Annotated in this window: 40 protein-coding genes and 1 riboswitch (1 of these 41 only partly in view); of the genes, 10 read left to right on the top strand and 30 right to left on the bottom strand. The window is 71.1% G+C overall.

Going from position 1 to position 46477, the window contains the following annotated elements:
• Window positions 1–155 precede the first annotated feature (155 nt).
• From gatB to ACZ5VC_RS08905, 9 genes are all read right to left on the bottom strand, one after another.
• The gene (gene gatB, locus ACZ5VC_RS08945; protein WP_468706757.1) at window positions 156–1667 is read right to left on the bottom strand and encodes an Asp-tRNA(Asn)/Glu-tRNA(Gln) amidotransferase subunit GatB; all 1512 of its coding nucleotides are present in this window, start codon (window positions 1665–1667) and stop codon (window positions 156–158) included.
• Between the two features lie 16 nt (window positions 1668–1683).
• Window positions 1684–1917 (bottom strand): hypothetical protein, encoded by a 234-nt coding sequence (locus ACZ5VC_RS08940; protein WP_468707390.1) that lies wholly within the window; start codon window positions 1915–1917, stop codon window positions 1684–1686.
• Window positions 1918–1922: 5 nt separating this feature from the next.
• The gene (gene gatA / locus ACZ5VC_RS08935) at window positions 1923–3419 is read right to left on the bottom strand and encodes an Asp-tRNA(Asn)/Glu-tRNA(Gln) amidotransferase subunit GatA (RefSeq protein WP_469119394.1); all 1497 of its coding nucleotides are present in this window, start codon (window positions 3417–3419) and stop codon (window positions 1923–1925) included.
• Window positions 3420–3424: 5 nt separating this feature from the next.
• A complete protein-coding gene (gene gatC, locus ACZ5VC_RS08930; RefSeq protein ID WP_126889114.1) occupies window positions 3425–3721 on the bottom strand; it encodes an Asp-tRNA(Asn)/Glu-tRNA(Gln) amidotransferase subunit GatC in 297 nt (98 codons plus the stop codon).
• A gap of 180 nt (window positions 3722–3901) precedes the next feature.
• Window positions 3902–6019 carry a putative bifunctional diguanylate cyclase/phosphodiesterase gene (locus ACZ5VC_RS08925; RefSeq protein WP_469119393.1) on the bottom strand — a complete coding sequence of 706 codons (2118 nt, stop codon included), beginning with the start codon at window positions 6017–6019 and terminating at the stop codon, window positions 3902–3904.
• A 225-nt stretch (window positions 6020–6244) separates the two neighbouring features.
• Complete coding sequence (ligA, locus tag ACZ5VC_RS08920) at window positions 6245–8428, bottom strand: NAD-dependent DNA ligase LigA (RefSeq protein ID WP_469119392.1); 2184 nt, start codon at window positions 8426–8428, stop codon at window positions 6245–6247.
• Window positions 8429–8471: 43 nt separating this feature from the next.
• Window positions 8472–9476, bottom strand: a complete 1005-nt coding sequence (locus tag ACZ5VC_RS08915; protein ID WP_469119391.1) for a methionine synthase — start codon at window positions 9474–9476, stop codon at window positions 8472–8474.
• 52 nt (window positions 9477–9528) lie between these two features.
• The gene (locus ACZ5VC_RS08910) at window positions 9529–10218 is read right to left on the bottom strand and encodes an SDR family oxidoreductase (RefSeq protein ID WP_469119390.1); all 690 of its coding nucleotides are present in this window, start codon (window positions 10216–10218) and stop codon (window positions 9529–9531) included.
• A 15-nt stretch (window positions 10219–10233) separates the two neighbouring features.
• Window positions 10234–10773: an LOG family protein gene (locus ACZ5VC_RS08905; protein WP_469119389.1), complete on the bottom strand. Its 540-nt coding sequence runs from the start codon at window positions 10771–10773 to the stop codon at window positions 10234–10236.
• Window positions 10774–10915: 142 nt separating this feature from the next.
• Here ACZ5VC_RS08905 and ACZ5VC_RS08900 point away from each other — a divergent pair, with 142 nt between their 5' ends.
• On the top strand, window positions 10916–11701 hold the full coding sequence (locus tag ACZ5VC_RS08900) for an alpha/beta fold hydrolase (RefSeq protein ID WP_469119388.1): 786 nt from the start codon (window positions 10916–10918) through the stop codon (window positions 11699–11701).
• 62 nt (window positions 11702–11763) lie between these two features.
• Here the strand turns inward: ACZ5VC_RS08900 and mnmA are convergent, their stop codons facing one another.
• The gene (mnmA, locus tag ACZ5VC_RS08895; protein ID WP_469119387.1) at window positions 11764–12891 is read right to left on the bottom strand and encodes a tRNA 2-thiouridine(34) synthase MnmA; all 1128 of its coding nucleotides are present in this window, start codon (window positions 12889–12891) and stop codon (window positions 11764–11766) included.
• Window positions 12892–12952: 61 nt separating this feature from the next.
• Here mnmA and ACZ5VC_RS08890 point away from each other — a divergent pair, with 61 nt between their 5' ends.
• A complete protein-coding gene (locus ACZ5VC_RS08890; protein WP_469119386.1) occupies window positions 12953–13609 on the top strand; it encodes an N-acetylmuramoyl-L-alanine amidase in 657 nt (218 codons plus the stop codon).
• Here ACZ5VC_RS08890 and ACZ5VC_RS08885 read toward each other — a convergent pair.
• From ACZ5VC_RS08885 to ACZ5VC_RS08830, 12 genes are all read right to left on the bottom strand, one after another.
• The gene (locus ACZ5VC_RS08885; protein WP_469119385.1) at window positions 13602–14765 is read right to left on the bottom strand and encodes a cysteine desulfurase family protein; all 1164 of its coding nucleotides are present in this window, start codon (window positions 14763–14765) and stop codon (window positions 13602–13604) included. The genes ACZ5VC_RS08890 and ACZ5VC_RS08885 overlap by 8 nt on opposite strands.
• Before the next feature lie 112 nt (window positions 14766–14877).
• Window positions 14878–15828, bottom strand: coding sequence for a helix-turn-helix transcriptional regulator (locus ACZ5VC_RS08880; protein ID WP_469119384.1), 951 nt, complete (start codon window positions 15826–15828; stop codon window positions 14878–14880).
• 10 nt (window positions 15829–15838) lie between these two features.
• Window positions 15839–16693 (bottom strand): thioesterase family protein, encoded by an 855-nt coding sequence (locus ACZ5VC_RS08875; RefSeq protein ID WP_469119383.1) that lies wholly within the window; start codon window positions 16691–16693, stop codon window positions 15839–15841.
• A 25-nt stretch (window positions 16694–16718) separates the two neighbouring features.
• The gene (locus ACZ5VC_RS08870) at window positions 16719–17393 is read right to left on the bottom strand and encodes a trimeric intracellular cation channel family protein (protein ID WP_468706780.1); all 675 of its coding nucleotides are present in this window, start codon (window positions 17391–17393) and stop codon (window positions 16719–16721) included.
• A gap of 490 nt (window positions 17394–17883) precedes the next feature.
• On the bottom strand, window positions 17884–19008 hold the full coding sequence (locus ACZ5VC_RS08865; protein WP_469119382.1) for an ABC transporter ATP-binding protein: 1125 nt from the start codon (window positions 19006–19008) through the stop codon (window positions 17884–17886).
• 5 nt (window positions 19009–19013) lie between these two features.
• Window positions 19014–20102 (bottom strand): ABC transporter ATP-binding protein, encoded by a 1089-nt coding sequence (locus ACZ5VC_RS08860; RefSeq protein WP_469119595.1) that lies wholly within the window; start codon window positions 20100–20102, stop codon window positions 19014–19016.
• Window positions 20103–20143: 41 nt separating this feature from the next.
• On the bottom strand, window positions 20144–21154 hold the full coding sequence (locus ACZ5VC_RS08855; RefSeq protein WP_468706784.1) for an ABC transporter permease: 1011 nt from the start codon (window positions 21152–21154) through the stop codon (window positions 20144–20146).
• A 120-nt stretch (window positions 21155–21274) separates the two neighbouring features.
• Window positions 21275–23026, bottom strand: coding sequence for an ABC transporter substrate-binding protein (locus ACZ5VC_RS08850; protein ID WP_469119381.1), 1752 nt, complete (start codon window positions 23024–23026; stop codon window positions 21275–21277).
• Window positions 23027–23052: 26 nt separating this feature from the next.
• Window positions 23053–24051, bottom strand: a complete 999-nt coding sequence (locus ACZ5VC_RS08845; protein ID WP_469119380.1) for an ABC transporter permease — start codon at window positions 24049–24051, stop codon at window positions 23053–23055.
• A 367-nt stretch (window positions 24052–24418) separates the two neighbouring features.
• Entirely contained in the window at window positions 24419–25207 is a 789-nt protein-coding gene (locus ACZ5VC_RS08840; protein WP_469119379.1) for an enhanced serine sensitivity protein SseB C-terminal domain-containing protein, read from the bottom strand.
• Window positions 25208–25269: 62 nt separating this feature from the next.
• Entirely contained in the window at window positions 25270–26010 is a 741-nt protein-coding gene (locus ACZ5VC_RS08835; protein WP_469119378.1) for an enhanced serine sensitivity protein SseB, read from the bottom strand.
• Window positions 26011–26168: 158 nt separating this feature from the next.
• Window positions 26169–26831 carry an AAA family ATPase gene (locus tag ACZ5VC_RS08830; protein WP_469119377.1) on the bottom strand — a complete coding sequence of 221 codons (663 nt, stop codon included), beginning with the start codon at window positions 26829–26831 and terminating at the stop codon, window positions 26169–26171.
• A gap of 150 nt (window positions 26832–26981) precedes the next feature.
• A riboswitch (glycine riboswitch) is annotated at window positions 26982–27081 on the top strand.
• 154 nt (window positions 27082–27235) lie between these two features.
• On the opposite strand from ACZ5VC_RS08830, the gene gcvT reads away from it, so the two are divergent.
• The 4 genes from gcvT (at window position 27236) to ACZ5VC_RS08810 (ending at window position 31607) form a co-directional block, all read left to right on the top strand.
• Window positions 27236–28366: a glycine cleavage system aminomethyltransferase GcvT gene (gcvT, locus tag ACZ5VC_RS08825; protein WP_469119376.1), complete on the top strand. Its 1131-nt coding sequence runs from the start codon at window positions 27236–27238 to the stop codon at window positions 28364–28366.
• Window positions 28367–28433: 67 nt separating this feature from the next.
• The gene (gene gcvH, locus ACZ5VC_RS08820; RefSeq protein WP_468706799.1) at window positions 28434–28811 is read left to right on the top strand and encodes a glycine cleavage system protein GcvH; all 378 of its coding nucleotides are present in this window, start codon (window positions 28434–28436) and stop codon (window positions 28809–28811) included.
• Between the two features lie 11 nt (window positions 28812–28822).
• Window positions 28823–30085 carry a serine hydroxymethyltransferase gene (glyA, locus tag ACZ5VC_RS08815; RefSeq protein ID WP_469119375.1) on the top strand — a complete coding sequence of 421 codons (1263 nt, stop codon included), beginning with the start codon at window positions 28823–28825 and terminating at the stop codon, window positions 30083–30085.
• Window positions 30086–30236: 151 nt separating this feature from the next.
• Window positions 30237–31607 carry an L-serine ammonia-lyase gene (locus ACZ5VC_RS08810; RefSeq protein WP_469119374.1) on the top strand — a complete coding sequence of 457 codons (1371 nt, stop codon included), beginning with the start codon at window positions 30237–30239 and terminating at the stop codon, window positions 31605–31607.
• A 3-nt stretch (window positions 31608–31610) separates the two neighbouring features.
• On the opposite strand, the gene ACZ5VC_RS08805 is transcribed toward ACZ5VC_RS08810, so the two are convergent.
• A complete protein-coding gene (locus ACZ5VC_RS08805; protein ID WP_469119373.1) occupies window positions 31611–32540 on the bottom strand; it encodes a CopD family protein in 930 nt (309 codons plus the stop codon).
• Window positions 32541–32628: 88 nt separating this feature from the next.
• Window positions 32629–32844 (bottom strand): EF-hand domain-containing protein, encoded by a 216-nt coding sequence (locus ACZ5VC_RS08800; protein ID WP_468707401.1) that lies wholly within the window; start codon window positions 32842–32844, stop codon window positions 32629–32631.
• Window positions 32845–32940: 96 nt separating this feature from the next.
• Between ACZ5VC_RS08800 and ACZ5VC_RS08795 the strand changes: the two genes are divergently transcribed.
• Window positions 32941–33582, top strand: a complete 642-nt coding sequence (locus ACZ5VC_RS08795) for an N-acetyltransferase (RefSeq protein ID WP_469119372.1) — start codon at window positions 32941–32943, stop codon at window positions 33580–33582.
• 70 nt (window positions 33583–33652) lie between these two features.
• On the opposite strand, the gene ACZ5VC_RS08790 is transcribed toward ACZ5VC_RS08795, so the two are convergent.
• The 6 genes from ACZ5VC_RS08790 to ACZ5VC_RS08765 form a co-directional block, all read right to left on the bottom strand.
• The gene (locus ACZ5VC_RS08790; RefSeq protein WP_469119371.1) at window positions 33653–34828 is read right to left on the bottom strand and encodes a YncE family protein; all 1176 of its coding nucleotides are present in this window, start codon (window positions 34826–34828) and stop codon (window positions 33653–33655) included.
• Window positions 34828–35613 (bottom strand): polysaccharide deacetylase family protein, encoded by a 786-nt coding sequence (locus ACZ5VC_RS08785; protein ID WP_469119370.1) that lies wholly within the window; start codon window positions 35611–35613, stop codon window positions 34828–34830. The genes ACZ5VC_RS08790 and ACZ5VC_RS08785 overlap by 1 nt, the downstream gene beginning before the upstream one ends.
• Before the next feature lie 375 nt (window positions 35614–35988).
• Window positions 35989–36492, bottom strand: a complete 504-nt coding sequence (locus tag ACZ5VC_RS08780; RefSeq protein WP_469119369.1) for an ATP-binding protein — start codon at window positions 36490–36492, stop codon at window positions 35989–35991.
• 336 nt (window positions 36493–36828) lie between these two features.
• A complete protein-coding gene (locus ACZ5VC_RS08775) occupies window positions 36829–37596 on the bottom strand; it encodes an enoyl-CoA hydratase/isomerase family protein (protein WP_469119368.1) in 768 nt (255 codons plus the stop codon).
• Window positions 37597–37682: 86 nt separating this feature from the next.
• Window positions 37683–38933, bottom strand: a complete 1251-nt coding sequence (locus tag ACZ5VC_RS08770; protein WP_469119367.1) for a L,D-transpeptidase — start codon at window positions 38931–38933, stop codon at window positions 37683–37685.
• A 173-nt stretch (window positions 38934–39106) separates the two neighbouring features.
• Entirely contained in the window at window positions 39107–40345 is a 1239-nt protein-coding gene (locus tag ACZ5VC_RS08765; protein WP_469119366.1) for a L,D-transpeptidase, read from the bottom strand.
• A 169-nt stretch (window positions 40346–40514) separates the two neighbouring features.
• Between ACZ5VC_RS08765 and glgX the strand changes: the two genes are divergently transcribed.
• From glgX to ACZ5VC_RS08750, 3 genes are all read left to right on the top strand, one after another.
• Window positions 40515–42767: a glycogen debranching protein GlgX gene (glgX, locus tag ACZ5VC_RS08760; RefSeq protein WP_469119365.1), complete on the top strand. Its 2253-nt coding sequence runs from the start codon at window positions 40515–40517 to the stop codon at window positions 42765–42767.
• 175 nt (window positions 42768–42942) lie between these two features.
• Entirely contained in the window at window positions 42943–44889 is a 1947-nt protein-coding gene (locus ACZ5VC_RS08755) for an ABC transporter ATP-binding protein (RefSeq protein WP_469119364.1), read from the top strand.
• Window positions 44886–46477, top strand: the 5' portion of a protein-coding gene (locus tag ACZ5VC_RS08750; RefSeq protein WP_469119363.1) for an ABC transporter ATP-binding protein. Its footprint extends 325 nt past the window's final position; the window shows 1592 of its 1917 coding nt (coding positions 1–1592); the start codon lies at window positions 44886–44888; the stop codon falls past the right edge of the window. Before ACZ5VC_RS08755 ends, ACZ5VC_RS08750 begins: the two co-directional genes overlap by 4 nt.

Here is a 46477-nt window from a genome sequence, read left to right as displayed (position 1 = left end):
ATAAATAAGAAAAAAAAAAAAACCCAAACAGACACAAGCGGAGCCTTCTGCCGTCAGAGGGACGGCCCCCCCCCCCCCCCCCCCCACCCCCCCGGCCCTCCCCCCCCCCCCCCCCCCCCCCCCCCCCCCCGCCCCTCGTGCGGAACGCGAAAGGCTCAGCCCTCGCTCACGCCCAGCTTCTCCAGGATCAGGTCCTTGACGCGCGCCGCGTCCGCCTGCCCCCGGGTGGCCTTCATGACCGCGCCGACCAGCGCGCCCACCGCGGCCACCTTGCCGCCGCGGATCTTGTCCGCGATCGCCGCGTTGCCCGCGATGGCCTCGTCCACGGCCGCGCCGAGCGCGCCCTCGTCCGAGACGACCTTCAGGCCGCGCTTCTCGACGACCGTGTCCGGGTCGCCCTCACCCGCGAGGACGCCCTCGATGACCTGGCGCGCCAGCTTGTCGTTCAGGTCGCCGGACGCCACGAGCGCCGCGACCCTGGCGACCTGCTCCGGGGTGATGGGCAGCTCGTCCAGGCCCTTGCCCGACTCGTTGGCGTTACGGGCCAGTTCGCCCATCCACCACTTGCGGGCCTGGTCGGCCGGGGCGCCCGCCTCGGTCGTCGCGACGATCAGGTCGACGGCACCGGCGTTGAGGATCGACTGCATGTCGTGCTCGGAGATCCCCCACTCCTCGCGCAGCCGGTTGCGGCGCACGCGCGGAAGCTCGGGCAGCGTGGCGCGCAGCTCCTCGACCCACTCGCGGGACGGGGCCACCGGGACGAGGTCGGGCTCCGGGAAGTACCGGTAGTCCTCGGCGTTGTCCTTGATGCGACCGGACGTCGTGGAGCCGTCGTCCTCGTGGAAGTGCCGGGTCTCCTGGACGATCGTGCCACCGCTGCTGAGCACGGCGGCATGCCGCTGGATCTCGTAGCGGGCGGCACGCTCCACGCTGCGCAGGGAGTTGACGTTCTTCGTCTCCGAGCGCGTCCCGAAGGTCTTGGTGCCGTTGGGGCGCAGCGACAGGTTCACGTCGCAGCGCATCTGGCCCTTGTCCATCCGGGCCTCGGAGACCCCGAGCGCCCTGATGAGCTCGCGCAGCTCGGCGACGTACGCCTTGGCGACCTCCGGCGCGCGCTCGCCCGCTCCCTCGATCGGCTTGGTGACGATCTCGATCAGCGGGATGCCGGCGCGGTTGTAGTCGAGCAGCGAGTGCGAGGCGCCGTGGATACGGCCCGTCGCGCCGCCGATGTGCGTCGACTTGCCGGTGTCCTCCTCCATGTGGGCGCGCTCGATCTCCACGCGGAAGATCTCCCCGTCCTCCAGCTGGACGTCCAGATAGCCGTTGAAGGCGATCGGCTCGTCGTACTGCGAGGTCTGGAAGTTCTTGGGCATGTCCGGATAGAAGTAGTTCTTCCGGGCGAAACGGCACCACTCGGCGATCTCGCAGTGCAGCGCGAGGCCGATCTTGATGGCCGACTCGACGCCGATCGCGTTGACGACCGGGAGCGAACCGGGCAGGCCGAGACAGGTGGGGCAGGTCTGCGAGTTGGCGTCGGCGCCCAGCTCCGTGGAGCACCCGCAGAACATCTTCGTCTTCGTACCCAGCTCGACATGGACCTCGAGGCCCATGACGGGGTCGTACGCAGCGAGGGCCGCGTCGTACGACAGCAATTCAGTGACGGTCACGGTGAGACTTTCCCTCTCAGCCCAGCAGGACGTCGTCGTCGCCCAGGCGCTTGAGCTCCCGGTAAAGGATCGCAAGGCCGGTGACGATGGCGGCGGCGGACACCGCGGCGTCGATCAGCCGCAGGGTGTCGTTGTCGGCGCGGGCCAGCTTGGCCTGCTTGGCTACGCTGAGCGCACCGAAGGCGGTGGTGCCCAGCGACACGTACAGCCCGGTCTTGGACTTCTTGAAGTTCTTGGCCTTCTTTGCCATGGCACTCACAGCGACGGAGCCTCCTCGAGCAGCGGGTGGCCCCACTTTTCCACGAAGGCGGCCTCGACGGCGGCTCCGACCTTGTAGAGCCGGTCGTCCTTCATGGCGGGGGCGATGATCTGCAGCCCGACCGGCAGACCGTCCTCCGGCGCGAGGCCGCAGGGCAGGGACATGGCCGCGTTGCCGGCCAGGTTGGTCGGGATGGTGCACAGGTCGGCCAGGTACATCGCCATCGGGTCGTCGGCGCGCTCGCCGATCGGGAAGGCGGTGGTCGGCGTGGTGGGCGAGACGATCACGTCGACGTCCTGGAAGGCCGCCTCGAACTCACGGGTGATGAGGGTGCGGACCTTCTGCGCCGAGCCGTAGTACGCGTCGTAGTAGCCGGAGCTGAGCGCGTACGTGCCGAGGATGATGCGGCGCTTGACCTCGTCGCCGAAGCCCGCCTCACGGGTGAGGGCGGTGACGTCCTCGGCCGACTTCGTGCCGTCGTCGCCGACCCGCAGGCCGTAGCGCATGGCGTCGAAGCGGGCCAGGTTCGAGGAGCACTCGGACGGCGCGATCAGGTAGTACGCGGAGAGGGCCAGGTCGAAGGACGGGCAGTCGAGCTCGACGATCTCGGCGCCCAGCTCGCGCAGCAGCTCGACGGACTCGTTGAACCGCTGGACGACGCCGGCCTGGTAGCCCTCACCGCGGAACTGCTTGACGACACCGACGCGCATGCCCCGTACGGAGCCGTTGCGCGCCGCCTCGACGACCGGCGGGACCGGGGCGTCGATGGAGGTCGAGTCGAGCGGGTCGTGACCGGCGATGACCTCGTGGAGGAGCGCCGCGTCCAGGACCGTACGGGCACAGGGCCCGCCCTGGTCGAGGCTGCTGGAGAACGCCACCATGCCGTAGCGGGAGACGCCGCCGTAGGTCGGCTTGACGCCGACCGTGCCGGTGACAGCGGCGGGCTGGCGGATCGATCCGCCGGTGTCCGTGCCGATGGCCAGCGGGGCTTCGTACGCGGCGAGGGCGGCGGCCGAGCCACCGCCGGAGCCGCCGGGGATCCGGGTGAGGTCCCACGGGTTGCCGGTGGGCCCGTAGGCGCTGTTCTCCGTCGACGACCCCATGGCGAACTCGTCCATGTTGGTCTTGCCGAGAATGACGACGTCGGCGGCCTTGAGCTTCTTGGTCAGCGTCGCGTCGTAGGGCGGGAGCCAGCCCTCGAGCATCTTCGAGCCGACGGTCGTCGGAACGCCCTCGGTGGTGAAGATGTCCTTCAGTGCGAGGGGGACGCCGGCGAGCGGTCCGAGCTTCTCGCCCCGGGCCCTCTTCTCGTCGACGGCGCGAGCCTGCGCCAGGGCGCCCTCGCGGTCCACGTACAGGAAGGCGTTGACCTTCTCGTCGACCGCCTCGATGCGCGCCAGGTGCGCCTCGGTGACCTCGACGGCCGTGAGCTCGCCGGACGCGATCTTCGCGGCGGTCTCGGCGGCGGTGAGCTTGATGATGCTGTCCGTCATGGTGATTAGTCCTCCCCCAGGATCTGCGGCACCTTGAAACGCTGCTGCTCCTGGGCCGGGGCGCCGGAGAGCGCCTGCGCGGGGGTGAGCGACGGACGGACCTCGTCCGCGCGCATGACATTCGTCAGCGGCAGCGGGTGGGAGGTCGGCGGGACGTCTTGGTCGGCGACCTCGGAGACGCGGGCGACCGCGCCGATGATGTCGTCGAGCTGACCGGCGAAGTGATCGAGCTCTTCGTCCTTCAGCTCCAGACGCGCCAGCCGTGCGAGGTGGGCGACCTCCTCGCGCGTGATGCCAGGCATGCAGCGATCCTCAGGGTGGAGTGTGTGTGGTTTGGGCTCAATCCTATGGGGCTCGGCCCCCTGCCCGTGAAACGGTTTGCCGGTGGCTCCTCCTTCCGGGGCCTCCGGAGCCCGGGACGCGGGGTCGCCCACCCCGCCGCCGCGCCCGGCGCGGCCCTGCCGCGCCCCACCGCACCGCCGCTACTGCACGACCGGGTCCGCCTCCGACGGGCCAGGCGACTCCGCCGCCAGCAGCTCCGCCGGACGTCGCCAGCCGCGCTCGCCGCGGGCCCTGAGCCAGGCCGTCGTCTCGTCGGGCGGCATCGCCGCCGCGACCAGCCAGCCCTGGACCGCGTCGCAGCCCAGATCCCGCAGACGCTCCCAGGTCTCGTCGTCCTCGACGCCCTCCGCGACGACGAGGAGGCCCAGCGAGTGGGCCAGGTCGACCGTGCAGCGGACGATCTCGGCGTCCTCGGTGTCCACGGCGAGGCGGGCGACGAAGGACCGGTCGATCTTCAGTTCGCTCACCGGGAGGCGGCGCAGATGGACCAGCGACGAGTACCCGGTGCCGAAGTCGTCGAGGGACATCTTCACGCCGTGCCCGGTCAGTCCTGCGAGGGTGTCCGCCGCGCGCTGCGGATCCTCAAGGAGCACGTGTTCCGTTATCTCCAGCTGGAGGGAGCCCGCCGGGACGCCGTGGCGGGCCAGCCGCGCGGCGACGGCGCCCGCGAAGCCCGGGCTGTGCACGTCCCGCGGGGAGACGTTCACGGCGACGGGTACGTACAGGCCCTGGGCGCGCCACCGCGCCACCTGCGCGAGCGCCGTCTCCAGGACGTACTCGGTCAGGTGCGGCATCAGCCCGGAGGACTCGGCGATCGCGATGAACTCGTCCGGGGAGACCCGCCCGCGCTCGGGATGCACCCAGCGCACCAGCGCCTCCAGGCCGGCCACCTGTCCGTCGAAGCGGACCTTGGGCTGGTAATGGAGTTCTACGTCTCCGGCGTCCAGCGCCCGGCGCAGGTCACCGAGGAGGCCGAGCCGGTCCGGGGTGTTGGAGTCCCGCTTGGACTCGTACACCTCGACGCCCGTGCGATCACGTTTCGCCTGGTACATCGCGACGTCCGCGCGGCGCAGCAGTCCCTCCGCGTCCAGCGCGTGGTCGGGAAAGACGGCGACGCCCGCGCTGGCCTCCAGGACGAGGGTGAGTCCGTCGAGATCGAGCGGGGAGGAGAGCTCGGCCACCAGGTGGCGGGCGACCCGCTGGGCGCTGGTGGTGGAGTCGGCCGTCGGCAGCAGTACGGCGAACTCGTCGCCGCCGAGCCGGGCCGCCTCCGCCCCGCGCGGCAGGGCGAGCCGCAGCCGGTCCGCGATCTGGAGGAGCAGCCGGTCGCCCGCGAGGTGCCCGAGCGTGTCATTGACCGATCGGAAACGATCGAGGTCGATCAGCACCAGGGCGGCCCTGGCGCCGGCGCCCTCCGCCTCCTCCAGCGCCGTCCAGGTGCGTTCGAGAAGCCACTGCCGGTTGGGCAGGCCGGTCAGCGGGTCGCGGAGCTGCTCCTCGGCGCGGGCCCTGGCGATCCAGAGCGTGGAGTCGAGGGCGATGAGCGGGACGGCGAAGAGCGGCAGCAATATCGGCCGGGAGACCGCTACCGCGCAGATCAGCGGGGCGATGCCGAGCAGGGCGACGGCCACCAGCCCCTGTCTCAACAGGGCCGTGCGGGCCACGGTCGGCAGGCCGCCGCCCTGGGGCGCCAGCGCGTACCAGAGCAGGAGCCGGGTCACCACGAGATACGCCCCGGCCGCAAGCGCGACTTCCGGTACCGCGCCGAGCCCCCATCCGAGGGGCCCCCACGGCCTCTCGACGGTCGGTACGTCTCCGAAAGCGGCGAGGACCAGCGCGGCCGCGACGATGCCCAGGATGTCCGCCGCGCCGTGCGTCAGCCCCTGCCGCCAGCGGTGTCGGCGGGCGACGCCGACCAGGACGACGACGGCCAGGCTGACGAGCCCGGCCGGCACCCATCCGTACAGCAGCAGGACGGCGAGGGTCAGAGCGGCACCGGAGCCGGTGCCGCCCCACCAGCGGTCGCGTCCCAGGGCCACCAGATGGCCGACGATCACTCCGGTGAGCACGGCCAGCGACCAGCCCTCGGCACCGCCGGGGAACAGGGCGTGGCCCTCGCTCACCGCCTGGTAGATCCCGGCGGTGAGCAGGACGGCGGCGAGTCCCAGCATGGCGCTGGGCAGCCCGGTGGAGATGCCCGCGAGGGCCGCGCGACCACGCGGCCGTGCGACCGGGGCGGCACTCTCGGTCGGTTTCATTCGGTCCCTCTCACAGCCGGCGGTGCCGATGCCACGATGGCCCGTTGTCATGCCACCACGACTGAAAACCACCACGCAGCCGTGCACGACAGGCGCACACCTCAACAGTAGGCCGCGGACGGCTCAGAAGGGCAGCGCTCTACAGGTCTTGCCCGAATGCGGCCGGGCCACCCTTATCGGTCTGGTATGCGCTGAACGGGTGACGTTCGCTCAGCGCCCGGGCGCCTACCCGGCGGTCGGGACCGCCGCCTCCCGGGCGGCCTCCGGACCCTGCTCCAGCAGGACCGCGAAGCCCTCCTCGTTCAGAACCGGAACCTTCAGCTGCATGGCTTTGTCGTACTTGGAACCAGGGTTGTCACCGACCACCACGAAGGCGGTCTTCTTCGAAACGGAACCAGTCACCTTCGCTCCGAGGCTCTGCAGCGCCTCTTTTGCGCCATCCCGGGTGTGGTTCTCCAGCGTGCCCGTCACGACCACCGTGAGCCCCTCCAGCGGGCGCGGCCCCTGGTCCTCGCCCGAGCCCTCTTCCTCCATTCGGACGCCGGCGGCCTTCCACTTGCGCAGGATCTCCCGGTGCCAGTCCTCGGCGAACCACTCCTTGACCGCCTTGGCGATGGTCGCCCCGACGCCGTCGACCACCGCCAGCTCCTCCTCGGTGGCCTGGTCGATACGGTCGATGGAGCGGAACTCCCGGGCCAGCGCCTGGGCCGCGACCGGGCCCACATGGCGGATGGAGAGGCCGTTAATGATGCGGGCGAGCGGACGCTCCTTGGCGGCGGCGATGTTCTCCAGCATGGCCAGGGCGTTCTTCTTCGGCTCGCCCTTCTGGTTGGCGAAGACCGTGACGATCTTCTCCTCGCCGGTCTTGGGGTCGCGCTTGGGCAGGCCGCTGTCCGGGTCCACGACATACGCCTTGATGGGCAGCAGCTGCTCGATCGTCAGATCGAACAGGTCGCCCTCGTCGGCCAGCGGCGGCTCGGCGGGCTCCGCGGGGCGGGTCAGTGCCGCCGCGGTCACCGCGCCGAAGGCGTCGATGTCGAGGCAGGCCCGGCCGGCCAGATAGAAGAGACGTTCACGCAGCTGCGCCGGGCACGTGCGGCCGTTGGGGCAACGGATGTCGATGTCGCCCTCCTTCATGGCCCGCAGCGGTGTCCCGCACTCGGGGCACTCGGTCGGCATCACGAACTCCCGCTCGCTGCCGTCCCGCAGGTCCACCACCGGGCCGAGGATCTCCGGGATCACATCGCCCGCCTTGCGCAGCACGACCGTGTCACCGATCAGGACGCCCTTGGCCTTCACGACCTCCTGGTTGTGCAGGGTGGCGAACTCGACCTCGGAACCGGCCACCGTCACCGGCTCCACCTGTGCGTACGGCGTCACCCTGCCCGTGCGGCCCACTCCCACACGGATGTTCACCAGCTTGGTGTTGACCTCCTCCGGCGGGTACTTCCAGGCGATCGCCCAGCGCGGCGCGCGCGCAGTCGAACCGAGCCGCCCCTGGAGGGGGATCTCGTCCAGCTTGACGACGACACCGTCGATCTCGTGCTCCACGGAGTGCCGGTGCTCACCGAAGTAGGCGATGAACTCCCGGACCTCGTCGAGCGAACCGACCACCTTGTTGTGCCGGGCCGTCGGCAGACCCCACTCGCGCAGCAGCTCGTACGCCTCCGAGAGCCGGGCGATGTCCAGTCCCTCGCGGGCGCCGATGCCGTGGACCACCATGCGCAGCGGCAGGGTCGCGGTGACCTTGGGGTCCTTCTGGCGCAGCGAACCGGACGCGGAGTTGCGCGGGTTGGCGTACGGCTGCTCACCCGCCTCCACCCGGCGCGCGTTGAGCTCCTCGAACGCCTCCATCGGGAAGTAGACCTCGCCGCGGATCTCGACCAGGTCCGGGACCCGGTCGCCCTTCAGCCGGTCCGGGATGCCCTTGATGGTCCGGGCGTTGGGCGTGATGTCCTCGCCGGTGCGGCCGTCGCCGCGGGTCGCGGCCCGGGTCAGCCGGCCCTTCTCGTACGTGAGGTTGACCGCGAGGCCGTCGACCTTCAGCTCGCACAGGAAGTGGTGGTCCGGGGTGCCCACGTCACGGGCGAGCCGCTCGGCCCAGGCGGTCAGTTCGGCCTCGTCGAAGGCGTTGTCCAGGGAGAGCATCCGCTCGCGGTGGTCGACCTTCGCGAGGCCCGTCTCGTAGTCCCCCGCGACCTTCTGGGTCGGCGAGTCGGGGGTCCGCAGCTCCGGATACTCATCCTCCAGGGCCTCCAGCGCCCGCAGCAGGGTGTCGAACTCGGCGTCGCTGACGACCGGCTGGTCCTTCACGTAGTACCGGAAGCGGTGCTCCTCGACCTGCTCGGCCAGCTGCGCGTGCTTCTCCCGTGCCTCCGCCGGCACATCTGCGTGCTGTTCGACAGCCACCGTCTCGTCCTCCCGTTACTTCAGCCCGTTGTGCTTCGACCCGTTACTCAGGGTTGTCCGCGAGCGATCGCGCCGCCCGCGCGCAGTGGGCGAGGACCGCCCGGGCATAGGCGGGTGAGGCACCCGCGAGCCCGCACGACGGGGTGATCACCAAGGACTCGGCGAGAGTCCCCGGATTCAGCCCCAGCCTGCGCCACAGCGTTCTGACACCCATGACGCTACCGGCAGGGTCTGACAATGCCGCGTCGGTGGACGGGACCACGCCCGCGAAGAGCTGTGTACCGCCCTCGACGGCCTCACCGATCTGCTCCTCGTCACGTTCGGTGAGGAGATCGAAATCGAACGAGACGCCCGCGACACCCGCCCGGCGCAGCAGCGCGAAGGGCACGTCCGGCGCGCAGCTGTGCACCGTGACCGGTCCGTCGCTGACGCCGATCACCTCGCGCAGGGCGCTCTCCACGACCTGGCGGTCGACCGCGGGGTAGGTGCGGTAGCCGCTGGCCGTGCGGATCTGTCCGCGCAGCACGCCGGTGAGGGACGGTTCGTCGAGCTGGAGGATCACCTGGGCACCCGGCATCCGGCGCCGTACATCGGCGAGATGGTCCCGCAGCCCCTCGGCGAGGGAGGCCACGAGGTCCCGGCAGGCGCCTGGGTCGCCCAGCGACGCCTCGCCGCCGCGCAGTTCCAGGGCGGCGGCGAGCGTCCACGGGCCCACGGCCTGCACTTTGAGCGGGCCCTCGTAGCCCTGGGTGAACTCCTCCAGCGCGTCGAGGTCTTCGCCCAACCAGGACCGGGCGCGCCGGGTGTCGCGGCCCGGCCGGTCGCTCACCCGCCAGCCGCTGGGCTCCAGGTGCGCGTACATCTCGACGAGCATCCCGAGGGTCCGCCCGATCATGTCGGCGCCGGGCCCGCGGGCGGGCAGCTCCGGGAGGTACGGGAAGTCCTCGAAGGACCCGACGACGGTCTTGGCGGCCTCCCGGGCGTCACCCCCGGGCATGGATCCGACACCGGTGGCCGGACCCCAGCTGAACTCGTTCTTCTCGCTCACGCAGGAAGCGTACGTCCGCCCGGGAGGGCGGCCGTACGGCTCCCCCGCGGCCTCAGCGTCCCGGCCGCACCGACAGGTCGTTGATCTCCGCGTCGCGCGGCAGGTCGATGGCCGTGAGGATCGCCGTGGCGACGGACTCCGGGTCGATCCAGCGGGAGGCGTCGTACTCCTTGCCCTCCTGCGAGTGCACCTTGGCCTGCATGGGGCTGGCCGTGCGGCCCGGGTAGACAGAGGTGACCCGGACGCCGTTTTCGTGCTCCTCCTGGCGCAGGGAGTCGGCCAGCGCCTTCAGTCCGTGCTTGGAAGCCGCATAAGCGCCCCACTCCGCATGGGCGTTGAGACCGGCGCCGGAGTTGACGAACAACACCAGGCCCCGACCGGCCCGGACCTGGGGGAGGAACAGCCGGGTCAGCTCGGCGGGGGCGATCAGATTGGCGTTGAGCTGCTGGTGCCAGGTCTTCGGGCGCAGGTCCGCGATCGGCCCCAGGTCCACGATGCCGGCGATGTGCAGCAGGGAGTCCAGCCGGTCCGGCATGGCCTGCTGGCCGAGCGCCCAGGAGATGCGGTCGGGATCGGCCAGGTCGGCGACGAGCGTGCGCGCGCCGGGGTGGGCGGCGGCCAGCTCCTTCGCCCGTCCGGCGTTGCGCGCGAGGAGTACGAGGTCGTCGCCGCGCTCGTGCAGCCGGCGCGCGACGGCCGCGCCGATGCCGGAACCCGCGCCGGTGATCAGATGGGTAGCCATGCCCCCATGCTCGCACTACCGGATGCCGGCGCTCTCTTCGAGGTGGGCGAGGGCAGAGACCCCGTCCTCGGCGAAGAACACCAGCTCCGTGAGGGGCAGCGGCAGGAAGCCCTCGTCCTCCATCCGCCGGAACTGCTCCTTCAGACCGTCGTAGAACCCGGCGGTGTTGAGGAGCACGACCGGCTTGGTGTGCTTCCCGTGCTTCTTCAGCTCCAGGATCTCGGTGGCCTCGTCGAGAGTGCCGGTGCCGCCGACCATGACGACGATCGCGTCCGACTTGGCGAGCAGCAGGGCCTTGCGCTCCGCGAGGTCTCTCGCGGTCACCATCTCGTCGGTGTCCGGGCGGGCCTTGTGCGCCAGGAAGTCGACGGAGACACCGACGAGCCGCCCGCCGGCCTCCTGCACTCCGTCCGCGACGACCTTCATCAGGCCGACGTCGGAGCCGCCCCACACCAGGGTGTGGCCGCCCTTGCCGAGCAGCTCGGCGAATTCGCGGGCCGGTCCGGTGTAGCGCTCGTCGAGGTCGGCGGCCGAGAGGAAGACGCAGATGTTCATGGGCTCCACGGTAAGCCCCGCCACCGACAGCGAAGGTTCGTCGGGAAGGGCCGCCGGGGACCGATGAGTTCCGTGCGGGCCGGGGGTCTGCCTCTCCATGGACAACCACGGCAGGACGTCGAGCGGGACATCTCAGGGGACGTTGACAGCGTCGGGAGGCCGGGTCGCCTCCGGCGACGGCACGCTCCTCGCCTACGAGCGGCGCGGGAACGGGCCGCCCGTGATCCTGGTGAGCGGGGCGCTGTGCACCGGCGCCGCCGAGGTGCCGCTCGCCGAGCTGCTCGCCCCGCGCTTCACCGTGTTCACCTACGACCGGAGGGGGCGGGGCGCGAGCGGCGACACCGCGCCGTACGACGTCCGGCGCGAGATCGAGGATCTGTTCGCGATCACCGGGGTGGCGGGCGGCAGCGCCTGTGTGCACGGCATGTCCTCGGGCGGGGCGCTCGCCCTCGCGGCGGCGGCGGCCGGGCTGCCCGTGGGGATGGTCTCGGCGTACGAGCCGCCGTTCTCGGTGGCTCCCGAGGCCCGGGCGGCGTACGCGCGCTCGGTGGTGCGGCTGACCGCCCTGCTGGAGGAGGGCCGGCGCACCGCGGCACTGGAGCTGTTCCTGGGGGACGCCGTGGAACCGGAGGCGGTGGCAGCGCTGCGGAAGGCGCCGGTGTGGCCGGACATGGAGGCGGTGGCGCACACCCTCGCGTACGACTGCGCGGTGATGGGCGACGGCGCGGTCCCGGTCGAGTGCCTTTCCCGGGTCCACGCGCCTGTGCAGGTCGTCGACGGCGGGGCGAGCCCCACCCGGACGCGGCAGGCGGCGCGCGCGGCGTCCCGGGCGCTCCCCCGTGGACGCCACCGGACGCTGACGGGTCAGACGCACCTGGTGGCGCCGCACGTGCCGGCGCCGCTGCTCGAGGAGTTCTTCACGGAGTGAACGCGCGGGCCGATGGCCGAGGGCCGATCAGGAGCGAGTGGCCGGGGCCGCTCGCTACGAGTTCAGACGCCCGCTTCCGCCGTACGCCGCGCCGTCGTCGCGATCGTCGCCGAACCGACCACGCGCGTGCCGTCGTACAGCACGATCGCCTGGCCCGGGGCCACCCCGCGCACGGGCTCGGCGAAGGTCACGCGCAGCGTTCCGTCGACCAGCTCCGCCGAGACCTCCGTCTCACCGCCGTGGGCGCGGAGCTGAGCCGTGTAGGTGCCGGGGCCCTCGGGGGCCGTACCGCACCAGCGGGGCTTGATAGCGGTGAGGGCGGTGACGTCGAGGGCCTCGACCGGGCCGACCGTGACCGTGTTGTTCACCGGCGAGATGTCCAGGACGTAGCGCGGCTTGCCGTCGGCGGCCGGGTGGCCGATCCGCAGGCCCTTGCGCTGGCCGATGGTGAAGCCGTACGCGCCCTCGTGGGTGCCCAGCTTCTGGCCGGTCTCGTCGACGATGTCGCCCTCGGCCGTGCCCAGCCGGGACGCCAGGAAGCCCTGGGTGTCGCCGTCGGCGATGAAGCAGATGTCGTGGCTGTCGGGCTTCTTCGCCACCGCAAGCCCGCGCCGCTCCGCCTCCGCCCGGATCTCGTCCTTGGTGGTCAGCGTGTCCCCCAGCGGGAACATGGCGTGGGCGAGCTGCTTCTCGTCGAGGACGCCGAGCACATACGACTGGTCCTTGGCCATGTCGGACGCCCGGTGCAGCTCGCGGGAGCCGTCCTCGGCGACGACGACGGTCGCGTAGTGGCCCGTGCAGACGGCGTCGAAGCCCAGCGCGAGCGCCTTGTCGAGCAGCGCCGCGAACTTGATCTTCTCGTTGCAGCGCAGACACGGGTTGGGCGTCCGGCCCGCCTCGTACTCGGCGACGAAGTCGTCGACGACGTCCTCGCGGAACCGCTCGGCGAGGTCCCACACGTAGAAGGGGATGCCGATGACGTCCGCCGCGCGCCGCGCGTCGCGGGAGTCCTCGATGGTGCAGCAGCCGCGCGCGCCGGTGCGGAAGGACTGCGGATTCGCGGAGAGCGCGAGGTGGACCCCGGTGACGTCGTGCCCGGCCTCGGCGGCGCGGGCGGCGGCGACGGCGGAGTCCACGCCGCCCGACATGGCGGCGAGCACGCGCAGGGGGCGCTGGGGAGTCTGAGTCATAGCCCTACCAGGGTACGGGCCCGCGGGAACCAGGAGCACGTGAGTATGCGTTGGCGCTCGTATGGGGAGCGAACCGAAGCGGGGGGTCGGCCGGCGGACCGTGCTGATCGGTGGTGGAGCCGCGGTGGCGGGTGCGGCGCTGCTGGCCAGGGACGAGCTGAGGCGTGCCTGGTGGCGGCTGCCCGGTACGGAGAAGAAGCGTGTGGAGGGTGAGCTGGACCACCCGGGGGCGGAGTGGACGTCGGCGGCGCGGGCGAACTGGCGGCGGGCGGACCGCCCGGACGACTTCACGATCGACCGGGTCGTCATCCATGTCGTCCAGGGCAGCTATCCGAGCGCCCTGAAGGTCTTCAAGGACCCGGGCCACGGAGCCGCGACGCACTATGTGGTGCGCAAGGACGGGCACATAGCGCAGATGATCCGCGAGCTGGACGTGGCGTTCCACTCCGGGGACCGCGACATGAACGAGCGCAGTGTCGGCATCGAGCACGAGGGGTTCGTGGACCGCCCGCAGGGCTTCACGCCGGAGATGTACGCGGCGTCGGCGCGGCTGACGGCGGGGATCTGCGCGCGGTACGGCATACCCGTCGACCGCGAGCACGTCATCGGTCATGTCGAGGTGCCGGGCACGGACCACACCGACCCGGGGCCGCACTGGGACTGGGACCGCTACCTGAGGCTCGTGCGGTCCGCGTCCGTCGTGAGCGCGGCTAGCTGAGGCCTGCCGTACGGGCCCGCTCCACCGCCGGACCGATGGCCTCCGCCACGGCCGCCACGTCCTCCTTCGTGGAGGTGTGGCCGAGGGTGAAGCGCAGGGTGCCGCGCGCGAGGTCGGGATCGGTGCCGGTGGCCAGCAGCACATGGCTCGGCTGGGCGACGCCTGCGGTGCAGGCGGACCCGGTGGAGCACTCGATGCCCTGGGCGTCGAGGAGCAGGAGCAGGGAGTCGCCCTCGCAGCCGGGGAAGGTGAAGTGGGCGTTGGCCGGGAGCCGGTCGTCCGGGTCGCCGCCGAGGATCGCGTCGGGCACGGCGCCAAGGACGGCCGCCACGAGGTCGTCGCGGAGCGCGCCGATTTCGCGGGCGAACTCCTCGCGGCGCTCGGCGGCGAGCCGGCCCGCGACGGCGAAGGCCGCGATCGCCGGGGCGTCGAGGGTGCCGGAGCGGACATGGCGCTCCTGCCCGCCGCCGTGGAGCACCGGGACGGGGCTGTACTCGCGGCCCAGCAGCAGGGAGCCGATGCCGTACGGGCCGCCGATCTTGTGGCCGGAGACGGTCATGGCGGCGAGTCCCGAGGCGGCGAAGTCGACCGGAAGCTGACCGAAGGCCTGGACCGCGTCGGCGTGCAGCGGGACACCGAACTCGCTTGCCACGTCTGCCAGTTCCCGCACCGGCATGACAGTGCCGATCTCGTTGTTGGCCCACATGACGGTGGCCAGGGCCACGTCGTCGGGGTTCCTGGCGATCGCGGCCCGCAGAGCCTCGGGGCTCACCCTGCCGTACCGGTCGACCGGCAGATACTCGACGGTCGCGCCCTCGTGCTCGCCGAGCCAGTCCACGGCGTCGAGGACGGCGTGGTGCTCCACAGGGCTGGCCAGGACCCGCACGCGGCGGGGGTCGGCGTCGCGGCGTGCCCAGTACAGGCCCTTCACGGCGAGGTTGTCGGCCTCGGTGCCGCCCGAGGTGAGGACGACCTCGCTGGGCCGGGCGCCCAGTGCGGCGGCAAGCGTCTCGCGGGCCTCCTCGACGGTGCGGCGGGCCCGGCGTCCGGCGCCGTGGAGCGAGGAGGCGTTGCCGGTCACGGTGAGCTGGGCGGTCATCGCCTCGACCGCCTCCGGCAGCATGGGAGTGGTCGCGGCGTGGTCGAGGTATGCCATGGTGCTCCGATTCTACGAGCCCACCGGCCCCCTCCCCGCCGGGCGTACGGCTTGGCCGGTTTACGCCAGCACCCGGGGACGGCCCGGGCACGACCCGAGGACGGCCGGGCACTCAGCCGTACAGCGCGACGACCTCCCCCGCCGCCTCGGCCAGGAGGGCACGGGCCGGCTCCGGTTCCAGTACCTCCACGCTGCCGCCGAAGGCGAGGAGCGGGCGGACGGCGCCGAGCTCGGGGAGAGCCAGTTCGACCCGCGACCAGTCACCGTCCTGGTCCGGTGGCCCGGTCAGCCGGTCGCCGTGGAGCCGCAGGAAGCGGTCGAAGCGGTCGTGGTGCACGCGTGCCCGGACCAGGAGCTCCGCGGGGCGTTCCTCCACGCGCCGCCGAAGCTCCTCCCACACGGCTCCGAGCTCGACACCCGCGCGCCGCCGCACGGGTTCGTCGAGGAGGGTGGCGTCCCGCACCCGGTCGGCCCGGTAGAGGCGGGGCGATCCGCGGTGGTCGGCGACCAGGTACCAGACGCCCGCCTTGACCACGAGTCCGTACGGATCGACGGTGTACCGCCGGGCCGCGTCGGCGCCGCCGTGCCGGTACCGCAGCCGCAGCCGCCGGTCGGCGAAGACGGCCCGGTCGAGCAGGTCCAGATCGGTCGCGGGCCGTGGTGCGCGCATCCAGCGCTCGGGGTCGACCAGGATGCGGCGGCGGGCCAGCTCGGCGGCCGGGCGGTGCGGCGCGGGCAGTGCGGCCATGACCTTGCGCAGGGCCGAGGCGAGCGCCTCGTCGAGCCCCAGCGCGCTGTGCGCGCCCCGCGCGGCGAGGACGAACAGTGCCCGGGACTCGCTCTCGGTCAGCCCCGTCACATCGGTACGGAAGCCCGGCAGCAGCGCGATCCCGCCGTGCCGACCGCGCTCCGCGTACACCGGGACCCCGGCCGCGGAGAGCGCCTCGACGTCCCGGTAGATGGTGCGTACGGAGACTTCGAGGCGCTCGGCGAGCTCGGTCGCGGGGACGAGACCCCGGGTCTGGAGCAGGAGGAGGAGGGAGAGCAGCCGGTCGGACTTCACACGGCCAACGCTATCCCCGGGGCGCGCGGGCCAGTTGGCGGGACTGGGCGACGAGCCGGTCGGCGCTGTCCCAGACCTCGGCGTCCTCCTCCAGGAAGCCGCCGGCGAGGTTGCGGGTGGTGATGGCGACGCGCAGCGGGCCGGGGGCGGGGCGGCAGCGCACATGGGTGGTGAGTTCGACGGTCGGCGTCCAGCCCTTGAGGCCGAGCTCGAAGGAGGTCGGCGGCAGCGCGTCGACGGTGAGCAGCAGCGAGAGGGGGTCGGCGTCGCGGCCGTCGGCGAGACCGAACCAGCCGCGCATCTCGCCCTTGCCCGACGGCGCGCCGATGGCCCAGCCCACGGTCGCCGGGTCGAGCTTGATGTCGAGGCGCTCGGTGATGGCGGACGAGCCGGGGATCTTGGGCGCGGGGCCGTCGGAGGGGCCGAAGCAGTGGTCGCGCGGCGGGATGACCGGCGGCGTCGCCGTGGTCCGGACCTCGTCGGCCAGCGTGTCGAGGTCTCCGTACGATGCCAGGACCCGGATGCGCTCGACCTCGGTGCCGTCCTCGGCGTACTGGAACAGGGACGCCTGGCCGGTGGAGAGGGTGCGGCCGGTGCGGACCACCTGGGTGCGGATGACGGCCGGACCCGGCGCGGACGGGGTGAGGTAGTGCGCGGAGACCGTGAACGGGTCGGGGTGGGGCAGGGCGTCACCGAGGGCGCGGCCGAGGAGGGCGAGGAGGTACCCGCCGTTGACGGCGTGGATGATGGTCCAGCCCGCGGAGAGGTCCGCGTCGTAGACGCCCGGTTCGCGCAGGGTGACAGCGGTGTCGCGGTCGAACTCGCTGTCCCCGATGGTTGCCTGTGCCTGTGCTGCCTGTGCCATGGCGGCACCGTACAACAAACAATTACTAAGCGGTAGCTTTTTGGGGTTCCTCGGTCGCCGAGGAGCGGCGGTTCCAGGCGCGCGGGGCCCGCCAGTGGAAGCGCATCGCCAGCAGCCGCAGCAGGAAGGCGGTCACCACGGCGAGGCCGCTGGTGCCGGCGTTCAGCACGTCGAAGCGGATGCAGAGCACCACCATGGTGGATCCGACGATCGCCGGGACGGCGTAGAGATCACGGTCCCAGCGCAGCAGCGAGGGCACCTCGTTGGCGAGCACGTCCCGCAGCACACCGCCGCCGACGGCGGTGGCGAGGCCCAGCGCGGCGGAGGCGGTCAGACCGAGGCCGTACTCGTACGCCTTGGTGGTGCCGGTGACGCAGAACAGCCCGAGACCGGCGGCGTCGAAGACGTTGACGGCGGTCTGGGTGCGCTCGACCTGCGGGTGGAGGAAGAAGACGAAACCCGTCGCGACGAGCGGCATGAGGAAGTAGCCGAGATCGGTGAAGGCGGCCGGGGGGACGGCGCCGATGATCAGGTCGCGGAAGAGTCCTCCGCCGAGCGCCGTGACCTCGGCGAGGACGGCGATGCCGAAGACGTCGAAGTTCTTGCGGACGGCGAGGAGAGCGCCGGAGATCGCGAAGACGAAGATGCCGACGAGATCGAGCGCGTGCTGGACGGAGGGGGTGAAGAGTTCGTGGAGCACCGCGTCATTGTGCCGGGCCCACCCGCGGCCGACGGCCCCGGGCACGCACGCGGCGCCGAGGCCGCCCGGGCCCGCCCCAGGACCGGGGCCCGCGGCGGGACCGCGGACCACCGTCCAGGACGGGACGGTGGTCTCCTTACGGCAGCGCGCCTCGGCGGTCGCGATGCGCCTCGTAACCCGCCACCGGCGCCCGGGGGCCCCGGGCGCGTGTGGTGGTGGGCACCGTCCGCGGCGCGACCGCCTCACCGGGCACGGTCGGGCCGGGCGCGCGTACGGGACGCGCCGTCCCGTGCCGTGCCGCGTGCACGGTCGGCGGAGGGCCGTGGGCCGCCGGGGTCTCGCCCCGAGCCGGGGCGCACCGCCCGCCCCGGCGCCCGGGGCGGGCGGGTGCGCGAGGAGCCAAGAGCCGGTCCCCGGGACAGGCGCCGCCGCGCGCGGAGGTCACGCCGAGGGCCGGAGCGCCGGTTCCCCGGCCCCGCCGCTTCCGTTCCTACTTCTCCCGCTCCGGCTCCTGCGCCGGCTCCGGCTCCTTCGCCGAAGGCGCCTTCGTCACCGAGACGATCTCCACCGCTTCCCGGGCGGACGGCAGCACCGTCTCCTCCGGGGCCTGGTCCGGCGCGTTCTCCGGGTGGTGGCAGGCCACCTGCTGGCCCGGCTTCAGCTGGAGCAGCGGCGGTTCCTGCGTCTTGCAGATCTCCGTCGCCTTCCAGCACCGCGTGTGGAAGCGGCAGCCGCTCGGCGGCGCGATGGGCGACGGGACGTCTCCCTTGAGCAGGATGCGCTCGCTCTTCACGCCCTTGCGCCGCGGGTCGGGCACCGGCACGGCCGACATCAGCGCCTTGGTGTACGGGTGCATCGGCGCCTCGTACAGCGACTTCCGGTCCGCGAGCTCCACGATCTTGCCGAGGTACATCACGGCGATCCGGTCCGAGACGTGGCGGATCACGGACAGGTCGTGCGCGATGATCACATATGTCAGGCCCAGCTCCTCCTGGAGGTCGTCCAGCAGGTTCACGACCTGCGCCTGGATCGACACGTCCAGGGCGGAGACCGGCTCGTCCGCCACGACCAGCTTCGGGTTGAGCGCGAGCGCGCGGGCGATACCGATGCGCTGCCGCTGACCGCCCGAGAACTCGTGCGGATAGCGGTTGTAGTGCTCGGGGTTGAGGCCCACCAGGCCCAGCAGCCGCTGGACCTCCTTCTTGACCCCGCCCTCGGGCTCGACGCCCTGAAGCCGGAACGGCGCGCTGACGATCGTGCCGATCGTGTGGCGCGGGTTCAGCGACGAGTACGGGTCCTGGAAGATCATCTGGATGTCGCGGCGCAGCGGCCGCATCGCGCCCGCCGACATGTGCGTGATGTCGTGGCCGTCGAACTCGACCTTGCCGCCGGTCGGTTCGAGCAGCCGCGTGATCAGCCGGCCCATCGTCGACTTGCCGCAGCCGGACTCGCCGACGACGCCCAGGGTCTCGCCCGGCCGCACGTCGAAGGAGATGCCGTCGACCGCCTTGACCGCGCCGCTCTGGCGCTGGAGCAGGCCCTTGCGGATCGGGAAGTGCTTGACCAGCCCCTCGACCTTGAGCAGCGGCTCAGCGGATGCATTCTTGTCGGTCACATCGGTCACAGCTTCGGCGCAATCTCTTCGGTCCAGATCCGGGTCCGCTCCTCCTGCGACATGTGGCAGGCCGAGAAGTGCCCGCTGCCGACGCCGCTTCCGGTCTCCGTCAGCTCGGGGCGGGTGGTCCGCGTGATGTTGTCCTTGGGGATGTCCGCGTACGGGCAGCGCGGGTTGAAGGCGCAGCCGCTGGGGACATTGATCAGGGACGGCGGGGAGCCCTTGACCGGGATGAGGCGTTCGGTCTGGTCCCGGTCGATGCGCGGCATCGAGCCCAGCAGGCCCCAGGTGTAGGGGTGCCGGGGCTCGTAGAAGACCTGCTCGGCGGTGCCGCGCTCGATGCACCGGCCGCCGTACATCACGAGAAGCTTGTCGGCCATCTCGGCGACGACGCCCAGGTCGTGCGTGATCATGATGACCGCGGAGCCGAACTCCTTCTGCAGATCCCGGATCAGGTCGAGGATCTGCGCCTGGACGGTGACGTCGAGCGCCGTCGTCGGCTCGTCCGCGATGAGCAGCTGCGGGTTGTTGACCAGGGCCATCGCGATCATCGCGCGCTGGCGCATACCGCCGGAGAACTCATGCGGGTAGGAGTCGACGCGCTTGCCCGGCTCCGGGATGCCCACACGGTCGAGCATCTCGATCGCCCGGGTGCGGGCGACCTTCTTGGTGACCTTGTTGTGGACCCGGTACGCCTCCACGATCTGCGCGCCGACCGTGTAGTACGGGTGCATCGCGGAGAGCGGGTCCTGGAAGATCATGGCCATCTTCTGGCCGCGCAGCTGCCGCACGTGGTCGGCGTCGGCGCCGATCAGCTCCTCGCCGTCCAGCCAGACCTCGCCGGAGATCTTCGCGTTCGGCGCGGCGCGGTGCAGTCCCATCACGCCCAGCGAGGTGACCGACTTGCCGGAGCCGGACTCGCCGACGATGCCGAGGGTCTCGCCGGCCTTGACGTCGAAGCTGACGCCGTCGACCGACTTGACCAGGCCGTCGTCGGTGGCGAAGTGGATGCGCAGATCGCGCACGGAGAGGAAGGAGTCCTCGGTGCCGGACCGCTGGGCGGGCACCGGCTCACCCAACGCGGCAGACGGCACGGCAGACGCCGGACCGGCGGTCTGCTCCTTGGAAACCTCGCTCACGAGTACCTCACCCTGGGGTCGATGGCGGCGTACACCAGGTCCACCAGCAGATTGCAGAAGACGATGAAGAAGGCGGCGGTCAGGGTCACGCCCATCACGATCGGCAGGTCGTTGTCCCGCACGCTCTTGATGGCGTACTTGCCCATGCCCTCGAAGGAGAAGACCGTCTCGGTGATGACGGCGCCGCCGAGCAGCAGACCGAAGTCCATGCCGAAGATGGTGACGATCGGGGTGAGTGCGGCCCGCAGACCGTGCTTGCCGATGACCTGGCTCTCCTTGAGGCCCTTGGCGCGGGCCGTACGGATGTAGTCCTCACCCATCGTCTCCAGCATTCCGGCCCGGGTGAGCCGGGCGTAGAGCGCGGAGTAGAGGAAGGCCAGCGAGCACCAGGGGACGAGCAGGTTCCACGCCCACTCGGCGGGGTTCTCCGTGAACGGCACGTAGTTGATGCCGTCCCAGACCGGCCACTGGACCGTGAGGACACCCAGCGCGAGCATGCCGGTGAAGAAGATCGGGAGGGAGACGCCGGCGAGGGCGACGCCCATGAAGAAGCGGTCGAGCAGGGAGCCGCGCTTCAGGGCGGAGACGACGCCGGTGGCGACACCGGTGACCAGCCAGATCACCGCCGCACCGATGGCCAGCGAGAAGGTGACCGGGACGCGGCCGATGATCTCCGGCCACACCTCGATGTGGCGCTTGAAGGAGTAGCCGAAGCACGGGGCGTCACAGTGCGAGGCGTCGGGACCGAACTTGTAGTCGGCGCCGACGAAGATCTGCCGGATGAAGTCCCAGTACTGGACGTACAGCGGCTTGTCGAGGCCGAGGTTTGCCTTGACCGCGGCCACTGTGTCGGGGTTGGCGTCCTTGCCCACGTACTGGGCCGCCAGTTGGTCCATCGTCTGGCCCGCGAGGCGGGGGACGAGGAAGAAGATCGCGAAGGTGACTGCGCTGACGATCAGCAGCAGTAGCACCGCGCCGAAGACGCGTCGGATGAAGTACGCAGCCACAGCTATCCGGCGCCGGTGTCCGCCGGCCGCCGGCCCGCTCCCTTGTGAGGAGCGGCCGGCCGGCCGGCGGACACCGGAGCCATCACCTGCCTTTCGAACTCTCGGGGTGGGACCCGCCTGCTACTTGGCGGAGCCCATCAGCAGGTAGTCGTACATGCCCAGGTAGGCCTGGGTGATGGTGACGTTGGTCGCCGACTCGGGCCGCAGAAGCAGGTTCTTGCGGTAGACCAGCGGGACCGCGGTCGCGCCCTCGATGACCGTCTTGTCGACCTCGCCCCAGACCTTCTCGCGGGCGGCGGTGTCGGTGGTGGCGATGCCCTCGTTGAGGAGCTGGTTGACCTTCGGGTCGTTCAGCTCCTGGACGTTGTTGCCACCGGCCGGCTTGATGGCCGAGCCGTTGACGATCTGGTCGAGGAAGCCGAAGCCCGTCGGCCAGTCCGCACCCCAGGCGGTCATGATCATGCCGAGCTTGTTGGCGTGCACATAGCTCGGGTTGCCCGCGAAGTTCTGGAAGTACTTACCGGCCGGGAAGGTCTTGATCTCGGCCGTGATGCCGATCTTCTTCAGCGACGCCTGGACCGCGGTGGCCATGGCCATCTCGGCCGGACGGTCCGAACGGGCCGACAGGTTGGTCTTGAAGCCGTTCGGCTGACCGCACTTCTTCAGCGATTCCTTGGCCTTGGCCATGTCGCCCTTGAAGCCCTCGGACGGGTACAGGTCGAACTTCGTGTAACCGGCCACGGTCGGCGGGATCAGCGTGGTCGCCGGGTCACCCTTGGGCGCGCCGCCCTGGGCGGCCGCGACGGACGCCTTGTCGATGCCCCACTGAACGGCCTTGCGGCACTCGATGTTGTTGAACGGGGCGACGTTGACGTTCAGGCCGATGTACGACGTGGCGCCCGCGTACGGGTTGTCCGTCTGCTTCTTCAGCTTGGCGTCGGTGAGGACCTTCGGCTGGGTGGCCGGGGCGACACCGGTGCCGGCGCCGTCGACGGTGAGGTTGTCGGAGATCAGGTTGCCGTCGATCGTCTCCTGCTTCACGCCGAAGCGCAGGGTGATCTTGTCCGGCAGGGCCTTGCGGACCGGGTCGGTCTTCGGGTCCCAGTTCTCGTTGCGGACGAGGGTGGCGCCCTTGCCCTCCTCGTACGACTGGAACTTGTACGGGCCCGAGGAGACCATCTTCTTGACGTACTCGGCGCCCTTGTCGGCCGCGCGCGGCACGGGGGCCGTCTGCGAGAAGGTCGCCAGGTAGTCGAAGTCCGCGAAGGCGTTCTTCAGCTTGAAGACGATGGTGAGGTCGTCCGGCGTCTCGATGGAGGCGAGGCCGGCCGGGTTCTTGTCCTTGTAGGGACCCTTGTACGTGTCACCACCGATGAGGTGCGCCTTGAAGTACGTCGGACCGTTCGCCAGCGCCTCGGGGCTGAAGTTCGAGCGCTCGACGGCGTACTTGACGTCCTTCGAGGTGATCGGCGTGCCGTCCTCGAACTTCAGGCCCTTCCTGAGGGTGTACGTCCAGGTCTTGGCGCCGTCACTGGGCTTGCCCAGCGACTCGGCGAGGTCGGGGACGACCTCCAGGCCCTCCTTGCCGGCGGCCGGCTTGAAGGAGGTCAGCGTGCGGCCGTACAGGCGGGCGAAGTTCTGGATCCAGCCGTAGTACGTGTTGCCCGGGTCGAGGGAGTCGGGCTCGTCCGAGAACTCGTACGAGACCGTGCCGCCCTTCTTGTCGGACTTGTTGACGACGGAGGTCAGCGCGGCGTCGGCCGTGCCGGAACCACCCTTGCCCTTGTCGTCCTTGGAACCACCACACGCGGACGCCCCCAGCGCCAGCACCACTGCCGTGGCGACCAGAACTGTCGCTTTTCTAGTCTTCACCTGAGGAAAGCCCCCTCATTCGTTGGTTACTTGCTGCGCGGGTCGAGGGCATCTCGCAGCCCGTCGCCCAGCAGGTTGAAGGCCAGGACCGTGATGAAGATCGCGATGCCCGGCACGAGCATGTACTGCGGATCGGCCGCGTAGGTGTCGACCGCGGTGGTGAGCATTCCGCCCCAGGAGGCCTGCGGCGGAGCGATGCCGACGCCCAGGTAGCTGAGGCCCGCCTCGAAGAGGATGTTGGTGGGGATCAGCAGCGTGGCGTAGACCAGGATCGGTGCCACCAGGTTGGGCAGCAGCTCACGGAAGAGAATGAACGGGCCACGTGCGCCGAGCGACCTGGAGGCCTCGACGAACTCGCGGTTGCGCAGCGTCATCGTCTGGGCCCGCACGATACGGCCCATGTAGGGCCAGCTGAAGAAGCCGATCACGAAGATCAGCACACCGATCCGCAGCGGCAGACCGCTCAGGCCGAACGCGCCGTCCTGAAGGGTCGCCGAGAGGGAGATGGCGAAGAGGAGGAGCGGGAACGCCAGGAAGGTGTCCATCATCCGGCTGATCAGGGAGTCGACCCAGCCGCCGTAGAACCCGGCGACGATGCCCATGACCACGCCGATGACCACGGAGAGCACGGTGGCGCCTCCCGCGACGAGCAGCGAGACCCAGGAGCCCTCGATGACACGGGCCAGGATGTCGCGGCCGAACTGCGGGTCGACACCGAGCGGGTGGTCCCAGCTCATGCCACCGAAGGCGCCCTTCGGGGCCAGCAGGGCCGGGTCGATGAGGTCCTGGTGGAACTCATTGGGATCGAGGCCGAAAACCGCCTGGATCGGCTTGGCCAGGATGGCCATCAGTACGAGCAGGATCACGATGATTCCGCCCGCTATCGCCATCTTGTCGCGCTTGAAGCGCGCCCAGGCGATCTGACCGAGGGAACGGCCTTCGATCTGGCTCTGTTTGACCCCCGTGAGTACTGCCTCCGGCTGAGCCTCGGCAGCCGATCCGGTGGTCTCGATCGGTGCGGTCACAGTGCCTTAGACCCCTCCCGGCCGGCGGTGACCGGCCCGTACCCCGCTGCTGCCACGGCTTGTCTCACATCAGGTGATGACGCAAGTCATGCCGATGGTGCGGAAATTACCCATGACGCCGCATGTGATGCGACTCGTACAAAGGACCGACGGTTCTTTGTTAGCGGGGAGTCTTCAACGGGTTTGCGATCACCCGCCAGACCTGGCGGGGAATGGTTGCTCAAACGTGATGCGGGGCGTGAGGTTCCGTTATCCGGACGCGGTGATCGCGTCAGCGGACCATCTCGGTCACTATTCCACCAGATCGGACATGACGGCTAACTGCCCCAACCGCGGAAGTAATTGGGGCAGAACGATCGTGCGGATGTCAGTACGCGCGGGGGGCGGCCGGCGGATAGCCGTAACCGGGGGCCTGCGGCTGCGGCGCCGCGTGCGCCTCGCGGTCGTAGAAGGGCCGGGCGTTGGCACGCAGCCACATCGTCACCGGGTCGTACTCGTCGGACATGGCGACCGTCGAGACGGGCAGCCCGTCGGGCACGGCGGCGATGGACTGCTGCATCATCGCGCGGACCGCGTCGACGGACAGGCGGCTCGTGTCGTACAGATCGAGGCCGATGGCGAGGTACGGGGAACCGAGCGCCGGCTGGACCCAGGCGCGGCGCAGCGAGCGGACGGCGGGGGTGCGGTGGGCGTTCTGCGTGAGCAGGGCGTAGAACTGCGGGATCTCGATGGCCGGTTCGGCCAGCCGCAGGGGCCCCGCGGGCATCCGGTCCAGGCCGGTGGCGATCCGGCGCAGATCGGCCCAGGGGACGCCCAGACCGCCGCCGGGGGCGTGCGGATTGAGCCAGATGCCCCAGCGGTCGGGGTACAGGGCGCGGGCGACGTCGCGGCCGCTGATCACCTCGTGGGCGCGGGTCCAGCCGGAGGCGGAGAGCTCCTGGGTGGAGGTGACGCAGGGCGCGTAGCCCAGGCCGTCGACCTCCATGTTTCCGTACTGTGCCTCGGGCGAGCCGGCCGTGCCGTGCCACAGCAGCATCCAGACCTGGCCGTCGGCGAGCGCGTGCAGCAGCGACTCGTACGCGTCGTAGCGTCCGGGCGTCACCTGGCGCAGCATGTGCTCGACCTGCCCGGCCGCAGCGGTGCCTGACGCGCTCACCTTGGGTTCCGCCCCTCTTCGATCCACCGAACCAGCTTATGCGTGCTTGTGCGCGGTCCCGCTTACGCGGGCACCCGCTGGTAGAAGGGGCGCACCTTCTCCAGCATCCAGTCGCCGACCGGGTCCTGGGCGACGTCCAGGAGGACCAGGTTCACCGGCCAGGACACGGAGGCCCGGCCGAGCGCGCGGCCGAGGGCGTCCATCGGCGCGTTGCGGTCGGCGCCCTCCCAGGAGGCGAGCTGGACGCCTATAAACAGGGACGGTTCGTCGCCCTCGACGCTGGCCAGGCCGCGGCGGGCGCTGAGCACCACACCGGTCGCCTCGAACTCCGCGGAGGCGGCGGCGAGGAAGTCGACGGGGTCGTCCTGCCAGTCGGGCTCGAAGAGCCGGACCCGGCCGCCGCTCGCGGGGCCGTCCAGGGGGGTGCGGCCGACCCGGCACAGTTCGGCGACGGCGGGCGGCGGCAGCGGGAGGCCGACGGCGCCGCCGGGGTTCACGGCGATGCCGAGCTGCGGCGGCAGACCACGGGCGACGTCACGGGCGGGGGCGACGGTGAAGGACATGTGGCCGCCGACGCAGGCGAGGAACTGCTGCTCGGAGCTGAACACCGGGACGTACGGGATCCCCTCGATCTCCATCGTCGGCAGGTCGAGGTCCCTGCTGTCCGGTCCTCCGCCGTTGGGGAGGGGCACCCAGACGGAGCTGCGTCCCAGCACTTCGACGAGCCGGCCTCCCGCCGAGGGGTTGCCGAGCGAGGCGGCGAGCACCTCTTCCAGCTCGTTGCCCGGCCATGCACTGTCCACTGGTCGCTTCCCCTTCTGACCCGATCCCGGCAGAACCCTAACGCCGGGGCGGCGGCGGAAGGGCGTGCTGTGTCGAAAAGGACAGTGAGGGCCGGCTTCCGGTTCCACGGTTCTCCGGGACGGGCGGCTCGGCGGGGGGAGCGGTTCCAGCGGGGCCGTCAGACGGGGGCCGCGAAGGAGACGCGCCGGAGGGCGGTCGCCGCGTCGCGGTCCAGAAGCGTCACGGAGGAGCAGCCGCGCGGGAAGCGGGCCGACTCGGCGTCGCACAGCAGTCGGGAGACGGCGCGGCGGTGGCGGGCGAAGGCATAGCCGGAGACGCCCCGGCCGCGCTCGCGCTGGCCGGCCCTGGCCGTCTCGGGCGTGACGTCCAGCAGGAGCAGGTGCAGCGCGCTGCCGCGGCGGCGCGCCTCGCGGGCGAGCAGGCGTCTGACCCAGGTCTGGGTGCCGCAGTCGTGGACGACGACGCTCTCGCCGGAGCGCAGCGCCCGCCACAGGCCGGCGTAGTGGGCGATCCGGGCGGCCGGGCGGTAGACGGCATAGGGAAGGAAGGACGGCATCCGCGCCTCCCAGCGCTCGCGGGCGTCCTGCGAGTCGATCCCGCGCTCCTGGGCCGCGCGCCGGATCAGTGTCGACTTTCCGCTGCCGGGCAGCCCGGAGACGACCACGATGTCCCCGGCCGCGAAGGTGAGGGCCCGGGGGCCCCGGCCCCCGCGCTCCCGCAGGTCGCGCAGGACCGGCGCGGCGGCCGCCGAGCGCACCCGCCCGCGCGGCGCGGGCAGCCCCGCCGTCGTCGCGTACGCACCTGTCCGCTGCAACGTCATCGCTTCTCCCCCTGTCGGGTCGTCGGACCCTTGCCCATGGAGTGTAAAGAAACAGTAATGAGGCACAAGCGATTTGCCGATGAGATCCCTCGTGCAATGATGTGCGCGCCAAGCGCACACGCGTGCGCAGACAACCTCATACCGGCCGCTTGAATCCGCGCGGGAGAGTCCCGGGGTCGCAGTGCACCCCGGGCGCCGAAGGAGCAAGTTCCTCCCTTGAATCTCTCAGGCCCCGTACCGCGTGGATGAGGCAGATCTGAAAAGTGAGCCGCCTGGCGGCTCCACCCAAGGTGCAAGTCATGACCCGATGTACGTAAGGGTCGTGGTGAACCTCTCAGGTTCCGATGACAGATGGGGAGGATTGTCCTCGCCATCTCATGCCCTGGGACCCGGGAGCCACATCCATGAGCACTGCCCCCCGCCTGACAGCCCTCGATGCCCTGCATCGTTCGCTGGGCGCGACCATGACCGACTTCGCGGGCTGGGACATGCCGCTGCGGTACGGGAGCGAGCGCGACGAGCACAACGCCGTACGGACCAGGGCGGGTCTCTTCGACCTGTCCCACATGGGCGAGATCACCGTCACCGGCCCGCAGGCCGTGGACCTGCTGAACTACGCGCTGGTCGGCAACATCGGCACCGTGGGCCCCGGCCGCGCCCGCTACACGATGATCTGCCGGGAGGACGGCGGCATCCTCGACGACCTGATCGTGTACCGGCTCCAGGAGCAGGGGGCCGCACCGGCCGAATATCTGGTCGTCGCCAACGCCTCCAACGCGCAGATCGTCCTCGACGCCCTCACCCAGCGCGCGGCGGGCTTCGACGCCGAGGTACGGGACGACCGCGACGCGTACGCGCTGATCGCCGTCCAGGGCCCGGAGTCCCCCGGCATCCTGAAGTCCCTCACCGACGCCGACCTGGACGGGCTGAAGTACTACGCGGGCCTTCCGGGCACGGTCGCCGGGGTGCCGGCGCTGATCGCCCGTACCGGCTACACCGGCGAGGACGGCTTCGAGCTCTTCGTGGCCCCTGAGCACGCCGTGGAGCTGTGGCAGGCGCTGACCAAGGCCGGCGAGGGCGCCGGTCTCGTCCCGGCCGGTCTCTCCTGCCGTGACACGCTGCGCCTGGAGGCGGGCATGCCGCTGTACGGGCACGAGCTGTCCACCGCCCTGACCCCCTTCGACGCCGGTCTCGGGCGCGTGGTGAAGTTCGAGAAGGAGGGCGACTTCGTCGGCCGCGCGGCCCTGGAGGACTCCGCCGAGCGCGCCGCCACCAACCCGCCGCGCAAGCTGGTCGGCCTCGTCGCCGAGGGCCGCCGGGTCCCCCGCGCGGGCATGGCCGTCGTCGCGGGCGGAAAGGTGATCGGTGAGGTCACCTCCGGCGCCCCCTCGCCGACGCTGGGCAAGCCGATCGCCATGGCCTACGTGGACGCGGCGCACGCCGAGCCGGGCACGCCCGGTGTCGGTGTCGACATCCGCGGCGCCCATGAGCCGTACGAGGTCGTGGCGCTGCCGTTCTACAAGCGCCAGAAGTGACACTCGGCACCTCCCGTATCTCTCCCCCGTTCATCAGCACTCCCCCGCGTACAGGAGAATTCAGGTCATGAGCAACCCCCAGCAGCTGCGCTACACCAAGGAGCACGAGTGGCTGTCGGACGCCGAGGACGGCGTGTCGACGGTCGGCATCACGGAGTTCGCGGCGAACGCGCTCGGTGACGTCGTCTACGCCCAGCTCCCCGAGGTCGGGGACACGGTCGCCGCGGGCGAGACCTGCGGTGAGCTGGAGTCGACCAAGTCCGTCAGCGACCTGTACTCGCCGGTGTCCGGCGAGGTCGTCGCGGCGAACCAGGACGTGGTGGACGACCCGTCCCTGGTGAACTCCGCTCCCTTCGAGGGCGGCTGGCTGTTCAAGGTACGGGTGAGCGAGGAGCCGAACGACCTGCTCTCCGCCGACGAGTACACCGCGTTCTCCGGCAACTAAGGATGTCCCCGATGTCGCTTCTGAACACCCCTCTCCATGAGCTGGACCCGGACGTCGCCGCCGCCGTCGACGCCGAGCTGCACCGCCAGCAGTCCACCCTCGAGATGATCGCCTCGGAGAACTTCGCTCCGGTCGCCGTCATGGAGGCCCAGGGCTCGGTCCTCACCAACAAGTACGCCGAGGGCTACCCCGGCCGCCGCTACTACGGCGGCTGTGAGCACGTCGACGTGGTCGAGCAGATCGCGATCGACCGCATCAAGGAGCTGTTCGGCGCCGAGCACGCCAACGTCCAGCCCCACTCGGGCGCGCAGGCCAACGCCGCCGCGATGTTCGCGCTGCTGAAGCCGGGCGACACGATCATGGGCCTGAACCTGGCCCACGGCGGTCACCTGACCCACGGCATGAAGATCAACTTCTCCGGCAAGCTCTACAACGTGGTCGCGTACCACGTCGACGACGCCACCGGTGAGGTCGACATGGCCGAGGTCGAGCGCCTCGCCAAGGAGTCCAAGCCGAAGCTGATCATCGCCGGCTGGTCCGCCTACCCGCGCCAGCTGGACTTCGCCGCCTTCCGCCGGATCGCGGACGAGGTCGGCGCGTACCTGATGGTCGACATGGCGCACTTCGCCGGCCTGGTCGCCGCGGGTCTGCACCCCAACCCGGTGCCGCACGCCCATGTCGTCACCACGACGACGCACAAGACGCTGGGCGGCCCGCGCGGTGGTGTGATCCTCTCCACCGCCGAGCTCGCCAAGAAGATCAACTCCTCGGTCTTCCCCGGTCAGCAGGGCGGCCCGCTGGAGCACGTGATCGCCGCGAAGGCCGTCTCGTTCAAGATCGCCGCCTCCGAGGAGTTCAAGGAGCGCCAGCAGCGCACCCTGGAGGGCGCCCGCATCCTGGCCGAGCGCCTGGTCCGGGCGGACGTCACCGAGCACGGCGTCTCGGTCCTGTCCGGCGGCACCGATGTGCACCTGGTCCTGGTCGACCTGCGCAACAGCGAGCTGGACGGCCAGCAGGCCGAGGACCGTCTCCACGAGGTCGGCATCACGGTCAACCGGAACGCGATCCCGAACGACCCGCGTCCGCCGATGGTCACCTCGGGTCTGCGCATCGGCACGCCGGCGCTGGCCACCCGCGGGTTCCAGGCCGCCGACTTCACCGAGGTCGCCGACATCATCGCCGAGGCGCTGAAGCCGGCCTATGACGCGGACGCCCTCAAGGCGCGGGTCACGGCCCTCGCGGACAAGCACCCGCTGTACCCCGGCCTGAAGTAGTTTCGACCCTTTCTGTTGTATTTTCGTTCGTACGAACATCCGGGGCACCGCGCACACTGGACAGTGAGCGCGGTGCCCCGTCCCTTCTCCGCGCTTTCTGCTCCACCCCGGCAGACAACGGCGTCTACCCACCCCCACAAGGAGTTCCCCCGTGGCCATCTCGGTCTTCGACCTGTTCTCGATCGGCATAGGCCCGTCCAGCTCCCACACGGTGGGCCCGATGCGGGCGGCGCGGATGTTCGCCCGGCGCCTGAAGAACGAGGGCCTCCTGGCCCACACCGCCTCCATACGGGCCGAGCTGTACGGCTCGCTCGGCGCGACCGGCCACGGCCACGGCACGCCCAAGGCCGTCCTGCTGGGCCTGGAGGGCAATTCCCCCCGCACGGTCGACGTGGAGAGCGCCGACGAGCAGGTCGAGCGGATCAAGTCCGCCAAGCGGCTGAGCGTCCTCGGGGTGCACGAGATCGGCTTCGACTTCGACGAGGACCTGATCCTGCACCGCCGCAAGGCCCTGCCCTACCACGCCAACGGCATGACGATCTTCGCCTACGACGCCGAGGGCGCTCTGATCCTGGAGAAGACGTACTACTCGGTCGGCGGCGGCTTCGTCGTCGACGAGGCCGCGGTCCAGGGCGAGAACCCGATCGTCCCGGACGACACCGTGCTGAAGTACCCCTTCCGCACGGGTGACGAGCTGCTGCGGCTCTCCCGCGAGACGGGCCTGTCGATCTCCGCGATGATGCTGGAGAACGAGAAGGCCTGGCGGACCGAGGAGGAGATCCGCGAGGGTCTGCTGGAGATCTGGCGCGTCATGCAGGCCTGCGTCTCGCGCGGCATGTCCCGTGAGGGGATCCTGCCCGGCGGCCTCAAGGTCCGCCGGCGCGCCGCGAACTCCGCCCGCAAGCTGCGCTCCGAGGGGGACCCGGCCGCGCTCGCCATGGAGTGGATCACCCTCTACGCCATGGCCGTGAACGAGGAGAACGCGGCGGGCGGCCGGGTCGTCACCGCCCCCACGAACGGCGCGGCGGGCATCATCCCGGCGGTCCTGCACTACTACATGAACTTCGTGCCCGGCGCCGACGAGGACGGTGTGGTCCGCTTCCTCCTCGCCGCGGGCGCGGTCGGCATGCTCTTCAAGGAGAACGCCTCCATCTCCGGCGCCGAGGTCGGCTGCCAGGGCGAGGTCGGCTCGGCCTGCTCGATGGCGGCCGGCGCGCTCGCCGAGGTGCTGGGCGGCAGCCCGGAGCAGGTGGAGAACGCGGCCGAGATCGGCATGGAGCACAACCTCGGCCTGACCTGCGACCCGGTCGGCGGTCTGGTCCAGATCCCGTGCATCGAGCGCAACGGCATGGCGGCGGTGAAGGCCGTCACGGCGGCGAGGATGGCGATGCGCGGCGACGGCAGCCACCTGGTCTCCCTCGACAAGGTCATCAAGACCATGAAGGAGACCGGCGCGGACATGTCGGTCAAGTACAAGGAGACGGCGCGGGGCGGGCTCGCGGTGAACATCATCGAGTGCTGAGGCTCATCCGGCGCCGATCCAGTGGGGGTCGGGAACGACGGTCAGGACGGCCGACAGGAGCAGGATCCCCACGAGCGCGGTCAGCTCGATCCGGGCGGGCGGCGCCGGGTCCCCGCCGCGCAGCATCCGGCGGCGGGCGAGGAGCGCGAGGCCGCTCGCCGCGCCGACCAGCATCAGTTTGGCGATCAGGACCCTGCCGTAGGCCGTAGTGAACGCGACCTCCAGCGGGAGCTTGCGCAGGGTCGAGCAGATGCCGGTGCCCACGACGCCGGCGAAGAGCCATGCCGCCATCCTGGCGTAGCGGACCAGCACGTCCCGGCCGCCCCGGCGCAGGGCCATGGTGCGCAGCACCTTCAGGAGCGTCCCGGACCACAGGGACGCGGCCGTCAGATGGACGACGGTCAGCGCGGTGCCGATGACGGGCCAGTACGTCTCGGGGTGCGCGCGCAGCGCCTCCGCGGCGATCACGACGACGAGCGGGACCACCGCCCATCGGGGCCGCCCGAGTGCCAGGCAGCCGGCCGCGACGGCGAAGCCGTTGGCGGTGAACAGCAGCAGGCGGCCCTCGTGCAGTCCGTAGACGGTGACCAGATCCAGACCGCTGACGGCGGACAGCAGCACGATCTGGCCGGCCGACGCGGCGGCGCCGATGAGGGCGGCGGGGAGGGCCCACGAGCGGGGGCGGGGCCCACGGCCTGCCAGGCGGGCGCCGACCGGGTCGCCGATCGTCACGGCGAGCCCGGAGAAGACCAGCACGCGCAGGACGGATGTGATCCCGGCGGCGGGGACGGGGAGCTCCCCGGTGCCGCGGGCTGCGAGCCGGGCTCCGAACAGGGCGACGCCGAGCGCAATGAGCGCGGCACCGGTGAACAGCAGGGCACGGGCCGTCGACCGAGTGCGGATCTGGGTGCCGTCAGGTCCGGAGAGGGTCACCGGACGATCGTCACCGAGCCGTGGTGGGGCGGCAACCGGAGGCGGGGCGGGCGGCGCCGGCGTGGAGCGCGACGCCGCCCCCGCGAGGTCAGGCCTTGTTGATGTGGGCCCAGAACTCGTCGAAGGACAGCTTGCCGTCGCCGTTGCCGTCCTGGGCGTTGATGACCGCCTGGGCGACCGGCTCGGTGACGTTGAAGTCACCCAGCTGCGCCATGACGCTCTTGTACTCGGCGGCGGTGATCATTCCGTCCCCGTCCACGTCGAACCGCTCGAATGCCGTGCGCGCCGACTCGATGTCCGCCACTGCTTCCACCCCATTCTTGGTGCCTAACCTGACGGGGCTCAGATTATCGGCAGTGCCCGGTGCCTCCGGCCTCGGCCCATGACGGATCATGGGCGTATGAGTGAGGACGTGGCGCGGATCCTGGCGGCGGCCGCGCGGGGGCACTTCCCGCCGGCGGACGGGACGACGGCGGTGGTGCCGCAGCCGAACCGGCGCGACGCCGGGGTCCTTGCGTTCACCGCGCACACGGTGGTCTTCACCGACGAGGACCCGGCCTGGGTGCGCGCGACGCTGGCCGCCACCTCGGGCGATCCGCTCGCCGCGTCGATGAACCCCGGTTTCCTCGGCGCCCTGATGGCCAGGACCGGCCGGCACATGAACACCATCGATCTGCTGACGGTCGCGGACACCCTGCCCGGGGCGCCGGAGATCGCGCTGCGGGAGATCGAGGACCCGGCGCACCCGCGCGTCGCGCGGGCGATGAAGTACCGCGACGACGTCCGGGTGTGGTCGGCGCCGGGCGGCGGCGTACTGGTCCTCGGCCGGGGCGTCGCGGGCCGCTGGGAGGCCGCGATCGAGGTCGACGAGGCGGCGCGCGGCGGGGGCCTGGGCCGGGCACTGGCGGTCGCGGCCCGGCATCTCGTACCGGACACGGTGGTGTGGGCGCAGCAGTCGCCCGGCAACGCGCGGAGCGTGCGGACGTTCCAGGCGGCGGGCTATCGGCCGGTGGGGTCCGAGGCACTGCTCATCGCCGGCTGACCGCCGCGGGGTGCGCGGCGGGCCCCCCGGCGACCGTGCCGGGGGCCCGCGCGGTGTCCGTCACGCCGGGTCAGCGGAAGATGCCGGTGTGGCCGAGCGAGTAGCGGCCGGGCTGCGGATAGACCGCGAGGCCGTGCGGTCCGCCGCCGACCGGGATCCGGGCGAGCTGCCGGCCGGTCCTCGTGTCGATGGCGTACACCTCGGAGTCGTACCGGCCCGACAGCCACAGCACCTTGCCGTCGGCCGAGACCCCGCCCATGTCCGGGGAGCCGCCGTCCGGCAGCACCCACTTCTTCGTCAGCTTGTTCTGCGGGAAGTCGAAGACGGAGATGGTGCCCTCGCCGCGGTTGGAGACGTACATCTCCTTGGAGTCACGGGAGACGTAGAGACCGTGGCAGCCCTTGCCGGTCGGCAGGAGCGTCGGCGTGGTGAACTTCTCGCCGTCCAGGACCCACATGCCGTGCGCCATCATGTCGGCGATGTAGAAGGTCTTGCCGTCCGGGGAGATCTTGACGTCCTGCGGCATGGCGCCCCCGAAGGGCAGCTTCTGCTGGCCGACGACCTTCATCTTCTCCGTGTCGACCTTGAGCAGCTCGCCCGAGAACTCGCAGGAGACGATGAAGTACCGGCCGTCCGCCGAGAAGTCGGCGTGGTTGACGCCGTAGCAGGTGACCGGTTCGGTGTGCACCCTGTCCATGGTGTGCGGGTCGCGGAAGACCAGCTCGCGGTCCATGGAGGCCATGACGATGGCGTACTTGCCGTTGGGGGTGAAGTACAGGTTGTACGGGTCGTGCACCTCGACCGCCTTGCCCGCGACACCGGTGGCCGGGTCGATCGGGGTGAGCGTGTGGCCGCGGTTGTTGTTGACCCAGAGGGTCTTCATGTCCCAGGACGGGACGACGTGCTGGGGCTGGATGCCGACCGGGATGGTCTCGACGACCTTGTACGTGGCGGGGTCGATGACCGAGACCGTGTTGGAGTTGGTGTTGGGCACATAGACCCGGGAGGGGAAGCCCTTGACCGCCGGCGAGAGCTTGCCCGGCCGGTCTGCCGCGTAGAGGTCCTTGGGGTCGAGGACCGGCGGCATCCCGGGCAGCCCGTCCGAACGCACGGGCTTCTTCTTGACGACGGGGGGCGCGGCGGCTTCGGTGCCGTGGCTCGTGGGCCGGGGTGCGGTGGTTCCACAGCCGGCAAGTGTGGTGAGCAGCGCGGCGGCGACGAGACTCTTGGTCAGCTTCGTGGGCATCAGGTCAGCAGCTCCGTGGTGGTCACCGCGCGCAGGCCGCGGCGGTCGAGGTCGTCGAGGAGGGCGGGCAGCGCGGCGACCGTGTCCGCATAGCCGAAGTGCAGGCTCACCACGGACCCACCGCGGATCTGCCCGGTGACGGTACGCACGACGGTCTGGGCGCCGGGTGAGGTGAAGTCGAGCGAGTCGACGTCGTAGGACAGAACGTGCGGGTAGCCGGCCCGCTGGGCGAGTCGCTGGACGAGCGGGGTCGCGCTCCGGGTGCGGGACGGGCGGAACCAGGTGCCGATGGACCCGGTGAGCCGTCGCAGCCGCGTCGCGCACCCGGTGATCTCGGCATAGGCCTCGGCCTCGGGCATCGTGTTGATGTCGAGGTGGCGCTGGGTGTGGTTGCCGAGGTCATGGCCGCCGTCGAGGATCCGGCGGGCCATGTCGGGGTATTGGTCGAGCCAGCCGCCGACGGCGAGGACGGTGACATGGGCGCCGGCCCGCTCGGCCTCGCCCAGCAGCGCGCGGGCGATGGCGGGATCGCCCTGGCCGTGGAAGGTGAGGGCGACCCCGGGACGGTCCCGGGGACCGTTGCTGATCTGGGCGGGCCGGCCGGGAAAGCGCCGGGGGGCAGGGGCGGCGGGCGCGGCGGCCGGCCGGGTGGCTGCGGGGGCGGCGGGCGGTGCGGGAGGGGGCGACGGGGCGGGACCACTGTCCGTACAGGCGGTGGTGAAGGCTCCCACGGCGGCTGCCGCTGTCCCCGCGCGCAGTACGCCGCGGCGGTCGGTCAGGGTCACTCGACCATTTAAGGGGTGGTGGGACCGAAAGGTAATGATTGACCCAATTCGCGACCTTTGCGGGTCGCCATGGATCACCCACACCCCCGTGGCATCGATCAAGGAATCACGCGGGAGATCCCATATTTATTCATGATTTACGAGGTGGGTGACCCATCCCACCTGCGATCCAGAGGCGATCTGTCCGCACTGGTGGGTTTCATCCCGCTATGTGCTTTTGGCGGCATGGCCCCCGTCTGCCATAGTCGGTGACACGACCCCCATTGACCCGGGCCAGGTCGTTCACAGCGGCCGTGGATACACCCCCCTTGTCCACGGCGCTCCACACAGAGCCCCCAGGCTGCCGCACCACGGCATACGGGGGCTTCTGTGCGTTCAGCGGTCGGAGACCCTCATCTCGAACCAGGTGGTCTTGCCCCGGGGCAGCAGATCCACGCCCCACCGGTCGGAGAGCTTGTCCACGAGAAAGAGCCCGCGACCGCTGGTGTCCATCTCATGCACCGGCATCAGACAGGGCAGCCCGCGGGAGGGGTCGCGCACCTCGATCCGGATCCAGCCGCGGCGGCGCAGCATCCGCAGCCCGAAGACCCGGGCTCCGGTGTGCCGGACCGCGTTGCCGACGAGCTCGGAGACGAGGAGGACGGCGTGTTCGGCCACCTGGGGGCCGAGCGCCCACTGACGCAGGATCACGCACTGGGCGAGCCGGCGGGCGGTGGCGGCGGATTCGGGACGGGACGGAAGCCGTACTTCCTCCTCGACCGGATTCCCGAACAACTCGAGTGCCTCGAGCGCCCGTTCGTCCTCGACGGCCGGCGCCCAACGGGCGGCGGTCGCGCCGCCGCGCTGCCGCGGTTGCTCCATGTCCTCCAGGCCCGCCATGCCCCCCATCATGGCCGCCCCGCGCGGCCTCCGGGGCCGTTCCGGGGGAATCGGCCCCCCGGACCGGGTCATTCCGGGGGAACCGTCGGGCATATGCCAGAGGCAGTCCGCGGGCCGGAAACCGGGCCCCACCTGCGGTGACACCCTGTGCACACATGATCGCCGAGCGCATCGACGATGCCGCACTTAGGGCTGCCTTAAGACTGCGCTAAACCACCCACATGGTTGACGCCGACTCACCCCGGTGTGACGCGCCTCGGCATGACTCGGCATGACTCGGCGCGGCACGGGGCAACTCGCCGCAGGTCGACCCGACGGGACTCAACCCGACGCGGATCAGAGGAACTTGGCCTTGCCCGGGCCCTCCTCCACGAAGCTGCGCATCCCCCGCTCGCGGTCCTCGGTCGCGAACAGGCCCGCGAACCAGTTGCGTTCGATGGTGAGCCCGGTGTCGATGTCGGTCTCGAGACCGGCGTCGACCGACTCCTTGGCGGCGCGCAGGGCCAGCGCCGGGCCCTGGGCGAGCTTCGCCGCCCAGGCCAGCGCCTGCTCGTACACCTCGGCCGCGGGGACGACCCGGTCCACCAGGCCGATCGCCAGGGCCTCGTCGGCCTTGACCATTCGGCCGGTGAAGATCAGGTCCTTGGCCTTGGACGGACCGACGAGCCGGGCGAGGCGCTGAGTGCCGCCGGCGCCCGGGATCAGGCCCAGCAGGATCTCCGGCTGGCCGAGCTTGGCGTTGTCGGCGGCGATCCGGAAGTCGGCGCACAGGGCCAGCTCGCAACCGCCTCCGAGGGCGTAGCCGGTGACGGCCGCGACGACGGGCTTGGGGATCCGGGCCACGGCGGTGAAGGAGTCCTGGAGCGCCTTGGACCGCAGGACCATGGCCGCGTGGTCCATGGCCTGCATCTCCTTGATGTCCGCGCCGGCCGCGAACACCTTCTCGCCGCCGTAGAGGATCACGGCGCGTACGTCGTCCCGGCGGGCGGCCTCCTCGGCGAGCTCGCGCAGCCGGTCCTGGGTGGCGATGTCCAGGGCGTTCATCGGGGGGCGCTCCAGGCGGATGGTGCCGACGCCTTCGGAGACTTCGAGAGAAACGGTCATGGGAGGAAGGTTAGTGGCCGTTAACGCACCGGGGCCCGGTGCCGTTGGTCACAGCACCGGGCCCCGCGCGTTCCGCACCGGGCGGACTACTTGATCCACTCCGACCAGGACATGTTCCAGCCGTTCAGACCGTTGTCCGGCCTGATCTGCTTGTCCTTGGAGTTCTTCACGATGACCACGTCACCGATGATCGAGTTGTTGTACATCCAGGCCGCCGGCGTCGAGTCGTCGCCGGCGCCGCGGGCGTCCCGCAGACCCACACACCCATGGCTGACGTTCGAGGAGCCGAAGGTGCCCGCCGAGGCCCAGTAGTTGCCGTGCATGAAGGTGCCCGAGCTGGACAGGCGCATCGCGTGCGGCACGTCCTTGATGTCGTACTCGCCGCCGAAGCCCACGGTGGCGCCGTTCATCCGGGTCACCTTGTACTTCTCGCTGATGACCATCTCGCCGTTGTACGTCGTCGTGGACGGCGCGCCGGCGGTGATCGGGATGCTGCGGATCTGCTTGCCGTCCCGCACGACCTTCATGGTGTGCGCACTGGCGTCCACGGTGGAGACCTGGCTGCGGCCGATGGTGAACTTCACCGTCTTGGTCTGCTTGCCGTAGACACCCGGACGGCCTTCGACGCCGTCCAGGTTGAGCTGCACGGTCACCTTGGTGCCGGAGGCCCAGTACTTCTCCGGGCGGAAGTCGAGGCGGTCGTTGCCGAACCAGTGGCCCTCGATCGGCACGGACGGCTCGGCCGTCACCTTGATGGCGTTCTCCACGGCCTTCGGGTCGGTGATGCCCCGGGTGAAGTTGATGGAGACCGGCATGCCCACGCCGACGGTCGAGCCGTCCTCGGGGGTGTAGTGGCCGACGAAGGTGTTCTTCGGGACGAGGGTGGTGAAAGTGGTGTCCTTCGCCGACTCACGGCCCTCGGCGTCCTTGGCGATCGCGTGGACCTTGTACTTGGTGGCGGCGGAGAGGTGCCGCGTGGGCTCCCAGCTCGCACCGCCGGCCGCGATCTTCCCCTCGACGGGGGTGCCCTTGTCGTCGGCGACGGTGACCGTGGTCAGCGTGCCCTGAGCGGCAGTCACCTTCAGCACGCCACTGGTGGCGACCGAGTCGGCGCCGTCCTTGGGACTGACCGTCACCACCGCCTGCGAGGCGGTGTTCCCGGCCTTGCCGCCGTCCTTGTTCCCCGCGTCGTCCTTGCCGCCGTCGGAGGCGCCGCCCCCGCACGCCGTCACCAGGAGCAGGAGCGCCCCCAGTACCAGCGCCGACAGACCGGTCCCCCCACGGTTCCGCCTGCCGGCCACCCCTGCCGATTCGCCCGATATCGGCTGCCCGTTCACGATGCTGTTCTCCCCTCGCACGGCCTGGCATCGCCACGGCCCGCACCCCCGCGCGCTCCTCAGCGCGCACGGCGTTAGATAATCACACCGAAGGCGGCGAGAGTTGCTCGGGAATGTCACCGTTCAGTAGCAACTTGTCCGTGACGGGGCCGGACCATGCAGGTCAGCGCGTGTCAGCGCACGGCGGAACCGGCCTTCCACTGGTTCCAGTCGAGGTTCCATCCCCCGAGGCCGTTGTCGGGAGCGACCTTCCGGTCCTGGCTGTTGACGACCTCCACCACATCGCCGACGAGGGTCCGGTCGAAGAACCACCCCGCCGGGGTGTCGGGGCTGCCGCCCTTCACATCGCGCAGTCCGACACAGCCGTGGCTGACGTTGGCGGAACCGAAGGTGTCCGCCGAGGCCCAGTAGTTGCCGTGCAGGAAGGTCCCCGAGGTGGTGAGCCGTACGGCGTGCGGCACGTCCTTGATGTCGTACTCGCCGCCGAAGCCGACCGTCCGGCCGTCCATCCTGGTCACGTCGAACAGCTCGGTGACGACCATCTTCCCGTTGTACGTCGTCGTCTTGGGCGCGCCCGCCGTGATGGGCAGGGTGGAGACCAGCTCGCCGTCCCGGCGCACCTCCATCGTGTGCTCCTCCGCGTCGACGAGGGAGACCTGGGAGCGGCCGATCGTGAATCCGACGGTCTTCTGCTGGATGCCGTAGACCCCCTTGGCCGCCTCCACGTCGCGCAGCCGCAGGTCCACCGTGACTCGGGTACCGGGCTTCCAGTACTCGCGGGGGCGGAAGTCGAGCCGTTCCTTGCCGAACCAGTGACCCGCCACCTCCACCGGCGGCACCGAGGTGATCCGGATGGCGCGCTCCACGGCCGCGCGGTTCTCGATGGCGCGGTTGAAGGAGAAGGACACGATCATGCCGGTGCCGACCGTGGAGCGGTTCTCCGGCTTGAAGTAGCCGATGAACCGCTCCGCGGGCACATAGGTGGTGAAGGTGGTGTGCCGGGCGGAGCGGCGGCCGTGGGCGTCGAGGGCGACGGCGTCCACGCTGTACTTGGCGGCCAGCGCGAGGCGCGTGCCCTCGGCGGGCTGCCAGCGCAGACCGTCCTCGGAGACGTTGCCGAGCACCTCCGTCCGCTGCGCGTCCTCGACCTGCGTCACACGGACCCGCTCCAGGCGGCCGCTGGGGACCGTGACCTCGAGGGGGCCGTCGGCCGGGACGCTCCTGGCCCCGTCCTCTGGGGTGATCCGGATGATGTCCCCGGGGGCCCGTGCCTTGCCGGGGATGGGCAGTCCGCCCAGGCCGCCGCCCCCCGAGCCGCCGGTTCCGGTGCAGCCGGCGAGACCGGCCAGGAGTCCTGCCGCCGCGAGGGCGAGGGCCAGTCCGGCGCGCGTCCGCTTCAGTACGTCTCTCACGAGTGGCCCAACGACCACCACCCTCCAGGGGAAACGTGCGTGCGGGTCATGTTGGGAGGTGACCGCGCCGGGAAGAACAGGTGGGAGGACCAACGTGCGGGGAGCCGCGGCCGGGACGCCGCTCGCTTCCTCTGGGCACAGGGCCCGACGAGCCGCGGGAGGCCGACAGGTGTCGAGCGCAGCCGAGCAGGAGGCAGTACGGGAGCCGGTGACGGATCCCGTACGGGAAAGGGTGCGGGAGCCGGCGCGGGGCGGCCCTTCGGGGCTGCCCCGGGGCCCGCAGGTGTGGCCGGGGGCGCCGACGCCGCTCGGGGCGCGGTTTCGCGTCGGCCCCGACGGCACCGCGGGGACCAATTTCGCGCTGTGGGCAGGTGGGGCGGAGGCCGTGGAGCTCTGTCTCTTCGACGAGTCCGGGACGGAGACACGACTGCCGCTGGTCGAGCTGACCCATGAGATCTGGCACGGGTTCGTGCCCGGAGTACGGCCGGGCCGGCGGTACGGCTTCCGGGTGCACGGCCGGTGGGACCCGTGGACGGGCGCCCGCTGGAACCCGGCGAAGCTGTTGCTGGACCCGTATGCCCGGGCCGTTGACGGGGACTTCACGCTTCCCCCCGAGGTCTACGGGCATGTCCGGGACTGGCCGCAGCAGCATGTCGCCGACACCGTCCGCGACGACCGGGACTCGGCGCCCTACGTCCCCAAGGGCGTCGTCGTCCATGACGACGACGACTGGGCCGACGACCGCAGGCCGAAGACGCCCTGGGCGGACTCGGTCATCTACGAGCTCCATGTACGGGGCTTCACCAAGCTGCATCCGGGGATCCCCGAGGAACTGCGCGGCACGTACGCGGGGCTGGCGCACCCCGCGGCCGTGGAGCACCTCGTGGGGCTCGGCGTGACCGCGGTCGAACTGCTTCCGGTGCACCAGTTCGCGCACGAGGACCATCTGCTGCGGCGCGGGCTGAAGAACTACTGGGGATACAACTCCATCGGCTACTTCGCGCCGCACGCCGGGTACAGCGCGTCGGGCACGGCCGGCCAGCAGGTCGGCGAGTTCAAGCGGATGGTGCGGGCGCTGCACGAGGCGGGTATCGAGGTCATCCTCGACGTCGTCTACAACCACACGGCGGAGGCGGGCGAGCTGGGCCCGACGCTGTCGCTGCGCGGGATCGACAACCGCGGCTACTACCGCCTCCAGCCCGACTCCCGCCGCTACGCCGACTACACGGGCTGCGGCAACACCCTGCACGTGGTGCGGCCGCAGGTGCTGCGGCTGATCACCGACAGCCTGCGCTACTGGGTCACCGAGATGGGCGTCGACGGTTTCCGCTTCGACCTTGCGGCCGCCCTGGCCCGTTCGATGCACGACGTCGACATGCTCTCCCCCTTCCTGGCCGTGATCGCCCAGGACCCGGTGCTGCGCCGGGTGAAGCTGATCGCCGAGCCGTGGGACGTGGGCAACGGGGGCTATCAGGTGGGCGCGTTCCCGCCGCTGTGGACCGAGTGGAACGACCGGTACCGCGACGCCGTACGGGACTTCTGGCGCGGGGCGCTGCCGGACGTGCGGGACCTCGGCTACCGGCTGTCGGGGTCGAGCGACCTGTACGCGTGGGGCGGGCGCCGCCCGTACGCGTCCATCAATTTCATCACCGCGCACGACGGGTTCACCCTGCGCGATCTGGTGTCCTACGAGCACAAGCACAACGAGGCCAACGGCGAGGGCAACCGGGACGGTACGAACGACAACCGGGCCTGGAACTGCGGCGCCGAGGGCGAGACGGACGACGAGCGGATCAACGCGCTGCGGCGCCGCCAGATCCGCAACCTGCTCACCACCCTGCTGCTGTCGACCGGGGTGCCGATGCTGGTCGCGGGCGACGAGATGGGCCGTACGCAGGGCGGCAACAACAACGCGTACTGCCAGGACAACGAGATCGGCTGGCTGGACTGGTCCCTCCTGGAGGAGCCGGGTCCGAGCGGGCTGCTGGAGCTGACCTCCCGGCTGCTCACCCTGCGGCAGACCCATCCGGTGCTGCGCCGCCGCGCCTTCTTCGACGGCCGCCCGCAGGGGGCCGACGGTCTGCGGGATCTGGCGTGGTTCACCAGCGACGGCAAGGAGATGACGGAGCCCGACTGGTACGCCCCGAGGGCCACGCTGGGCCTCTACCTGTCGGGGCGTGACATCCCGGGCCGTGACGCCCGGGGAATACAGATCACCGACGACAGCTTTCTGACGCTCCTGCACGCCGGGGACGGGCCGGTGGAGTACCGCCTGCCGGGGCCGCCCTGGGCGGAGGCGTACGAGCTGATCGTGGACACCTCCCTGGAGGACCAGTCACGGGCCCCGGGCACGGTGCATCCGGGCGGCGAGGTGGTGACGGTGCCGGCGCGGTCGGCGCTGCTGCTGAGGGTGCGTACGTAGGGGGTGGTACGGGCCCGGGTGCGCGCGTCCGCGCCCCGGGGCCGCCCGGGACGGGTGCGGGCCGGCCCGGGGTCCCGCGCTCGTCGACGGGGCGGTACGGCCGACCGGGGGCCGAAGGCGCCCCGGCCGGAAATCCTCGTCATCGATGTCGGTGCGCAGCCGTAGGCTCGGCTCGATGCGTCAGCCACGTGTAGCCGCCAAGGACCGTTCCACCGTGCGTGCGTTGCTGCGATTGTGGCCGTACGTACGCCCCGTGCGGGCGCGGCTGTCCCTCGCCGCCCTCGTCGCCGTCGTCGCCTCCTGTCTCGGACTGGTCATCCCCCTCGTACTGAAGTGGCTCGTGGACGGCCCGGTCGCCGACGGCAACCCGGGCGGCGTCTGGCTCGGGGCGCTGTACGTACTGCTGCTCGGCATCGCGGAGGCCGGGCTGTTCGGGATAAGACGCTGGCTGGTGGCGCGGCCGCTGGCGGGGGTCGAGGCGTCGATGCGCGCCGGGCTCTACCGCCATCTGCAGCGGCTCCCGATCGCCTTCCACGACCGCTGGCCGTCGGGACAGTTGCTGTCGCGCGGCACGACGGATCTGATGCTGGTGCGGATGTTCCTCGCGTTTCCGCTGACCTTTCTGCTGGTCAACGGGGTCACGATCCTGGTCGGTTGTGCGATTCTGCTCGATCAGGAATGGACGCTCGGGCTGGTGCTGCTCGCGCCGGTCGTGCCGCTGGTCGTCCTCTGCTCGCTCTTCGAGACGAAGTACGCGCTGGTCGCGCGGCGCGCCCAGGACCAGGTCGGGGATCTGACGACGGTCGTCGAGGAGAGCGTCCTCGGGATCCGGATCATCAAGGGCTTCGGCCGCCATCGCAGCCAGGCGCGCGCGTTCCGTGAGCTGTCGCAGCGGCTGCGGGGTACGGAACTGGGCAAGGCGCGTCTGCTGGCGGGCATCTGGGCGCTCATCATGACCGTGCCGGAGCTGGCGGTGGGCGCGGCGCTGGTGCTCGGGACGCTCCAGGTCGCGGACGGGGCGCTGTCGGCGGGCACACTGGTGGCGTTCCTGTCGACGGCGCTGGCGCTGCGGTGGCCGATCGAGTCGATCGGGTTCCTGCTGGCGATGAGCCAGGAGGCGGCGACGGCGACCGAGCGGTTCTTCGAGGTGATGGACGAGCCGGAGGAGAGTTCCGGGCCCGGGGCCACGCCGTCCGGTCGGCCGGCGGCGGGCGGGGACGCTGGGCGGGCCGGGAAGGCGCATTCCGACGGTGTGCGGTTCGAGGGCGTGGAGTTCCGGTACCCGGACGCGCCCGAGGACAGCCCGCCCGTCCTCGCCCGTGTCGATCTGCACATCCGGCCCGGCGAGACGATGGCCCTGGTCGGCGCGACGGGATGCGGGAAGACCACGCTGACGGCGCTCGTCCCCCGGCTCCACGAGGTGACCGGCGGCCGGATCCTGCTCGACGGCGAGGACATCGCGGCGATGGACCGCGAGCGGCTGCGCGGGCTGGTCTCGGTGGCCTTCGAGGAACCCACCCTCTTCTCGGCGAGCGTCGGGGAGAACGTCCTGATGGGCGTGGGGCCGGACAGGGGACCGGGCGCGGAACGGGCGGACGGGAGCGCGGGCAGGGGCGCGGACGCGGGCGCTCTGCGGCGCGCCCTGGACGTCGCCCAGGCGGGGTTCGTGGACTCGCTGCCGCAGGGTGCGGACACCCAGGTGGGTGAGCAGGGCCTCAGTCTCTCGGGCGGCCAGCGGCAGCGGCTGGCGCTCGCCCGGGCCGTCGTCGGCAGGCCCAGGTTCCTGGTGCTGGACGACCCGTTGTCCGCGCTGGACGTGCATACGGAGGCGCTGGTGGAGGCGGCCCTGCGGCAGGTGTTGCGGGACACGACCGCGCTGGTCGTGGCGCACCGGCCGTCCACGGTCATGCTCGCCGACCGGGTGGCGCTGCTGTCGGAGGGCCGGATCGCGGCGGTGGGCACCCATCAGGAGCTGCTGCGGGGAAACGCGGAGTACGCCTGGCTGATGTCCGGAGCGGGCTCGGGAGCGGGCTCCCTCGACCAGGAGGCCGGGGACGGGTCCGGCGACAGGGTGGACGAGCGGGCTCCGGCCCTCGCCGCCGAGGAGGACGGGACGCGATGACGAGCACGACGACGGGTTCGGACAGGCCGGCTGACCGCACCGGCGGCTCCCCGGAGGAACGGCTCACCGGCGACGAGCGCGGTGGGCCCGGCACCGAGCCCCGACCGGCCGACGGCAGTGAGGGCGGCGACCCGTTCGACCGGGACGCCCTGCCCACGCCCGAGGGTGCCACCGGCGCCCTCCTGCGCTCGCTCCTCGCCGCGCACCGCGTCCGCGTGGCCCTCGCCGCCCTTCTGCTGCTCCTCCAGCAGGCCGCCGTGCAAGCGGGCCCGCTGCTCGTCGCGCACGCCATCGACCGGGGCGTGCCCGCCCTGCGGCGCGACGACTACGGGCCGCTGGTCGCCGTCGCGGCCGGGTACCTTCTCTGCGCGCTGGGCGGCGGGCTCTTCCAGTACGCCTTCATCCGCACCTCCGCCCGGGTCAACCAGGACGTGCTGCTCGATCTGCGCGGCCGGATCTTCCGTCACGCGCAGGCGCTGAGCGTGGACTTCCACGAGCGGTACACGGCCGGCCGGCTGATCTCCCGCGCGACCACGGACGTCGAGTCGCTGCGGGAGCTGCTCACCGAGGGGCTCCAGGAGCTGATCGGCGTCATCCTCGCCTTCGTCTGCATCTCGGCGATGCTGCTGTGGCTGGATCTCGGCATCGGCGCGGTCGCGGTGGTGTCGTTCGGGCCGCTGTATCTGCTGGTGCGCAGGTACCGGCGGCGGGCGGCCGTCGTCTTCGCCGTGCGGTCCACGGCGATCGCGGCCGTGATCGTGAAATTCGCGGAGACGATGAACGGGATCCGGCCGGTACGGGCGTTCCGGCGGGAGCGGCTGAACGACGAGCAGTTCCGGACCCTCAACGAGAGCCATGCGCGCAGCAACGGCGACGCGCTGCTCGAGATGGCCCGCTATGTCGTCGGCTCCCGGCTCGTCGCGAACACGGCGGTCGCCGGGATGGTGCTGTGGGGCGCGTACCGGGTCGCGGGCGGGACGCTGGCGCTGGGGGTGCTGGCGGCGGCCGTGCTGTACATGCGGCGGTTGTACGACCCCATCGACCGGCTCGGGATGTTCCTCAACTCCTACCAGTCGGCGGCCGCCTCGCTGGAGAAGATCGCCGGACTGCTGGCCCAGACGCCGTCCGTCCCCGAGCCGCCGTCGCCGCGCGGACTGCCGCCCCGGGCCGGGAATCCGGGCCGGGAGGTGATCTTCGAGGACGTGCGTTTCGCCTACCGGACGGGCGGCGAGGTGCTGCCGTCGTTCGGGCTGACCATCCCGGCGGGCCAGACGGTGGCGGTCGTCGGCTCGACGGGCGCCGGCAAGTCGACCCTGGCGAAGCTGCTGGCCCGCTTCTACGACCCGACCGAGGGCCGGGTGCTGCTGGACGGTGTCGACCTGCGCGAGCTGGCCGTTCCGGAGCTGCGGCGCGGGGTGGTGATGGTGACCCAGGAGGCGTTCCTGTTCTCCGGGACGGTCGCCGAGAACATCGCGATCGGACGGCCCGAGGCGACGCGCGAGGAGATCGAGCGGGCGGCGAAGGCGATCGGCGCGCACGACTTCATCACCAGCCTGCCGGACGGCTACGACACGGACGTGCGCAAGCG

It is taken from the genome of Streptomyces sp. NPDC033174, from assembly GCF_055577795.1.
Note: the sequence above shows the minus strand (reverse complement) of the source record. Positions and strands in the feature narration are given on the sequence as shown.

Excerpts from the sequence above, each read along its gene's own strand:
- ACZ5VC_RS08940 (WP_468707390.1), bottom strand. The coding sequence starts at position 1,917 with ATGGCAAAGAAGGCCAAGAACTTCAAGAAGTCCAAGACCGGGCTGTAC.
- gatA (WP_469119394.1), bottom strand. The coding sequence starts at position 3,419 with ATGACGGACAGCATCATCAAGCTCACCGCCGCCGAGACCGCCGCGAAG.
- gatC (WP_126889114.1), bottom strand. The coding sequence starts at position 3,721 with ATGCCTGGCATCACGCGCGAGGAGGTCGCCCACCTCGCACGGCTGGCG.
- ACZ5VC_RS08925 (WP_469119393.1), bottom strand. The coding sequence starts at position 6,019 with ATGAAACCGACCGAGAGTGCCGCCCCGGTCGCACGGCCGCGTGGTCGC.
- ACZ5VC_RS08910 (WP_469119390.1), bottom strand. The coding sequence starts at position 10,218 with ATGGCTACCCATCTGATCACCGGCGCGGGTTCCGGCATCGGCGCGGCC.
- ACZ5VC_RS08905 (WP_469119389.1), bottom strand. The coding sequence starts at position 10,773 with ATGAACATCTGCGTCTTCCTCTCGGCCGCCGACCTCGACGAGCGCTAC.
- mnmA (WP_469119387.1), bottom strand. The coding sequence starts at position 12,891 with ATGACTCAGACTCCCCAGCGCCCCCTGCGCGTGCTCGCCGCCATGTCG.
- ACZ5VC_RS08890 (WP_469119386.1), top strand. The coding sequence starts at position 12,953 with ATGGGGAGCGAACCGAAGCGGGGGGTCGGCCGGCGGACCGTGCTGATC.
- ACZ5VC_RS08885 (WP_469119385.1), bottom strand. The coding sequence starts at position 14,765 with ATGGCATACCTCGACCACGCCGCGACCACTCCCATGCTGCCGGAGGCG.
- ACZ5VC_RS08875 (WP_469119383.1), bottom strand. The coding sequence starts at position 16,693 with ATGGCACAGGCAGCACAGGCACAGGCAACCATCGGGGACAGCGAGTTC.
- ACZ5VC_RS08830 (WP_469119377.1), bottom strand. The coding sequence starts at position 26,831 with ATGACGTTGCAGCGGACAGGTGCGTACGCGACGACGGCGGGGCTGCCC.
- gcvT (WP_469119376.1), top strand. The coding sequence starts at position 27,236 with ATGAGCACTGCCCCCCGCCTGACAGCCCTCGATGCCCTGCATCGTTCG.
- gcvH (WP_468706799.1), top strand. The coding sequence starts at position 28,434 with ATGAGCAACCCCCAGCAGCTGCGCTACACCAAGGAGCACGAGTGGCTG.
- glyA (WP_469119375.1), top strand. The coding sequence starts at position 28,823 with ATGTCGCTTCTGAACACCCCTCTCCATGAGCTGGACCCGGACGTCGCC.
- ACZ5VC_RS08795 (WP_469119372.1), top strand. The coding sequence starts at position 32,941 with ATGAGTGAGGACGTGGCGCGGATCCTGGCGGCGGCCGCGCGGGGGCAC.
- ACZ5VC_RS08790 (WP_469119371.1), bottom strand. The coding sequence starts at position 34,828 with ATGCCCACGAAGCTGACCAAGAGTCTCGTCGCCGCCGCGCTGCTCACC.
- ACZ5VC_RS08780 (WP_469119369.1), bottom strand. The coding sequence starts at position 36,492 with ATGGCGGGCCTGGAGGACATGGAGCAACCGCGGCAGCGCGGCGGCGCG.
- ACZ5VC_RS08775 (WP_469119368.1), bottom strand. The coding sequence starts at position 37,596 with ATGACCGTTTCTCTCGAAGTCTCCGAAGGCGTCGGCACCATCCGCCTG.
- ACZ5VC_RS08755 (WP_469119364.1), top strand. The coding sequence starts at position 42,943 with ATGCGTCAGCCACGTGTAGCCGCCAAGGACCGTTCCACCGTGCGTGCG.